The 56,800-nt window shown below is 59.4% G+C and carries 56 protein-coding genes (2 of these 56 only partly in view); 24 read left to right on the top strand and 32 right to left on the bottom strand.

Annotated elements, in window-relative coordinates:
* Positions 1 to 117 carry the 3' end of a D-hexose-6-phosphate mutarotase gene (locus IE038_RS00830; RefSeq protein ID WP_189394957.1) on the top strand. It extends 780 nt beyond the left edge of the window, so only the last 117 of its 897 coding nucleotides appear in the window; the start codon falls outside the window, past its left edge; it ends in the stop codon at positions 115 to 117.
* A gap of 36 nt (positions 118 to 153) precedes the next feature.
* On the opposite strand, the gene IE038_RS00825 is transcribed toward IE038_RS00830, so the two are convergent.
* From IE038_RS00825 to IE038_RS00800, 6 genes are all read right to left on the bottom strand, one after another.
* On the bottom strand, positions 154 to 687 hold the full coding sequence (locus tag IE038_RS00825; protein ID WP_163931697.1) for a DUF3299 domain-containing protein: 534 nt from the start codon (positions 685 to 687) through the stop codon (positions 154 to 156).
* A gap of 53 nt (positions 688 to 740) precedes the next feature.
* Entirely contained in the window at positions 741 to 986 is a 246-nt protein-coding gene (locus IE038_RS00820) for a GlsB/YeaQ/YmgE family stress response membrane protein (protein WP_163931694.1), read from the bottom strand.
* A 92-nt stretch (positions 987 to 1,078) separates the two neighbouring features.
* Complete coding sequence (locus IE038_RS00815) at positions 1,079 to 2,161, bottom strand: 5-(carboxyamino)imidazole ribonucleotide synthase (protein ID WP_163931692.1); 1,083 nt, start codon at positions 2,159 to 2,161, stop codon at positions 1,079 to 1,081.
* A 10-nt stretch (positions 2,162 to 2,171) separates the two neighbouring features.
* Positions 2,172 to 2,663, bottom strand: a complete 492-nt coding sequence (purE, locus tag IE038_RS00810) for a 5-(carboxyamino)imidazole ribonucleotide mutase (RefSeq protein ID WP_065758113.1) — start codon at positions 2,661 to 2,663, stop codon at positions 2,172 to 2,174.
* 203 nt (positions 2,664 to 2,866) lie between these two features.
* Positions 2,867 to 3,412, bottom strand: coding sequence for a zinc metalloprotease (locus IE038_RS00805; RefSeq protein WP_163931688.1), 546 nt, complete (start codon positions 3,410 to 3,412; stop codon positions 2,867 to 2,869).
* 224 nt (positions 3,413 to 3,636) lie between these two features.
* Positions 3,637 to 4,539, bottom strand: coding sequence for a LysR substrate-binding domain-containing protein (locus IE038_RS00800; RefSeq protein ID WP_163931685.1), 903 nt, complete (start codon positions 4,537 to 4,539; stop codon positions 3,637 to 3,639).
* A 179-nt stretch (positions 4,540 to 4,718) separates the two neighbouring features.
* Between IE038_RS00800 and aspA the strand changes: the two genes are divergently transcribed.
* The 5 genes from aspA to IE038_RS00775 all read left to right on the top strand — a co-directional run bounded on the left by aspA (position 4,719) and on the right by IE038_RS00775 (position 10,705).
* Positions 4,719 to 6,143, top strand: coding sequence for an aspartate ammonia-lyase (gene aspA / locus IE038_RS00795; RefSeq protein WP_189394956.1), 1,425 nt, complete (start codon positions 4,719 to 4,721; stop codon positions 6,141 to 6,143).
* A 203-nt stretch (positions 6,144 to 6,346) separates the two neighbouring features.
* Entirely contained in the window at positions 6,347 to 7,342 is a 996-nt protein-coding gene (locus IE038_RS00790) for an asparaginase (protein ID WP_189394955.1), read from the top strand.
* A 94-nt stretch (positions 7,343 to 7,436) separates the two neighbouring features.
* Positions 7,437 to 8,429, top strand: coding sequence for an AraC family transcriptional regulator (locus IE038_RS00785; RefSeq protein ID WP_163934393.1), 993 nt, complete (start codon positions 7,437 to 7,439; stop codon positions 8,427 to 8,429).
* Between the two features lie 132 nt (positions 8,430 to 8,561).
* Complete coding sequence (locus IE038_RS00780; protein WP_163934397.1) at positions 8,562 to 9,608, top strand: histone deacetylase family protein; 1,047 nt, start codon at positions 8,562 to 8,564, stop codon at positions 9,606 to 9,608.
* Positions 9,605 to 10,705 carry a polyamine ABC transporter substrate-binding protein gene (locus tag IE038_RS00775; RefSeq protein WP_163934400.1) on the top strand — a complete coding sequence of 367 codons (1,101 nt, stop codon included), beginning with the start codon at positions 9,605 to 9,607 and terminating at the stop codon, positions 10,703 to 10,705. The genes IE038_RS00780 and IE038_RS00775 overlap by 4 nt, the downstream gene beginning before the upstream one ends.
* Here the strand turns inward: IE038_RS00775 and pdxR are convergent, their stop codons facing one another.
* A complete protein-coding gene (gene pdxR / locus IE038_RS00770; protein WP_163934403.1) occupies positions 10,706 to 12,235 on the bottom strand; it encodes a MocR-like pyridoxine biosynthesis transcription factor PdxR in 1,530 nt (509 codons plus the stop codon). It abuts the gene before it with no gap.
* Between the two features lie 90 nt (positions 12,236 to 12,325).
* Here pdxR and IE038_RS00765 point away from each other — a divergent pair, with 90 nt between their 5' ends.
* Genes IE038_RS00765 through IE038_RS00755 form a run of 3 tightly spaced genes read left to right on the top strand, consistent with a single transcriptional unit; the run spans position 12,326 to position 14,104 of the window.
* Positions 12,326 to 12,955 (top strand): FMN-binding negative transcriptional regulator, encoded by a 630-nt coding sequence (locus IE038_RS00765; RefSeq protein WP_163934406.1) that lies wholly within the window; start codon positions 12,326 to 12,328, stop codon positions 12,953 to 12,955.
* A gap of 11 nt (positions 12,956 to 12,966) precedes the next feature.
* Complete coding sequence (locus IE038_RS00760) at positions 12,967 to 13,413, top strand: GNAT family N-acetyltransferase (protein WP_163934409.1); 447 nt, start codon at positions 12,967 to 12,969, stop codon at positions 13,411 to 13,413.
* 16 nt (positions 13,414 to 13,429) lie between these two features.
* The gene (locus IE038_RS00755; RefSeq protein ID WP_163934413.1) at positions 13,430 to 14,104 is read left to right on the top strand and encodes a GNAT family N-acetyltransferase; all 675 of its coding nucleotides are present in this window, start codon (positions 13,430 to 13,432) and stop codon (positions 14,102 to 14,104) included.
* A 4-nt stretch (positions 14,105 to 14,108) separates the two neighbouring features.
* Here the strand turns inward: IE038_RS00755 and IE038_RS00750 are convergent, their stop codons facing one another.
* Positions 14,109 to 15,008, bottom strand: coding sequence for a homocysteine S-methyltransferase family protein (locus tag IE038_RS00750; protein ID WP_189394954.1), 900 nt, complete (start codon positions 15,006 to 15,008; stop codon positions 14,109 to 14,111).
* 110 nt (positions 15,009 to 15,118) lie between these two features.
* Between IE038_RS00750 and IE038_RS00745 the strand changes: the two genes are divergently transcribed.
* The gene (locus tag IE038_RS00745) at positions 15,119 to 15,940 is read left to right on the top strand and encodes an ABC transporter substrate-binding protein (protein ID WP_189394953.1); all 822 of its coding nucleotides are present in this window, start codon (positions 15,119 to 15,121) and stop codon (positions 15,938 to 15,940) included.
* Positions 15,937 to 16,758 (top strand): amino acid ABC transporter permease, encoded by an 822-nt coding sequence (locus tag IE038_RS00740; RefSeq protein ID WP_163937395.1) that lies wholly within the window; start codon positions 15,937 to 15,939, stop codon positions 16,756 to 16,758. The genes IE038_RS00745 and IE038_RS00740 overlap by 4 nt, the downstream gene beginning before the upstream one ends.
* An 80-nt stretch (positions 16,759 to 16,838) precedes the next feature.
* Here the strand turns inward: IE038_RS00740 and oadA are convergent, their stop codons facing one another.
* Entirely contained in the window at positions 16,839 to 18,647 is a 1,809-nt protein-coding gene (gene oadA, locus IE038_RS00735) for a sodium-extruding oxaloacetate decarboxylase subunit alpha (protein WP_189394952.1), read from the bottom strand.
* Positions 18,648 to 18,660: 13 nt separating this feature from the next.
* Positions 18,661 to 20,076 (bottom strand): acetyl-CoA carboxylase biotin carboxylase subunit, encoded by a 1,416-nt coding sequence (locus IE038_RS00730; protein WP_163937401.1) that lies wholly within the window; start codon positions 20,074 to 20,076, stop codon positions 18,661 to 18,663.
* A 203-nt stretch (positions 20,077 to 20,279) separates the two neighbouring features.
* Between IE038_RS00730 and IE038_RS00725 the strand changes: the two genes are divergently transcribed.
* The gene (locus IE038_RS00725; RefSeq protein WP_163937403.1) at positions 20,280 to 21,227 is read left to right on the top strand and encodes a LysR family transcriptional regulator; all 948 of its coding nucleotides are present in this window, start codon (positions 20,280 to 20,282) and stop codon (positions 21,225 to 21,227) included.
* On the opposite strand, the gene IE038_RS00720 is transcribed toward IE038_RS00725, so the two are convergent.
* Both IE038_RS00720 and hexR read right to left on the bottom strand, forming a co-directional pair.
* Complete coding sequence (locus IE038_RS00720) at positions 21,169 to 21,387, bottom strand: PA3496 family putative envelope integrity protein (protein WP_163937398.1); 219 nt, start codon at positions 21,385 to 21,387, stop codon at positions 21,169 to 21,171. The genes IE038_RS00725 and IE038_RS00720 overlap by 59 nt on opposite strands.
* A 121-nt stretch (positions 21,388 to 21,508) precedes the next feature.
* The gene (gene hexR / locus IE038_RS00715) at positions 21,509 to 22,375 is read right to left on the bottom strand and encodes a transcriptional regulator HexR (RefSeq protein WP_065758094.1); all 867 of its coding nucleotides are present in this window, start codon (positions 22,373 to 22,375) and stop codon (positions 21,509 to 21,511) included.
* Positions 22,376 to 22,479: 104 nt separating this feature from the next.
* Here hexR and zwf point away from each other — a divergent pair, with 104 nt between their 5' ends.
* Entirely contained in the window at positions 22,480 to 23,922 is a 1,443-nt protein-coding gene (gene zwf / locus IE038_RS00710) for a glucose-6-phosphate dehydrogenase (RefSeq protein WP_189394951.1), read from the top strand.
* Between the two features lie 172 nt (positions 23,923 to 24,094).
* Here zwf and IE038_RS00705 read toward each other — a convergent pair whose 3' ends face one another.
* Positions 24,095 to 26,965: an EAL domain-containing protein gene (locus IE038_RS00705; protein ID WP_189394950.1), complete on the bottom strand. Its 2,871-nt coding sequence runs from the start codon at positions 26,963 to 26,965 to the stop codon at positions 24,095 to 24,097.
* 236 nt (positions 26,966 to 27,201) lie between these two features.
* Here IE038_RS00705 and uvrD point away from each other — a divergent pair, with 236 nt between their 5' ends.
* From uvrD to IE038_RS00685, 4 genes are all read left to right on the top strand, one after another.
* Positions 27,202 to 29,385, top strand: coding sequence for a DNA helicase II (gene uvrD, locus IE038_RS00700; RefSeq protein WP_189394949.1), 2,184 nt, complete (start codon positions 27,202 to 27,204; stop codon positions 29,383 to 29,385).
* A 27-nt stretch (positions 29,386 to 29,412) separates the two neighbouring features.
* Positions 29,413 to 29,853, top strand: a complete 441-nt coding sequence (locus IE038_RS00695; protein ID WP_163933559.1) for an EamA family transporter — start codon at positions 29,413 to 29,415, stop codon at positions 29,851 to 29,853.
* 158 nt (positions 29,854 to 30,011) lie between these two features.
* A complete protein-coding gene (locus tag IE038_RS00690) occupies positions 30,012 to 30,863 on the top strand; it encodes a Tim44 domain-containing protein (RefSeq protein ID WP_189394948.1) in 852 nt (283 codons plus the stop codon).
* Between the two features lie 110 nt (positions 30,864 to 30,973).
* Complete coding sequence (locus tag IE038_RS00685) at positions 30,974 to 31,381, top strand: SMI1/KNR4 family protein (protein ID WP_163933553.1); 408 nt, start codon at positions 30,974 to 30,976, stop codon at positions 31,379 to 31,381.
* Between the two features lie 74 nt (positions 31,382 to 31,455).
* Here IE038_RS00685 and IE038_RS00680 read toward each other — a convergent pair whose 3' ends face one another.
* Positions 31,456 to 33,216 carry a cation:proton antiporter gene (locus IE038_RS00680; RefSeq protein ID WP_163933550.1) on the bottom strand — a complete coding sequence of 587 codons (1,761 nt, stop codon included), beginning with the start codon at positions 33,214 to 33,216 and terminating at the stop codon, positions 31,456 to 31,458.
* A 316-nt stretch (positions 33,217 to 33,532) separates the two neighbouring features.
* On the opposite strand from IE038_RS00680, the gene IE038_RS00675 reads away from it, so the two are divergent.
* The gene (locus IE038_RS00675) at positions 33,533 to 34,018 is read left to right on the top strand and encodes an acyl-CoA thioesterase (RefSeq protein WP_065758088.1); all 486 of its coding nucleotides are present in this window, start codon (positions 33,533 to 33,535) and stop codon (positions 34,016 to 34,018) included.
* Here the strand turns inward: IE038_RS00675 and pdxY are convergent.
* Positions 34,015 to 34,887: a pyridoxal kinase PdxY gene (pdxY, locus tag IE038_RS00670; RefSeq protein ID WP_163933547.1), complete on the bottom strand. Its 873-nt coding sequence runs from the start codon at positions 34,885 to 34,887 to the stop codon at positions 34,015 to 34,017. The genes IE038_RS00675 and pdxY overlap by 4 nt on opposite strands.
* Positions 34,888 to 35,003: 116 nt before the next feature.
* Here pdxY and IE038_RS00665 point away from each other — a divergent pair, with 116 nt between their 5' ends.
* Positions 35,004 to 35,396, top strand: coding sequence for a DUF3301 domain-containing protein (locus IE038_RS00665; protein ID WP_065758086.1), 393 nt, complete (start codon positions 35,004 to 35,006; stop codon positions 35,394 to 35,396).
* Here the strand turns inward: IE038_RS00665 and IE038_RS00660 are convergent, their stop codons facing one another.
* The 3 genes from IE038_RS00660 to zigA are packed head-to-tail and all read right to left on the bottom strand — an operon-like array spanning position 35,397 to position 38,251.
* Positions 35,397 to 36,365, bottom strand: coding sequence for a CobW family GTP-binding protein (locus IE038_RS00660; RefSeq protein ID WP_189395027.1), 969 nt, complete (start codon positions 36,363 to 36,365; stop codon positions 35,397 to 35,399).
* A gap of 42 nt (positions 36,366 to 36,407) precedes the next feature.
* The gene (locus tag IE038_RS00655) at positions 36,408 to 37,043 is read right to left on the bottom strand and encodes a DUF1826 domain-containing protein (protein ID WP_163933545.1); all 636 of its coding nucleotides are present in this window, start codon (positions 37,041 to 37,043) and stop codon (positions 36,408 to 36,410) included.
* Positions 37,043 to 38,251 carry a zinc metallochaperone GTPase ZigA gene (zigA, locus tag IE038_RS00650; protein WP_189394947.1) on the bottom strand — a complete coding sequence of 403 codons (1,209 nt, stop codon included), beginning with the start codon at positions 38,249 to 38,251 and terminating at the stop codon, positions 37,043 to 37,045. The genes IE038_RS00655 and zigA overlap by 1 nt, the downstream gene beginning before the upstream one ends.
* Before the next feature lie 121 nt (positions 38,252 to 38,372).
* Between zigA and IE038_RS00645 the strand changes: the two genes are divergently transcribed.
* The 3 genes from IE038_RS00645 to IE038_RS00635 all read left to right on the top strand — a co-directional run bounded on the left by IE038_RS00645 (position 38,373) and on the right by IE038_RS00635 (position 40,300).
* On the top strand, positions 38,373 to 38,756 hold the full coding sequence (locus IE038_RS00645; protein WP_163933542.1) for a glutamine synthetase: 384 nt from the start codon (positions 38,373 to 38,375) through the stop codon (positions 38,754 to 38,756).
* A gap of 71 nt (positions 38,757 to 38,827) precedes the next feature.
* Positions 38,828 to 39,715, top strand: coding sequence for a GTP cyclohydrolase FolE2 (folE2, locus tag IE038_RS00640; RefSeq protein WP_163933539.1), 888 nt, complete (start codon positions 38,828 to 38,830; stop codon positions 39,713 to 39,715).
* A gap of 24 nt (positions 39,716 to 39,739) precedes the next feature.
* The gene (locus IE038_RS00635; protein WP_163933536.1) at positions 39,740 to 40,300 is read left to right on the top strand and encodes a gamma carbonic anhydrase family protein; all 561 of its coding nucleotides are present in this window, start codon (positions 39,740 to 39,742) and stop codon (positions 40,298 to 40,300) included.
* Here the strand turns inward: IE038_RS00635 and IE038_RS00630 are convergent.
* On the bottom strand, positions 40,297 to 40,824 hold the full coding sequence (locus IE038_RS00630; protein ID WP_163933533.1) for a DUF3617 domain-containing protein: 528 nt from the start codon (positions 40,822 to 40,824) through the stop codon (positions 40,297 to 40,299). The two genes, IE038_RS00635 and IE038_RS00630, sit on opposite strands and share 4 nt — an antisense overlap.
* Positions 40,825 to 40,950: 126 nt before the next feature.
* On the opposite strand from IE038_RS00630, the gene cls reads away from it, so the two are divergent.
* The gene (gene cls, locus IE038_RS00625; protein WP_163933532.1) at positions 40,951 to 42,390 is read left to right on the top strand and encodes a cardiolipin synthase; all 1,440 of its coding nucleotides are present in this window, start codon (positions 40,951 to 40,953) and stop codon (positions 42,388 to 42,390) included.
* 13 nt (positions 42,391 to 42,403) lie between these two features.
* Here the strand turns inward: cls and cfaB are convergent, their stop codons facing one another.
* Entirely contained in the window at positions 42,404 to 43,588 is a 1,185-nt protein-coding gene (gene cfaB / locus IE038_RS00620) for a C17 cyclopropane fatty acid synthase CfaB (RefSeq protein WP_163933529.1), read from the bottom strand.
* Positions 43,589 to 43,742: 154 nt separating this feature from the next.
* On the opposite strand from cfaB, the gene lpdA reads away from it, so the two are divergent.
* Positions 43,743 to 45,143 carry a dihydrolipoyl dehydrogenase gene (gene lpdA, locus IE038_RS00615; RefSeq protein ID WP_189394946.1) on the top strand — a complete coding sequence of 467 codons (1,401 nt, stop codon included), beginning with the start codon at positions 43,743 to 43,745 and terminating at the stop codon, positions 45,141 to 45,143.
* Positions 45,144 to 45,145: 2 nt separating this feature from the next.
* Here lpdA and IE038_RS00610 read toward each other — a convergent pair whose 3' ends face one another.
* From IE038_RS00610 to IE038_RS00555, 12 genes are all read right to left on the bottom strand, one after another.
* Complete coding sequence (locus tag IE038_RS00610) at positions 45,146 to 46,351, bottom strand: benzoate/H(+) symporter BenE family transporter (RefSeq protein WP_163933526.1); 1,206 nt, start codon at positions 46,349 to 46,351, stop codon at positions 45,146 to 45,148.
* Positions 46,352 to 46,472: 121 nt separating this feature from the next.
* The gene (gene catA / locus IE038_RS00605) at positions 46,473 to 47,405 is read right to left on the bottom strand and encodes a catechol 1,2-dioxygenase (RefSeq protein WP_163933523.1); all 933 of its coding nucleotides are present in this window, start codon (positions 47,403 to 47,405) and stop codon (positions 46,473 to 46,475) included.
* Between the two features lie 39 nt (positions 47,406 to 47,444).
* The gene (gene catC / locus IE038_RS00600) at positions 47,445 to 47,735 is read right to left on the bottom strand and encodes a muconolactone Delta-isomerase (protein WP_065759592.1); all 291 of its coding nucleotides are present in this window, start codon (positions 47,733 to 47,735) and stop codon (positions 47,445 to 47,447) included.
* Between the two features lie 15 nt (positions 47,736 to 47,750).
* Positions 47,751 to 48,872, bottom strand: a complete 1,122-nt coding sequence (locus IE038_RS00595; protein WP_163933520.1) for a muconate cycloisomerase family protein — start codon at positions 48,870 to 48,872, stop codon at positions 47,751 to 47,753.
* Positions 48,873 to 48,891: 19 nt separating this feature from the next.
* A complete protein-coding gene (locus IE038_RS00590; RefSeq protein ID WP_163933517.1) occupies positions 48,892 to 49,653 on the bottom strand; it encodes a 1,6-dihydroxycyclohexa-2,4-diene-1-carboxylate dehydrogenase in 762 nt (253 codons plus the stop codon).
* A 62-nt stretch (positions 49,654 to 49,715) separates the two neighbouring features.
* Entirely contained in the window at positions 49,716 to 50,726 is a 1,011-nt protein-coding gene (gene benC / locus IE038_RS00585) for a benzoate 1,2-dioxygenase electron transfer component BenC (RefSeq protein WP_189394945.1), read from the bottom strand.
* A gap of 39 nt (positions 50,727 to 50,765) precedes the next feature.
* Positions 50,766 to 51,254: a benzoate 1,2-dioxygenase small subunit gene (gene benB / locus IE038_RS00580; protein WP_163933515.1), complete on the bottom strand. Its 489-nt coding sequence runs from the start codon at positions 51,252 to 51,254 to the stop codon at positions 50,766 to 50,768.
* Positions 51,251 to 52,609, bottom strand: coding sequence for a benzoate 1,2-dioxygenase large subunit (gene benA, locus IE038_RS00575; protein ID WP_189394944.1), 1,359 nt, complete (start codon positions 52,607 to 52,609; stop codon positions 51,251 to 51,253). The genes benB and benA overlap by 4 nt, the downstream gene beginning before the upstream one ends.
* A gap of 105 nt (positions 52,610 to 52,714) precedes the next feature.
* A complete protein-coding gene (locus IE038_RS00570) occupies positions 52,715 to 53,671 on the bottom strand; it encodes an AraC family transcriptional regulator (protein ID WP_163933512.1) in 957 nt (318 codons plus the stop codon).
* A gap of 104 nt (positions 53,672 to 53,775) precedes the next feature.
* Positions 53,776 to 55,029, bottom strand: coding sequence for an OprD family porin (locus tag IE038_RS00565; RefSeq protein ID WP_189394943.1), 1,254 nt, complete (start codon positions 55,027 to 55,029; stop codon positions 53,776 to 53,778).
* Positions 55,030 to 55,109: 80 nt separating this feature from the next.
* Complete coding sequence (locus IE038_RS00560; RefSeq protein ID WP_189394942.1) at positions 55,110 to 56,444, bottom strand: MFS transporter; 1,335 nt, start codon at positions 56,442 to 56,444, stop codon at positions 55,110 to 55,112.
* A gap of 163 nt (positions 56,445 to 56,607) precedes the next feature.
* Positions 56,608 to 56,800, bottom strand: partial view of an AraC family transcriptional regulator gene (locus IE038_RS00555; protein ID WP_163933509.1) — the 3' end only. It continues 764 nt past the right edge of the window; 193 of the gene's 957 nt are visible here — the last part of the coding sequence; the start codon falls outside the window, past its right edge — the gene reads right to left on this strand; it ends in the stop codon at positions 56,608 to 56,610.

The following is a 56,800-nucleotide window of genomic DNA, read 5'->3' as shown; positions in this document are numbered from 1 at the left end:
GATGGCTGGCAGCACATGCTGTGTATCGAGACAGCGAATGTCTGGGACGACATCGTACAACTGGCACCCGGCGCCCGCCACGTGTTGAGCCTGAGTATCGGCAGCGAGCCGCTCTAAACCGAGACTACTGTGGGCGTTGGCTTGCCAACGCCATCAAAGGTCAGCGTCCGTCACCACCCGCACCTGCCCCGCGTCCAGCGCATAGGCTGCATCTGCCAGGTCGTTGCTGACCTTCTCCACCTTCAACGTGCCGGTAACCCATAACGGCGTGTAGATATCGTCCAGTTTCAGGCCTTTGGGGTAACGCACCAATACCAGTTGGTTCGGTGGTGGTGGCGGCACGTGAATGCACGCGCCCGGGTACGGTACCAGGAAAAACAAGGTGCTTTTGCCTTTGGCATCGGTCTCCAGCGGCACCGGATAGCCACCCAGGCGGATGTGCTTGCCGTTCATGGACGCAACGGTCTTGCTCGAGTACATCACCGCCGGTAATCCCTTGCTTTGCTTCAGGCCACCTTTGTTGCTGAACGTACCATTGGCTTCCGGGGAGTTATGGTCAATCTCGGGCATTTCCTCAAGCGCCTTCTGATCCGACTTGGGCATCAGTTCCAACCAGTCGGTTTCCGGCAACTCGGCACGGGCCAAACCACTGCAAAACAAGAGAGCAATCAGGAAAATACGGCGCATGAAAAACTCGGCAACCAAGGAAAACATAAGTTGCCGAGCATTCTAGCCTGACGTCAGTTTTTTTTGATGAAACCGAAGATCACCAGCAACACAATGGCGCCAACCAGCGCACCGAAGAAGCCTGCACCTTCACCGGCATGGTAGATCCCCAAGGCCTGGCCACCATAGGTGGCAGCCACGGATCCACAGATGCCGAGCACAATGGTCATGATCCAGCCCATGTTGTCGTCGCCCGGCTTGAGGAAACGAGCCAGCAGACCCACGATCAGGCCAATGAAGATGGTTCCAATGATTCCCATGGCGATCCCTCTGAAGTGAATGCATTCGCCAAAGCCTAGTCAGCGCTTTGGCATCCTGCCATCAGAGGGACGCGGGAGCAGGAAGGTTCCGCTCAGGCGGAAATCAACGCTTCAACCTGCTGGATTTTCTGCTCGAGCGTGGCCTTGTCGGCGCAACGCAGGGTCGCGTGACCAACCTTGCGCCCTACCTTGAAGGCTTTGCCGTAGTGGTGCAGATGGCAGTCGGCGATCGCGATGACCTGCTCCACCGCTGGCACTTCACCGATGAAGTTGAGCATGGCGCTTTCACCGACCTTGTCGGTCGAACCCAGCGGCAGGCCAGCAACGGCTCGCAGGTGGTTCTCGAACTGACTGCATTCTGCGCCTTCGATGGTCCAGTGCCCGGAGTTGTGAACTCGCGGCGCGATTTCGTTGGCTTTCAGGCCGCCGTCCACTTCAAAGAACTCGAATGCCAGTACGCCAACATAGTCGAGGTGCTTCAGTACGCGTCCGGCGTAGTCTTGCGCCAGCGCCTGCAACGGATGCTCGCTGCTGGCAACCGACAAGCGCAGGATGCCGCTCTCGTGCGTATTGTGGACCAGTGGGTAGAAACGGGTTTCACCGTCACGGGCGCGCACGGCGATCAACGAGACTTCGCCAGTGAATGGCACGAAGCCTTCCAGCAGGCAGGGCACGCTACCCAGTTCGGCGAAAGTACCCACTACATCAGCTGCATTTCGCAGCACTTTTTGGCCTTTTCCGTCATAACCCAGGGTACGGGTCTTCAGCACCGCAGGCAGGCCGATGCTGGCCACTGCGGCGTCCAGGTCGGCTTGCGACTGAATATCGGCGAAGGACGGGGTTGGAATGCCCAGGTCCTTGAACATGCTCTTCTCGAACCAGCGATCACGAGCAATACGCAGGGAATCGGCGCTTGGGTAGACCGGTACGAACTGCGACAGGAAGGCAACGGTTTCGGCTGGCACACTTTCGAACTCGAACGTCACCAGATCAACTTCGTCAGCCAGTTGGCGCAGGTGGTCCTGATCACCGTAGTCGGCGCGCAGGTGCTCGCCCAACGGCGCGGCACACGCGTCTGGCGCAGGGTCAAGGAAAGCGAAATTCATGCCCAGCGGAGTACCTGCCAGGGCCAACATGCGGCCCAATTGGCCGCCACCGATTACACCGATTTTCATGCTCGTGACCTCAGGCCTGGCGTGGATCTGGATTGTCCAGAACGCTGTCTGTCTGCTCGGCGCGGAACTGCTTCAGCACAGCGTGGAACTGAGGGTGCTTGGCCCCCAGAATGCTTGCCGAGAGCAGCGCGGCGTTGATCGCACCGGCCTTGCCGATCGCCAGGGTTGCCACCGGGATACCTGCTGGCATCTGCACGATCGACAGCAACGAGTCGACACCCGAGAGCATCGAGGACTGCACAGGCACACCCAGAACCGGCAGGTGAGTCTTGGCAGCGCACATGCCCGGCAGGTGGGCTGCGCCACCTGCACCGGCGATGATCACTTCGATGCCACGGCCCTCAGCTTCTTCGGCATACTGGAACAGCAGGTCCGGCGTGCGGTGGGCGGAGACCACCTTCACTTCGTAGGGAATGCCGAGTTTTTCCAGCATATCGGCGGTGTGGCTAAGGGTGGACCAATCGGACTTGGAGCCCATGATCACGCCAACCAGTGCACTCATCGTCGAGCCTCTTCTCTTGGGCGCCTTCAGGCGCGTCAAAAAACAACAAGCCACGCGGGACGACCGGCGTGGCTTGTTATGCGAATTCATTGGCAGGTGGAACCGGCCAAGGGCCGCGCAGTATACCGTAAAGCAGCCAGAAGAAAGCCCCCTTGCCGACCATTAGTCAGTGCTTCAAGGGCACATGGCTTTTGTACCCGGCATTACTCCACCGATGCGAGAAATTCGGCCATACGGCTGCGATTTGCATCAGAGAATCTGTAGTCCTTCGCATAGAGCGGATTGTTTACTTCATACATGCAGGTTTGTTTTGGCGGGACACCCAACGTCACTTCCGCGTACTCATGCGAGGCGTTGAATGTATGACCCAGTTCATGAGCGATATGCTGGTAACCCTGGACGGATGCCAGGAAAAAACTCCTGCCAACCAGCGCCAGGCCATGCATGCTGCTGGAAATCCCATCCCGGGTGATGAGCCCATAACGATAGTTGTGGCGGTAGGACAGATCGTTCTCTTGGGCAAACGCAGCTCCGCGCGAGGCGAATGCATCGAGACTCCGCCGCTCCTCGCCCAATTCGGTCTTGTAACTGAGGTCAGTCAAGCCTGGGATGGCATAGTGAAGTTCGACAATGATTTCACGCTGGAATACCTGCTCCAGCTCAAACATCAAGTCCTTCAGATAGTCGCGGTAGATGATCCGTCGATAACCCTCATCAAGATCATCGTGACAGAACAGGTAGATGAACACGGGCTTTTTCTCGTACTTGTCAAAGTCCCCGTACTTTTCGTAAAGATCGTATTTTTTAGAGCATTCCGAAATCCTTTCAGAAGAGTGCACCCGTCCTGATGACAGGCGCGGCTTGAGGAAGCCGTCGACCCAACCTACAAGTCATGCCGGCCTCCCACATTCAGCCATCGCCCATGCATCGCGTAGCGCTTGCAACCAAAAGAGGTAGGAAGCCCGCAAAGAAATCAGCTTGCCGCAGCCTGCTCCAGCTTGCGCCAGAGCAACCGAACGTTGGCCTTGCGCACCAGCGCGCAGCGATACACGCGGATCTCCAGTGGCACGTGCCATTGGCTGCCACCACAAATCACCAGCTCCCCTCGCTCCAACTCAGCCCTTGCCGACAGCCGTGGCACCCAGGCGATACCAAGCCCCTCCAATGCCATGCTCTTGAGACTGTCGGCCATGGCCGTCTCGTAGACCGTAGTAAAACGCAGGTTACGCTGACGCAACAGCAGGTTCACCGAGCGTCCGAGGAATGCACCGGCGCTATACGCCAACAACGGCACACTGCCCTCGCCTTCGAGGTCGAACAGCGGCTTGCCCTGTGCATCAGCAGCGCAGACCGGCAGCATCTCGGTATGCCCCAAGTGCAACGACGGGAAGATTTCCGCATCCATCTGCAAGGCGGCATCCGGGTCATAGAATGCCAGCATCAGATCACACCCCCCTTCACGCAGGGCATGCACTGCATCGCCAACGTTAGTTGCAACCAAACGTGTCGCGATATTGAGCCCATCGTTGCGTAACTGGGCGATCCAGCGCGGGAAAAAGCCAAGTGCCAGAGAGTGCGCCGCAGACACCTGAATGACCTCGCCCTGCCCGCCTTCGAGGTGATGCAAATGGCGCAGGACCTCGCCCAACTGATCGACCACGGTACGCGCCGTCACCAGAAACAGCTGACCCGCAGCCGTCAGCTCGATGGGTGTACGCGACCGATTGACCAGGGTCAGGCCCAACGCCGCCTCCAGGCTGCGAATACGCCGGCTGAAGGCCGGCTGGGTCACGAAACGGCGCTCGGCCGCTTGCGAAAAGCTGCGGGTAGCGGCCAGCGCACTGAAGTCTTCCAGCCATTTACTTTCTAGGTTCATCACGGGTCTCCAGGCACGCACCAAAATGGCACACGCTCGAATAGCTGTTGGCGTCACATCTACCATTATGCCGTTTGTGCATAGGTTAGCGTGCAACAGCATTGGCCGCAAAATTCCCGCAGACCTAGGATTAGCGCCATTCCGGCATGTGCCGGGCCAAACTCGAGATGATATCTATCATGTCCGCTGCTGCATCGTTCCGTGTTGAAAAAGACCTGCTTGGCACCCTCGAAGTCCCTGCTGATGCCTACTACGGCATCCAGACCCTGCGTGCTGCCAACAACTTCCACCTCTCTGGCGTACCGCTGTCGCACTACCCTAAGCTGGTCGTGGCCCTGGCCATGGTCAAACAGGCTGCTGCTGACGCCAACCGCGAGCTGGGTCACCTGAACGATACCAAGCACGCTGCCATCAGCGAGGCTTGCGCCCGTCTGATCCGCGGCGACTACCACGAGCAGTTCGTGGTAGACATGATCCAGGGCGGTGCTGGTACTTCGACCAACATGAACGCCAACGAAGTCATCGCCAACATCGCACTCGAGTCCATGGGCCACGAGAAGGGTGAGTACAAGTACCTGCACCCGAACAACGATGTAAACATGGCGCAGTCGACCAACGACGCCTACCCGACCGCGATCCGTCTGGGTCTGCTGCTCGGTCACGACGCCCTGCTGGCCAGCCTCGACAGCCTGATCCAGGCCTTCGCTGCCAAGGGTGAAGAGTTCAACCACGTACTGAAGATGGGCCGTACCCAGCTGCAGGACGCGGTACCGATGACCCTCGGCCAGGAATTCCGTGCTTTTGCCACCACCCTGACCGAAGACCTCAACCGCCTGCGCACCCTGGCGCCGGAAGTACTGACTGAAGTCAACCTGGGCGGTACCGCCATCGGTACCGGCATCAACGCCGACCCAGGCTACCAGCACCTGGCCGTACAGCGCCTGGCAGAGATCAGCGGCCAGCCGCTGGTACCGGCTGCCGACCTGATCGAAGCCACCTCGGACATGGGCGCCTTCGTCTTGTTCTCTGGCATGCTCAAGCGTACTGCAGTCAAGCTGTCGAAGATCTGTAATGACCTGCGCCTGCTGTCCAGCGGCCCACGCACCGGCATCAACGAGATCAACCTGCCAGCACGTCAGCCAGGCAGCTCGATCATGCCAGGCAAGGTCAACCCGGTTATCCCGGAAGCGGTCAACCAAGTGGCTTTCGCCATCATCGGTAACGACCTGGCCCTGACCATTGCGGCCGAAGGTGGCCAACTGCAGTTGAACGTGATGGAACCGCTGATCGCCTACAAGATCTTCGATTCGATCCGCCTGCTGCAACGTGCCATGGACATGCTGCGCGAGCACTGCATCGTCGACATCACTGCCAACGAGCAGCGCTGCCGTGAACTGGTCGAGCACTCGATCGGCCTGGTCACCGCCCTGAACCCGTACATCGGCTACGAAAACGCCACCCGTATCGCCCGTATTGCGCTGGAAAGCGGCCGCGGCGTACTGGAACTGGTGCGCGAAGAAGGCTTGCTCGACGACGCCATGCTCGACGACATCCTGCGCCCGGAAAACATGATTGCACCGCGTCTGGTACCACTGAAGGCCTAACCTTCAGCCCCTCACGCAAACCGCTCACCAGGTCGAGGGACTAGACACCTCTCACCTTTTGAGGGCCTGGAGCCGAATGCTCCAGGCCCTTTTTTTTTGCCCGCGAATTCCTCTACCGCTTTTACCCTGCTGACGCTGACAAGGTTCACGACGATGGCGTACTGTGGTCTGCTACTAACAAGACTGACCACGGAGACAGGCGAATGACCCCCGTTACCGAGCACTCCGCCCACAACATCATGGTGCTCTACACCGGCGGCACGATCGGCATGCAGGCCAGCGCCCATGGCCTGACACCAGCCTCGGGCTTTGAACAACGGATGCGCGAACAACTGACGGGCCTGACGCTGCCTCACTGGCAGTTTCGTGAACTGCTGCCGCTGATCGACAGCGCCAACATGACCCCGCAGTACTGGCAACGCCTGCGCGAAGCCATCATCGAAGCAGTCGACCGCCAAGGCTGCGATGCCGTACTGGTGCTGCACGGTACCGACACCCTGGCCTACAGTGCGGCTGCCATGAGTTTCCTGTTGCTGGGGCTGCCGGCACCACTGCTGTTTACCGGCTCGATGCTGCCAGCCGGTGCCCCCGACAGCGATGCCGAAGAGAATATCGTTGGCGCCTTGCAGGCGCTGGCCGCCGGTCAAGTATCGGGCGTGCAGCTGTACTTCCACGGTGAACTGCTGACGCCGACTCGCTGCGCCAAAGTCCGCAGTTATGGCCGCCATCCCTTTGCCGCACTGCAGCGCTTCGGTGGTGCCGCCAAGGCTACATCGCTACCCGCCGAACTGGACTACCGCCATGCCAAGCAGACTGCCAATGTCGCGGTGTTGCCGCTGGTGCCCGGTTTTGCTGCTCAACCACTGCAGGCAGTGCTCGACAGTGGTGTCCAAGCAGTCATCCTGGAGTGCTTCGGCAGTGGTACTGGCCCCAGCGATAACGTCGAGTTTCTTGCCAGCCTGAAACTCGCCCAAACCCGTGGCATCGTGGTTGTGGCAATCACACAGTGCCACGAGGGCGGTGTCGAGCTGGATGTCTATGAAGCCGGCAGTCGGCTGCGTGAAGTGGGTGTAGTGTCTGGCGGCGGTATGACCCGCGAAGCAGCCTTCGGTAAGTTGCAGGCCTTGCTGGGCGCGGGGCTGCCGGTCGACGAGGTGCGTCGCCTGGTTGAGCTCGATATGTGCGGGGAATTGCGTTGAGCGCGTCGGTGGCAAAAATAAACCTCACCGGCAAAGGCGCCTTGAAGGCACATAAATTGCTGAGTTTCAGGCGGCACTTTGTCGGATCTCAAACATGCTGCACTCGCACCTGACCACCCTCAATGCTGTTTCGCTCATGCTGGAAGCCTTTCAGAGCGAAGGCCTGTCCAGCGACGAGCTACTCCTCGGCAGCGGTATCAGCCTGACCGACCTGAAGCGCTCAGACCCGCGCATCACCACCCGCCAGGAGATGCTGGTGTGTGCCAATGCCGTTGCCCTGCGCCGTGAAATCGGACTGGAACTTGGGCCGCGCATGCATGTCTCGTCCTACGGCATGCTCGGTTATGCACTGCTTTCCAGTGCCACCCTAGGTGACGCTTTACGATTAGCCCTGCATTACCCCGCGCTACTGGGAACACTTTTTCATCTGCGCCTGATCGAAGATGGCGACACAATTTGGTTCAGCGCCAGTGACTACCGCGAGCACCCCCAACTGGCAGCGTTCAATGCCGAGCTCTGCGTAGGGTCGCTGAAAGTTATCTGCGACGACCTCTTAGGCCGCCCATTACCGCTACTCGGTGCGCGATTCGCCTATCCGCAACCCGACTACCATGAGCGTTACCGCCAGACGTTTTCCTGTCCCTTGCATTTCGACGCCATCGATAATGCCTTTGCCTTCTCCGCTGACTGGCTGCCTCAACCCTTGCCACTGGCTGATGCCGTTACTCACAGGGCTATGGCCGAACGCTGTCGGCAGCAGAACCTGGAATTTACCGGGCGCCAGGCATGGCTCGGCAGAATCCGTCAGTTACTACTGCAACAGCTCGATGCACCGCCCGGCCTTGAGGACCTGGCCCGCCAGATGAACTGCTCTTCACGCACCCTGCGCCGTCACCTGCAAGAAATGGGCAGCAGCTACCAGCAGTTGCTTGATGAGTTGCGTTTTGAACGCGCCAAGCAACTACTAAGCGAAGACCAGATGCCGATCTATCGCATTGCCGAACTGCTCGGTTTCAGCGAGACAGCCAGTTTTCGCCACGCTTTCTTGCGTTGGAGTGGCGTGGCACCCAGTCATTTCCGTATCTGAATAGCCATATATGGGGCGAAATGCGGACAGTCAAGCTGGCCATATCGATCCCCTTTTGGCCGTATTCAACGTTCTCCACAGGCAGCGTACCCATCAACAATGGACCACGCCAGTCAACGCGGAGAACAATAAATGCTGACGATCTATTCTGATGACCACCGCCTCCACCACGGCCGCTGCGAGCTGATCGACGGGCAACTGATGCCCTGCTTTGAAATGCCTTCACGCGCCGATCATGTGCTGGAGCGCATAAAAATACGCGAAATAGGCCCGGTACTGGCACCGCAAGACTTCGGCCGAGACCCGATACTACGGGTGCATACACCCGACTATCTCACCTTTTTTGAGCACGCCTGGCAGCGCTGGAGCGATATGGGTCATACGGGAGACCTGCTGCCTTTCACCTGGCCCGCTCGCACGTTGCGACAGGTCAAACCACGTGGCCTGCTGGGCGAATTGGGTTATTACAGCTTTGACGCTGGCGCACCGATCACCGCAGGCACTTGGCAGGCTGCCTACAGTGCGGCTCAAGTTGCCCTGACTGCTCAGGCGGCTATACAGAACGGCGCGCACAGTGCCTTTGCCCTATGCCGACCACCAGGACACCACGCAGCGAGCGATGTAATGGGCGGTTACTGCTACCTGAACAACGCTGCGATTGCCGCTCAGGCGTTCCTGGATCAGGGCCACGACCGCGTGGCAATCCTTGACGTGGACTACCACCACGGAAACGGCACTCAGGAAATCTTCTACTCGCGCAGCGACGTGCTCTTTGCCTCGATCCACGGTCATCCACAGGCAGAATTCCCCTTTTTCCTCGGCTATGCCGACGAGGAAGGCGAAGGCGAAGGCATTGGCTTTAACATCAACTACCCGCTGCCAGCCGGGAGCGACTGGACGACCTGGAGCGCAGCACTGGAACAGGCCTGCCAGCGGATCGAGGCCCATGCTGCGCAGGTGCTGGTGATTTCATTGGGAGTCGACACCTTCAAGGACGATCCGATTTCACAGTTCAAGCTGGACAGCCCCGATTACTTGCGCATGGGCGAGCGTATCGCGCGCTTGGGCATACCTACGTTGTTCGTCATGGAGGGCGGGTATGCCGTAGCAGAAATCGGTATCAATGCGGTGAACGTGCTGGAAGGTTTCGAACGTGCTCTGCAGGAGGTACACCCATGATTCGACTCAGACGCCTCCTCACCCCACTGCTCTGCAGTACGCTACTCGCGAGCAGCCTTCACGCCGCCGAGCAACGCACGCTAAGGGTGTACAACTGGTTCGACTACATTACCCCGCAAACCTTGGAAGGCTTCCGCAAGACAACCGAGAGCAAGCTGATCTACGACATTTTCGACACCAACGAAGCGTTGGAGGCCAAACTGCTGACCGGTAACTCCGGCTACGACGTGGTGGTACCGTCCAACGTATTCCTGGCCAAGCAGATCGAAGCTGGAGTTTTCCAACCGCTGGACCGCAGCAAGTTGCCGAATTGGGAGCATCTGGACCCAAAACTGATGAAACTGATCGAGGCCAATGACCCCGGCAACCAATTCGCCGTGCCCTATATGTACGGCACCGTGTTAATCGGCTTCAATCCGGCCAAGGTCAAGGCAGTGCTAGGCGACAACGCTCCGCTGGATAGCTGGGACTTGATCTTCAAAGAGGAGAACATCGCCAAACTCAAGCAATGTGGTGTAGCCCTGCTTGATTCACCGTCAGAGATCCTTCCACTGGCGCTGCAATACCTGGGACTGGAACCGAACAGTAGCTCGCCGGCCGATTACAAGAAAGCCGAGGATCTGATGCTAAAGATTCGCCCATACATTACCTACTTTCACTCTTCTAAATACATGGCAGATATCGCCAACGGCGATATCTGTGTGGCAGTCGGCTACTCGGGCAGTTTCTCTCAGGCAGCCAACCGCGCTAAGGAAGCGAAGAACGGGGTAATCGTGGACATGCGCTTGCCGAAGGAAGGCGCACCGATCTGGTTCGACATGTTGGCCATCCCCAAAGGCGCGACCAACCCCGAAGATGCGCATGCGTTCATCAACTACCTGATGCAACCAGAGGTCATTGCACCGATCAGTGACTTCGTCGGCTACCCAAACCCAAACAAGGACGCGACAGAACGGGTCAGTCCAGCGATTCGTAACAACCCTAACCTGTACCCGACCGAAGAGGCCATGGCGAGACTTTACACGCTCAAGCCACTGCCTCGCGATGCGGAGCGGGCACGTACCCGGGCATGGACCAAGATCAAGTCCGGCACCTGATCAACGACGCCAGGCACGCCGCAGGCGTGCCAAGGCATCGGCGATCGCGGCTTCGGGCACTGCCGCAAAACCCAGTACCAGGCCCGCGCGGTTATCCACAGGGGTGCTTGAATCCTCCAGCCAGTATTCACTCAGCGGATTCAGCTCTACCCCAACCGCCTCGGCACGGGCGACCAGTTCACGTTCGCGCGCCAGGCTATCCACGTCGACTTTGACATGAAGGCCCGCCGCCACATCGGGCATCGCCCCGCAGCCAGGGATATCCACAGGCCACCCGGCCTTGAGCACATTGCGCCGACTCAACGCTGCCCGGCGCATACGACGGATATGCCGTTGAAAATGCCCTTGTGCCATGAACTGCGCCATTACCACCTGATTGCCGACTTCCGAATGCCGCACGGCCAGTGCCCGACAGCGGGAAAATGCCTCGACCAATGGCGGTGGTACGACCAGATAGCCCATCCGCAGGGCCGGAAAGGCGATCTTGCCGAAGGTACCGACATACAGCACACGCCCATGCGGGTCCAAGGCCGCCAACGGCGCCAAGGGTGCGCCGCTGTAGCGGTATTCACCGTCATAGTCATCCTCAACGATCCAGCCATCGCTGCGTTCAGCCCATGCCAGCAGTTCCAGACGCCGAGCCAGGCTCATGGTGACGCCCGTAGGGTACTGATGTGATGGCGTTACATAGCTCAGACGGCACTGGGGCAGTGCATTCAAGGCAGCGCAGTCCATTCCTTCGTTATCCACCGCAACACCGAACACCCGTGCCCCGGCAAGCGCGAACGCGTGCCCGGCAGCCCGGTACCCAGGGTTTTCCACAGCAACCCCATCGCCAGGCTCCAGCAACAACTGTGCACAAAGGCTGATTGCCTGCTGTGCGCCACTGGTGATCACAATTTGTTCAGCACTGCAGGAAAGACCCCGCGAACGACGCAGATAGGTCGCAATCAGTTCGCGCAAAATCGGCTCACCTGCTGGATCGCCGTAACCGAGCAAGGTCGGGTCGGGTTTACGCCAGAAACCCGCTTGGAGCTTGGCCCACGTCTCGAAGGGGAACAAATCGAAGGCTGGCGCACCAACCCGGAATGCCTTGGGCGGCCCACTTTTTGGCGCTGGCAAATGGTGCTTTTCTAGCCGGCTCAATGGGCCATTGTGAATAACTTTTCTGGATAAATACTCAGTACTTTCGGGCGATTTTGTGGATAAGGCTGTGGAAAAACCCCGGGATAACCCTGTGGATACTTTTGTGGATAATTTTGGCAGCTGAGCGACATAGGTGCCGTCCCCTACCCGACTCTCAATAAAGCCTTCAGCGTAAAGCTGGTCATAGGCACGCACCACACTGTTACGCGACAACGCCAACGCCTTGGCCAGATCACGACTGGCAGGCAGACGCGTCCCACTGCCCAGCCGACCATCCAGAATCCTGGCGCGCAAGACTTGATACAACTGGCGACTCAATCCCTGGCGTCGATCAAGTACGATGCCAGTGGGGTCAAAGAGCAATGACAGGGGCTGCTCACGCACAGTATTGGACCTATAAAATCGGTAGTGAATGGCTCTTACCATAGGCCAATAGCCTGCCTAGGATGGCTGCATTCGCCAAGGACTATCGCCATGTACATACCCAGCGCGTTCCGGGACACCGATCTCGACAGCTTGCACCTGCAAATCGAACAGACCCGCCTTGCCGTGCTTGTCACACACGGCCAGCAGGGCCTGCAAGCAAGCCACCTGCCGCTGCTGTTGAAGCGCGACGAAGGCCCGAACGGCACACTTTACGGGCATCTGGCCAAGGCCAACCTGCAGTGGCAGGACCTGGCCAATGGCAGTGAAGCGCTGCTGATCTTCGCGGGAGCGGACGCCTATGTCAGCCCGAACTTCTACCCAAGCAAAGCCGTGGACGGTAAAGCCGTACCCACCTGGAATTACCTGGCTGTGCATGCCTACGGCTGCGCCGAGGTGTTTGACGACCCACAACGCCTGCACCAACTGCTCGGCAGCCTGAGTGAGCGCCACGAACGTGGCCGCCCCCAGCCTTGGTCGATAGACGATGCACCCGTCGACTATATCAACGGCATGCTCAAGGCGATTGTCGGCTTCGCCCTGCCGATTGAGCGCTTGCAAGGCAAGCGCAAGACCAGCCAAAACCGCAGCAGCGCCGACATTGAAGGCGTACGCAAAGGCCTGAGCGAAAGCCCAGACCCACTGGACAACCAATTGGCCGCCCTGATGCGCCAACCCTGAAGGAGCCCGAAATGCCCAACGTACAGATCCGCCCGGTCAACGCCGACGACCATAGTGCCTGGCTGCCCCTGTGGCAGGCTTATCAGCGTTTTTACGAAACCCACATTGATGAGCAGGTCAGTGCGGTGACCTGGGAACGCATGCTCGACCCCGCCGAACCCATCAATGCCGCCTTGGCGTGGATCGACGGCAAGGCGGTGGGCATGGTCCATTGGATCTATCATCGTTCCTGCTGGACAACGGAGAACTCATGCTACCTGCAAGACCTGCTGGTCTCTCAGGAACAGCGTGGCCAAGGCATTGGCCGACAGTTGATCGAGTTTGTCTACGCGACGGCCAGCGCCGCGGGCTGTGCCAAAGTCCACTGGCTGACCCATGAGACCAATACCACCGCCATTGCCCTCTACGAGCAGTTGGCCGAGCGCCCTGGCTTCATTCAGTTCCGCAAACTGTTGTAATCCGAGGAACCGTCCCATGAACACGCTGCCAAACTGGCACCCCGCCAAACTGCCGCCCGCCACCCCGTTGACCGGACGCTTCATCCGCCTGGAGAAACTCGACCCGCGTCAGCACCGTGATGACCTCTGGGAGGTGTTCAATGGCCCCGAGGCTGATGCTGCGCTGTGGAGCTACCTGCCCTACGGCCCTTTCGAGGAACGTGAGGCATTCGACCGCTGGCTCGACAGCAATGCGGCTACCAGTGACCCACTGTTCTACACCGTCATCGACCTGCGCAACGGCCAGGCCCAGGGCATTCTCAGCCTGATGTCGATGGTGCCGGCACACGGTCGTATCGAAATCGGCCATGTTGCCTTTGGCGCCGCCATGCAGCGCACACCGAAAGGTACCGAAGCCATCTACCTGCTGGGCAAGCTGGCCTTTGAACTGGGGAACCGCCGCCTGGAATGGAAGTGCAACGACGCCAACAGCCGCTCCAAGCGGGCGGCACAGCGTTTCGGCTTCAGCTACGAAGGGCTGTTCCGCAAGCACATGGTGGTCAAAGGCCAGAACCGCGATACGGCCTGGTACTCGATCATCGACGATGAATGGCCAGCCATCGCAGCAGGTTTCGAGCGCTGGCTGGCAGCAGAAAACCAGCGTCCTGACGGTCAACTCAGAACGCTGGAGGCGTGTCGCACATCCGCCTGAGGGATCAGCGCAGGCGTTGCGCCAGGACTGCAATGTGCTCCGGGCCAATGCCACAGCAACCGCCCAGATGGCTGGCACCGCGTTGACGCCAATTCTCGGCCCAGTGCAGGTAGCCCGGCGGGTCGAGGTCTTCGCGCAACTCGTCCAGTCCATCGTTGGCGGTAGCGTCCTTGGGCTGCGGCGGGAACGCATTGGCGTAGGCGCCGATAGCAATCTGCACACCCAGCCGTTCGAACGTTTCGCGTGCGGCATCGATAGCCGCGCCGATCACTTCCGGCTGGCTGCAGTTGAACAGCAAGGTCTGCACACCCAACTGTGCCGCCACCTCGGCGGCCTCGCTGACGGGCTCGCCAGAGCGCAAACGCGGCAGGTCATCAACATCGTCGTCCTGCAGGGTGAAGGACAGCCAGAAGGGCTTGCCGTCGTTGGGCAGGCCTGCACGAATAGCCCGTGCTTCGACGATAGAGCTTTGGGTCTCGGCCAACCACAGGTCGACATGCTCCGCCAGACCCTCAACCAACGGCGTCAGGACTTCACTAACCCGAGCGGCATCGAACAGGTCGGGACGGTACGAGCCGAACAGGGGTGGCAATGAACCGGCAACCCGTACCGGTTGACCACTGGCATCGGCAGCTGCTCGGGCCAATTGCCCGGCGGTCGAGGCCAAGGCACGTCCTTCAGCGGCAAAGCGTTCCTCACCGATATGGAACGGCACCACAGCATAGCTGTTGCTGGTAATGACCCGCGCACCGCTCTCGATATAGGCCGTATGCACGGCCACCACAGCCTCCGGTGCCTCACTCAAGGCAAGCGCCGACCACTCCGGCTGCCGAAAGGGCGCGCCACGGCGCTGCAGCTCACGGCCCATGCCACCATCGAGAATCACCACCGCACTGTCACCCATATAACGTCCACTTCTATGAATATAAATAAAACTTACTAGTAGAGTTTTTCTTATAACTATTTAATACGCCGGACATTCAATTTAACAACTCTTTTTTCAGGTGATTTTCCATGCGTTTTTCCACCCTGTTGGGCGCCAGCCTGCTGGCACTGAGTGTGACCACCCAAGCCCTGGCGGGGGCGACGCTGCAACGCGTGGAAGAACGCAAGGAACTGGTCGGCGTGCTGATGGAAAGTTACCCGCCATTCTCTTTCCTCAACGAGCAGAACCAACTGGATGGCTTCGATGTGGATGTGGCCAAGGCCGTGGCCGAGAAGCTTGGCGTCAAACTGCGCCTGGAAACCCCGTCCTGGGACGTGATCGCTGCTGGCCGCTGGAGCGGCCGATACGATATCTGCATCTGCTCGATGACCCCGAGCAAGGCTCGCGCCCAGGTCTTCGACTTCCCGGTGGAGTACTACGCTTCGCCTGCGGTCATCGTGGTCAACGCCAAGGATGACCGTATTCACGGCGCTAAAGACCTCAGCGGCCTGAAAGTCGGCCTGACCAGCGCCTCCAGCTACGAAAGCTACCTGAACAAGAACCTGGTCATCGAAGGCGCGGAAGACAAGGCGCTGGACTACCCGTTCGAGCATGTTCAGATCGCCCCGTATGACACCGACAACGTGGCCTTCCAGGATCTGGGCCTGGGTGCCGGCGTACGCCTCGATGCGATCTTGACCAACCTGGTCACCGCACAGCCGCGCCTGAATCAGGATGCGCGCTTCAAACTGGCCGGCCAGGCGCTGTATGAAGAACCCAACTCGGTTGCCATCGAGAAAGGTGACGCGGCCTGGAATGCCAAGGTCCAGCAGGTGTTCGCCGAGCTGAAACAGGACGGCACCCTGAGCCGTCTGTCGCAGAAATGGATCGGCGCCGATATCAGTAAATGAGTGCCTATCAGCCACCACCCAGTCAGGCTACGCGCACGCTGGGCCAGCGCCTGTTCGGTTTTCGCACGCGCCTTTACCTGACGTGGGCAGCGTTGTTGGTGATGTTCGTCGGGTTCTTCCTGAGCTTCGACCTGAAGTTTTCGATCATCCTCGACAAGCTGCCTAACCTGCTCGGGCTGCACCTCGCGCCCAATGGTTTCCTGCAAGGCGCAGCACTGACCCTGTTCCTTTGCCTGTGCTCGATGCTCAGCTCGGTGATACTGGGCTTCGCTGCGGCGTTGGCACGTTTGTCGAACAGCGCCGTGGCCTTGGGCATCGCCAGCTTCTACACCTCATTCTTTCGCGGCACGCCACTGCTGATCCAGATCCTCTTGATCTACTTGGGCCTGCCACAGATCGGCGTCGTACCAGGCGCGATCAGCGCCGGGATCATTGCGCTGTCGCTGAACTACGGTGCCTACCTGAGTGAAATTTTCCGCGCCGGCATTATTGGCGTAGCACCCGGCCAGCGACAGGCGGCCATGGCCCTGGGGATGCGTCCACGGGCAATTTTCTGGCACATCACCCTGCCCCAGGCCATGCGCACGATCATTCCACCAAGCGCCAACCAGTTCATTTCCATGCTCAAGGATTCGTCGCTGATTTCGGTGATGGGGGTCTGGGAAGTGATGTTTCTGGCGCAGTCCTATGGTCGCTCCAGCTACCGCTACCTGGAAATGCTGACCACCGCAGCGGCTATCTACTGGCTGCTATCGTTTGCCCTGGAGTTGCTCCAGGTGCGTCTGGAACGGCACTACGGCAAAGGCTATCGGCACTGACGCCGCATCGCCAAATCGCGCGCAAAAAAAAGGGGGGCATACGCCCCCCAGAGGTAAACCGCTTACTACCGAGGGCTGTTTCAGCCCTCGATCTCGATCAGGATCTCGCCCGGGTTGACCCGGTCGCCCTTGGCCACGTGAATCGCAACAACCTTACCGGCGATGGCCGACTGCACTTCGGTCTCCATCTTCATCGCTTCGGTGATCAGCACGGCCTGGCCGGCTTTTACCATGTCGCCTTCCTTGACCAGCACATCGACGATGTTGCCCGGCATGGTGGTGCTGACATGGCCTGGCTCACTGGCCTGCTTGCGCTTGCTGCCGCCACCGCCGACGAACTCGTTGAGCGGCTCGAACACCACTTCTTCCGGCATGCCGTCAATGGACAGGTAGAAGTGACGCTTGCCTTCGGACTTGACGCCAACACCGGTGATGTCGACGCGGTAGGTCTCACCGTGAACATCGATGACGAACTCGGTCGGAACGCCTTCACCACCGGCCGAGCCCACGGCACCAGCTTCCGGAATCGGCAGCAGCACTTCAGGGGTCAGCGTGCCGGCATCGCGTTCTTCGAGAAACTTGCGGCCAATGTCCGGGAACATGGCGAAAGTCAGCACGTCTTCTTCCGATTTGGCCAGGTTGCCGATGTCCGAACGCAACTTGGCCATTTCTGGCTTCAGCAGATCAGCTGGACGCACGTCGATCACTTCTTCGCTGCCAATGGCCTGACGACGCAGTTGGTCGTTGACCACGCCCGGCGCTTTGCCATAACCGCCTTGCAGGTACAGCTTCACTTCGTTGGTGATGGTCTTGTAGCGCTCGCCCGCGAGAACGTTGAAGAACGCCTGGGTACCAACGATCTGCGAGGTCGGCGTAACCAGCGGTGGGAAGCCGAGGTCTTCACGCACTCGCGGAATTTCGGCCAGCACTTCGTTCATGCGGTGCAGCGCACCCTGCTCCTTGAGCTGGTTGGCCAGGTTGGAAATCATCCCGCCTGGCACCTGGTTGACCTGCACGCGGGTATCAACGGCGGTGAACTCGCTTTCAAACTGGTGATACTTCTTGCGCACGGCGTAGAAGTACAGACCGATTTCCTGCAGCAGCTCCAGATCCAGGCCAGTGTCGAATTCGCTGCCCTTGAGCGCGGCAACCATCGACTCGGTACCTGGGTGGCTGGTGCCCCAGGCGAAGCTGGAGATCGCGGTGTCGATATGGTCGGCACCGTTTTCGATCGCCTTGAGTTGGCACATGGCGGCCAAGCCAGCGGTATCGTGGGAGTGGATGAAGACCGGCAGCGACTGCTCGGCTTTCAACGCCTTGACCAGTTCACCGGTGGCATACGGCGTCAGCAGGCCGGCCATGTCCTTGATGGCGATCGAATCACAGCCCATGGCTTCCATCTGCTTGGCCTGAGCCACGAACGCGTCGATGGTGTGTACCGGGCTGGTGGTGTAGGCAATGGTGCCCTGGGCGTGCTTACCAGCGGCCTTGACGGCTTCAATGGCCACGCGCAGGTTGCGCACGTCGTTCATGGCGTCAAAGATGCGGAAGACGTCGATGCCGTTGACGGCGGCCTTGGCGACGAATGCCTTGACCACGTCATCGCTGTAGTGCCGGTAACCGAGCAGGTTCTGCCCGCGCAGAAGCATTTGCAGGCGGGTGTTAGGCAGTGCCGCACGCAACTTGCGCAGACGCTCCCACGGGTCTTCCTTGAGGAACCGCACGCAGGCGTCAAACGTCGCGCCACCCCAGACTTCCAGCGACCAGTAGCCGACTTTGTCGAGCTTGTCACAGATTGGCAGCATGTCTTCGGTGCGCATGCGGGTTGCCAGCAGGGACTGGTGAGCGTCACGCAGGATCGTGTCGGTTACATGAATTTTCTTGGACATTTTTTTGTATTCCTCACAGGCCTGCGTGGGCGGCAATGGCAGCAGCGATGGCCAGGGCCAGCTCTTCGGGTTTGCGCTTGATCGAGTAGTTGGTCAGTTCTGGATGGCTTTCTACGAAGCTGGTATTGAACTGGCCACTGCGGAATTCCGGATTGCGCAGGATTTCCTGGTAATAGGCGGCGGTGGTCTTCACCCCTTGCACGCGCATGTCATCCAGCGCACGCAGGCCACGGTCCATGGCTTCTTCCCAGGTCAGGGCCCACACCACCAGTTTCAGGCACATGGAATCGTAGAACGGCGGAATGGTGTAGCCGGTGTAGATCGCCGTGTCGGTACGCACGCCTGGACCACCCGGTGCGTAGTAACGGGTGATCTTGCCAAAGCTGGGCAGGAAGTTGTTCTTCGGGTCTTCAGCGTTGATCCGGAACTGCAGGGCAAAGCCGCGGTGCTGGATATCTTCCTGCTTGATCGAAAGCGGCAAGCCCGAAGCAATACGAATCTGCTCACGTACGATGTCGATGCCAGTGATTTCTTCGGTGATGGTGTGTTCCACCTGCACCCGAGTGTTCATCTCCATGAAGTACACCTCGCCATCGGCGAGCAGGAACTCCACAGTACCGGCGTTTTCGTAACCGACCGCCTTGGCCGCACGCACCGACAGGTCACCGATGTAGGCGCGCTGTTCAGGGGTCAGTTGAGGGCTGGGGGCGATTTCGATCAGCTTCTGGTTGCGGCGCTGAATCGAGCAATCGCGCTCGAACAGGTGCACCACATTGCCGAAACTGTCACCGAGGATTTGCGCCTCAATGTGTTTCGGGTTGACGATACATTTTTCGAGGAAGACTTCCGCCGAACCAAAGGCCTTGGTCGCTTCGGAAATCACCCGTGGGAAAGCCTGTTCCAATTCTTCGCGGCTGTTGCAGCGGCGAATACCACGGCCGCCGCCACCCGACGTGGCCTTGAGCATGACCGGGTAGCCAATGCGGTCACCTTCGCGCAGCGCCTCGTGTATGTCCGCTACGTTACCTTCAGTGCCCGGAGTCACCGGCACGCCGGCCTTGATCATGCTGCGACGCGCTTCGGTCTTGTCACCCATGCGGCGAATGACTTCTGCCGCAGGGCCGATGAACTTGATCCCGCGCTCAGCGCAGATTTCCGCCAGTTCGGCGTTCTCTGACAGGAAACCATAGCCGGGATGCAGGGCATCGCAACCGGTCTCCACTGCCAGGTTCACCAGCTTGCGCGGGTTCAGGTAACCGGCCAGGGGTTCGGCACCAATACTGTGGGCCTCGTCTGCACGCTTGACGTGCAGTGCATGACGGTCGGCATCGGAATAGATCGCCACCGAGCGAATGCCCATTTCGGCGCAAGCACGGACAATCCGTACTGCGATCTCACCCCGGTTGGCGATCAGGATTTTTTTTATCACTGGAATATTCCCAAGCCATTGGAACAGACGAACCGGCGAGACCGGTCGGCGCGTGACCATAGGTTGCTGGCCAGTCGCATAAATACCCTAGCGCTGTCGCTGAATAAACAAAAATCAATATTTATTAGGCCTTGCATTAGCAAAAGCTTATAGTGCCGTTACAAGGTTTGTCCGGAGCCGGATGAGAGATGCGTAAGTCATTGATGCGTATGACATTACGGCAGTTGAAAGTCTTCAACGAAGTCTGCGATCTGCGCTCCTACAGCCGAGCCGCCGAAGAGATGTCGCTGACGCAACCCGCCGTTAGTCTACAGATCCGCCAGCTCGAAGAACTGGTCGGCCAGCCGTTGTTTGAGTACGTGGGCAAGAAGCTCTACCTCACCGAAGCCGCGGAGGCCTTGCAGCGCGCCAGCCGGGATATCTTCGGTCGCCTGGAGAGCTTCGACATGCAGCTTTCGGACATGCAAGGCTCCCTGCAGGGGCAACTGAAACTGGCGGTGGAGTCCAGCGCCAAGTACTTCGTGCCGCACCTGTTTGCCGCCTTCAAAAAACTCCATCCCGAGGTCAACCTGACCCTTACCGTGGTCAACCGCGCCCAGGCGATTCGACGCCTCTCGGACAACCGTGATGACCTGATCATCATGTCCATGGTGCCGCAGGACATGGGCCTGGAGTTCATGCCTTTCCTGAACAATCCGATCGTCGCTGTGGCGCCCCCCGATCATCCGCTGTGCAAGCTTGAGCGCCTGCGCCTGCAAGACCTGGAGCCGCACACGCTGCTGGTCCGCGAGCAAGGCTCAGGAACGCGCAAAGCCTGCGAGGAGTACTTCAAGGACAAGCGCGTGCACTTCTCCCAGACACTGGAGGTTGCTTCTGCTGACGCACAACGCGAATGCGTCATTGCCGGGCTCGGGATCGCACTGCTGACGCGCCATGCGCTGAACCTGGAACTGGCCACCGGTGTACTGCGCGAACTGCCCGTAGAAGAACTGCCGCTGTACCGCAGTTGGTGCGTGGTACAGGCCAAGGCCAAGCGGCTGTCGCCGGTAGCCCTGGCCTTTCTTGCATACATCCGCAGCGAACGCTCGCAAATCAGCGCGCTTGTTGAGCGTTTCTCGGGGACTCTGCCGCCGATACCTGCCAGAGGTTGACGGCCTGTAATTCGGGGTAGTCGGCAATTTCCTGCAACAGGCGACGCTGCTCGGAATAGCTCTCGATCGCACGCCGATACTCCATGCGGCGCTGATCCTTTTCCTGCTGCTTGCGGGCCTTGGCGTTGGACGGGTACGGACGATCAAATTCACGAACCATTGCGAATCTCCCTGGTCGAGTACGGGAGTTTCAGGGTGCGCAATGGCGGTGACGATTTGGCGGCGCAGGGATGACAAAACCATGAACCTTGCCGACCGTACAGGAACGGTCGGTAGGGCGGTCAGTCGTCCAGGGCCTTGATCGACTTGGGTGACAGGCGCAGGCTGCGCAAGCTGCGTTTGACGCTCTTGAGGTGGTTGACCAGGCTTGGGCCACGGGCCATGGCAACGCCCATTGCCAACACGTCGATCACCACCAGGTGAGCGATCCGCGAGGTCAACGGGGTATAGATCTCGGTGTCTTCGTGAACGTCGATGGCCAGGTTGACGCTCGACAGCTCGGCCAGCGGGGTCTGGCTTGGGCACAGGGTAATCAGGGTTGCACCGCTCTCACGCACCAGGTTGGCAGTGATCAGCAGGTCCTTGGAGCGCCCGGACTGGGAAATACAGATCGCAACATCACCAGGCTTCAGGGTCACCGCCGACATCGCCTGCATGTGCGGGTCGGAATAGGCTGCGGCGCTGAGCAGCAGCCGGAAGAACTTGTGCTGCGCATCGGCAGCCACTGCACCGGAGGCGCCAAACCCGTAGAACTCGACTCGCTGAGCCTGAGCCATGGCGGTCACGGCACGCTGTAACGCCTGGGCATCGAGGTGCTCGCGCACTTCCATCAGGGTATGCAGGGTCGTGTCGAAGATTTTCAGGCTGTAGTCGGCAACCGAGTCATCCTCATGGATCGCAAACTGGCCAAAACTGGCCCCGGCCGCCAGGCTCTGGGCGAGCTTGAGCTTGAGGTCCTGGAACCCGGAGCAACCAATGGCGCGGCAAAAGCGCACGATGGTCGGCTCGCTGATTCCGACGCTGTGGGCAAGGTCGGCCATGGAGCTATGCATGACGGCTGCGGGGTCGAGCAGCACGTGATCGGCAACCTTCAGCTCCGACTTACGTAGCAGATGGCGCGACTGGGCGATGTGTTGCAACAGATTCAAGGGCAGGACTCGGTTATGATCGACTGACCGGGTTGTAGCTTTCTTGTAGTTATACTACATGACCGGCGACCCGCACAGCTAAACGATCTAGGAGAGTGGTGGTATTGACTATCCCTTGCGACATTATGGTATTCGGCGGCACCGGTGACCTGGCGCTGCACAAGCTGCTCCCGGCGCTCTACCACCTGTATCGCGAAGCACGCCTGCACCCTGAAGTGCGGATCGTTGCGCTGGCCCGAAAAAATCTGCCACGCAGCGACTACCGACTGCTCGCCGAGCGTCGCTGCCGAGCCCAGATCGCCCGCCATGACTTCGACGAAGAGGTCTGGAAGCGCTTTTCCGCCCGCCTTGACTACTTTCCCATGGACGCCTCGCAGAGCGCCGATTTCGGCCGCCTGGCGCGCTTTCTCGGCGAACCGGGCGGGCTGACCCGAATCTACTACCTGGCCACGGCCCCGGACCTGTTCGTCCCGATCGTCAGCCATATGCAGATTGCCGGGCTGGCTGACAGCGATGCACGGATCGTACTGGAAAAGCCCATTGGCCATTCGCTGGAATCGGCTACGGCTATCAACAGTGCCATTGGCGCCGTGCTTGAAGAGTCCCAGGTGTTTCGGATCGACCATTATCTGGGCAAAGAGACCGTGCAGAATCTCATGGCCCTGCGCTTTGCCAATGCCCTGCTGGAGCCCGTGTGGCGCAGCAATCAGATCGACCATGTGCAAATCAGCGTGTGCGAAACCCTCGGTGTAGAAAACCGCGGGGCTTACTACGACCGCGCAGGCGCAACACGCGACATGCTGCAGAATCACCTGCTGCAACTGCTTTGCCTTGTGGCCATGGAGCCCCCAGCCCAGTTCGACGCCGAAGCCGTCCGCGACGAAAAGGTAAAGATTCTCAGGGCGCTCAAGCCGATCACCGGTCAGGATGTGCAGGACCGGACCGTGCGCGGTCAGTACAGTGCAGGCAAGATCGGCGGCCAGGAAGTACCCGCCTATTACTTCGAGAAAGATGTCGACAACGACAGCGATACTGAAACCTTTGTCGCCGTTGAAGCCTACATCAACAATTGGCGCTGGGCCGGCGTGCCGTTCTACCTGCGTACCGGAAAGCGCATGGCCAAGAAATCATCGCAGATCGTCATCCAGTTCAAACCGGTGCCGCACCAACTGTTCGAGGGCGCGCAAACCAATAAGTTGCTGATCCAATTGCAACCGGACGAACGCATCAGCCTGCAGATGATGACCAAAAGCCCCGGCAAGGGCATGCGCCTGGAGCCTGTGGAGCTGAACCTGAACCTGGCCCAGGTGTTCGGCCAGACGCGTCGCTGGGATGCCTACGAACGGCTACTGCTGGATATTCTGGAGGGTGATTCGACGCTGTTCATGCGCCGCGACGAAGTCGAGGCCGCTTGGGCCTGGATCGACCCGATCCTCAATGGCTGGCAGGAATACTTCCAGGCACCAAGGCCTTACCACGCCGGCACCAACGGCCCCGACCAGGCGCAGAGCCTGCTGGCCCACCAAGGCCGGGAATGGCACGGCTAACCACAAGACACACGCCAACAAGCGACTACTATGTAGTACGGGTAGCGGGTTGCTTCATTCGATACTGGCATCCAGCGCCTGGCTGAGCGCGAACGCATACACCCTTGCCTGCCTGGCACCCGCAATGTCAGGCAGGCTTTTTCTGCCCCGAGTATTCGGTCGCACCACGGCTTCACCACACCTGGGGTCTAGACAGCAAATCCGCCAGGCTGACCGCTTCCACCGGACGACTGATCAGGTAGCCCTGCACCTCATCGCAGCCCTGTTCGCGCAGGAAGGCCAACTGCTCCTGGGTTTCCACGCCCTCGGCCACGACCTTGAGCGCCAGACTATGGGCCATGACGATGATTGCCCGGGTGATCGCTGCATCCTGACTGCCTTCGGACAGACCACGAACAAAGGTTTGATCGATTTTGACGTAATCCACCGGGAATCGCTTGAGGTAGCTCAGGGACGAGTAACCCGTCCCAAAATCGTCGATTGCCAGCTTCACGCCCAGTTCGTGCAACTGACGGAACGTCGCGATAATGTGCTCGACACTGTCAAGCAGTTGGCTTTCGGTCAGTTCCAACTCCAGTAGATGGGGCTCCAACCCGCTTTCATCCAGCACTTGGCGCACCAGGCTGACCAACTTGCCCTGGCGTAACTGATGAACCGACAGGTTTACCGAGACGCGTATCGGCGCCAAACCCTGGCGCTGCCATTCGCAGGCCTGCCAACACGCCTGACGCAAGACGAACTCACCCATCGGTGCGATCAGCCCGGTTTCTTCGGCCAGCCCGATAAACTCACTCGGTGGCACCATGCCCCATTGCGGATGACGCCAGCGCACCAAGGCTTCGGCCGCCATCAGCCGCCCTGTGGCCAGGCACAGTTTCGGTTGGTAGTAGACCTCCAGTTGGCGCTCCTCGATCGCCCTGCGCAACTGGTTCTCCAATTGCAGGCGCTCCAGCGTGCTGGCCTGCAGGCTTTCGGTGTAAAACTGGAAGTTGTCTCCGCCCAGATGCTTGGCATGCTGCATCGCCATGTTCGCTTGGCTGACCAATATGCTGACGTCTCGGCTGGTATCGGAGAGCAAGCTGATACCGACCGACGCGCTGATCACCAGTTCATGACCCGCAACCCGCAGTGGTGCCCGCAGTTTGTCGAGCAGACGCGTGGTCACCCGCACCAGGCTCGACAGGTTGGTGTAGCCGTCGAACAGCACGGCAAACTCGTCCCCGGAAAGCCGCGCCACGGTGTCGGCTTCAGGCAGCGCATTGTTGATTCGCCGCGCCATCTGGGCCAGCAGTTGATCGGCGATCTCATGCCCCAGGCTCTCATTCAGCAACTTGAAGCGGTCGAGATCGATATGCAGCAAGGCCAGGCTACGTCCACTCAACGGCAGGCGCTGACCGGCTTCATACAGGCGCAGGCGGAACAATGCCCGATTGGCCAGGCCGGTGAGTTCGTCGTAGTGCGCCAGATAGCGCAAACGCTCTTCTGACTCGCGACGTGCCGAGAGATCACTGAAAAAGCCAACAATACTGCTGATAGTGCCCTGTGAATCCCGCACACCATTGAGCTGAAGCCATTGGGGATAGAGCTCGCCACTCTTGCGCGCCTCTACCAGTTCGCCTTGCCACCCTCCATGCTGCTCCAGCGCCTGGTCTATCGCCGCCAGGTGCCGCCGTGCGTCACGGCTGCAGGGCAACTCCAGCACGTTCCGCGCCAGCAGTTCCTCGCGGTCGTAGCCGGTCATCCGACAGAACGCCTGATTGACGGCCAACAGCACGTAATCGGGATCCAGAATGGCGATACCCTCACTGGCAGCCTCAAACACGGTGGCCGCCAAGCGCTGCTGCTCTTCCTGAGCCCTGTTCGCACTGATGTCGCGCCGCGTGCCCAGCATACGTACGACACGCCCTTCGGCATCGCGCTCGACCGCTCGACCGCGGTCCTCGACCCAGCACCAGTGGCCTTGGCTATGGCGCACTCGGTATTCGATGCGGTAATCCTCGGTACGCCCCTTCAAGTGCTCGACCAGTGTGCGCTTGAGCAACGGCAGGTCATCAGGGTGCAAACGCGGCTTGAGGTGCGCCAGCATCGCCTTGACCTCCTCTGGATCGAGGCCGAACAACTCGCGAAGCTGGGTGTGGTGAACCTCATCACTTTGCAGGTTCCAGTCCCATAAGCCCAGCTCACTGGCGTCCAGCGCCAAGGCCAGACGCTGCTCGCTCTTGCTCAGCGCCTGATTCGCAGCGTCCAGTTGCTGGCTGCGCTGCGCCACCCTCGACTCAAGGCCCGCCTGGGCCTGACGCAACTGATCTTCGATCAGCCGCCGCCGCTCGACCTCACTGGCCAGGGCCTGATTGAGCTGCTCGCTACGGCTTTGCGCAGCCTGCAGGTGTTCAATCAGCGCCTGATTCTGAAAGCGGCGCAACAGCCCGCTCTCTATCAGGCGGTTGACCTGCCAGGCCACCACCAGCAAAGCCCCCAGTAGAATGAGCCCCAGCCAGCCCCAGCCGAGGTGTTCGTCGGCACCGGTCCAGAACAGGTAAATGATCGGCGGCAGCAAGCACGGCAAGGTGAAGCTAAGAAAGGCGGGCAGGCTAACCGCATAGGCAATGCTGGCAGACAGTGTCGCCGCACCCAGCAGGCCAAAAACCCAGGCTTGCTGCACGAAGTTATCCGTAGGCACCAGAGCGATCGCTGCGCTGGCCAGGGTCAATCCACTGAACGCCGAACCCAGTAGGAACATGCGCCACCAGGTCGGTTGTGCCTGGCGCTCTGGCATGGCCACGTCAAATGCCGCGACCTGGATCACCCGCAAGGCAACCAGCGCCATCAACCAGACCATCCAGACACTGATCTGAACGTAGCGCTGCGGGCTCCAGAGCAACCAGGCACAGACCAGGCCGTTAAGCAGCATGAACAGCGTTGGCAGCAGCGATCCCTGATACAACAAGCGGGTGCGCTCAACGGCCAACTGAGTGGCAAATTGCTTTCGAATGCTCCGACGTGCCTCCTGAGGGACGCTCGCGGAGCCTGAACCGAGGGTCATAGGCAGTATTCTTGTAATGGTGAGCCTTAAACGTGGCACGGAGCATACACAAGCATCGACCACTACCAAACTGCTCTGCGCGATAAATATTCGCCAACCGGGTGCAGGTGCCATCACCATGGCGACCGCTCAAGCCCGCGGGCCAAGGCCTGTACGCAATCACCCGCGGATCGTCACCCCGACGGATTTTCTACGCCAGGTTTGCCCCTGACTCCCCTGCCCCCTAGAATGGCCGGATGCGCGATGATCTCTCTCTCCTGTTGAACTCCCTCAACGATGCCCAACGTCAGGCCGTAGCGGCCCCGGTTGGCCGTCAGTTGGTCCTGGCCGGTGCCGGCTCCGGTAAAACCCGTGTGCTGGTGCATCGCATCGCCTGGTTGATCCAGGTTGAGCAGGCCTCACCGCATTCGATCCTGTCGGTGACCTTCACCAACAAGGCTGCCGCCGAAATGCGCCAGCGTATCGAACAACTGATGGGTATCAACCCGGCAGGCATGTGGGTGGGCACCTTCCACGGCCTGGCCCATCGCCTGTTACGGGCGCACTGGCAAGAGGCCGGGCTGAACCAGAATTTCCAGATTCTCGACAGCGACGATCAGCAACGCCTGGTCAAGCGCGTGATCCGCGAACTGGGCCTGGATGAACAGCGCTGGCCTGCACGTCAGGCGCAGTGGTTCATCAATGGCCAGAAAGACGAAGGCCTGCGCCCACAGCATATTCAAGCCAGCGGCGACCTGTTCCTGGGCACCATGCGCAGCATCTATGAAGCCTACGAGGCGGCCTGCCAGCGCGCCGGCGTCATCGACTTCTCTGAACTGCTGCTGCGCGCCCTGGACCTCTGGCGCGACCACCCCGGCCTGCTGGAGCATTACCAGCGCCGCTTCCGCCACCTGCTGGTGGACGAGTTCCAGGACACCAACGCCGTGCAGTATGCCTGGCTGAGACTACTGGCCAAGGGTGGCGACAGCCTGATGGTGGTCGGTGACGACGATCAGTCCATTTACGGCTGGCGCGGCGCCAAGATCGAGAATATCCACCAGTACACCAGCGACTTCCCGGACGCCGAATTGATCCGCCTGGAGCAGAACTACCGCTCCACCGCCGGGATCCTCAAAGCCGCGAACGCCCTGATCGCCAATAACAGCGGGCGCCTGGGCAAAGAGCTGTGGACCGACGGTGGCGATGGTGAGCCGCTGAGCCTGTACGCCGCCTTCAACGAACACGACGAAGCACGCTACGTGGTGGAAACCATTGAAAGCGTGCTCAAGACCGGTGCGGCGCGTAACGATATCGCCATCCTTTACCGCTCCAACGCCCAGTCGCGGGTGCTCGAAGAAGCCCTGCTGCGCGAGCGCATTCCCTATCGTATCTACGGCGGTCAACGCTTCTTCGAGCGCGCCGAGATCAAGAACGCCATGGCGTACTTGCGACTGCTCGAAGGCCGTGGCAACGATGCGGCACTGGAACGGGTAATCAATGTGCCACCCCGTGGCATCGGTGAGAAAACCGTCGAAGCCATTCGTGAGCATGCTCGCCATGCCCAGGTCTCGATGTGGGAAGCCGTGACCCTGTTGATCGCCAACAAGGGCCTCAAGGGCCGCGCAGCCAGCGCGCTGAGCGCCTTTATCGAACTGATCGAGAACCTGGCGGCCAAGGTGCTGGAAATGCCGCTGCACCTGATGACTCAGACGGTGATCGAGCAATCCGGGCTGATCGTCTATCACCAGGAAGAAAAAGGTGAGAAAGGCCAGGCACGGGTAGAAAACCTTGAGGAACTGGTCAGCGCAGCGCGCAACTTTGAAACCAGCGAAGACGACGAAGACCTCTCGCCGCTTTCGGCATTCCTCGGCCATGCCTCGCTGGAAGCCGGTGAAGCCCAGGCCGATGAGCATGAAGACAGCATCCAGTTGATGACCCTGCACAGCGCCAAGGGCCTGGAATTCCCCTACGTGTTCCTGGTGGGCATGGAAGAAGGCCTGTTCCCGCACAAGATGAGCCTGGAGGAGCCAGGACGTCTCGAAGAGGAACGCCGTCTGGCCTATGTCGGCATTACCCGTGCCATGCAGCAACTGGTCATGACCTACGCAGAAACCCGCCGCCTGTATGGCAGTGAAACCTACAACAAGGTGTCACGTTTCGTACGCGAAATTCCGGCCGGGCTGATCCAGGAAGTGCGCTTGTCCAACAGCGTCAGCCGCCCGTTCGGCTCGGGCCAGAAGCAGAACTCGAGCAGCCTGTTCGGTAGCGCGAGCATCCCGCAAACGGCCTTCAACCTTGGCCAGCGGGTGCAGCACGCCGTGTTTGGCGAAGGCGTGATCCTGAACTTCGAAGGCGCCGGCGCGCAGGCACGGGTGCAGGTCAACTTCGCCGAAGGCAGCAAGTGGCTGATGCTTGGTTATGCCAAGCTGGAAGCAATCTAAGTCGAGTGTCTGAACGAAGGTAACGCAATGGGCTCGGGCTTCTTTTCCTCATGGACGTTCTGGGCCTTGCTGTCGGCGGCATTCGCCGCCCTGACGGCCATCTTCGCGAAAATCGGAATCAGCGGCATCAATTCGGATTTCGCCACCCTGCTGCGTACCGTGGTAGTACTGATCAGCCTTGCACTGATTCTCTATGCAACCGGGCAGTATCAGTCCCTCGGCTCTATTTCCGGCCGCAGCTACCTGTTCCTCATCCTTTCCGGGCTGGCTACCGGGGCGTCGTGGATCTGCTACTTCCGCGCCCTGCAGTTAGGCCAGGCCTCGCTGGTGGCTCCGGTGGACAAACTCAGCGTGGTACTGGTGGCCGTGCTGGGTGTCACCCTGTTGGGCGAGAGACTCGACTGGCGTCAATGGGCAGGCATCAGCCTGATCAGTGCCGGCGTGATCCTGCTGGCCTACCGTCGATAGCCACACGTGTCGAGATGTTAGCCAATTGTGTAACAGGCCAGAGCCAGGCATGAGGGCATAATCAAGCAAAAGCTGGAAACATTATGGTGCTGGTCATGCAGCCTACAACCTGTGCACCATGACGCGCGTGCAATCCACAAAACGGGAATTCCCATACTATGCAACGTTTTCTTAGCATCGCTCTAGCGCTGTGCATTGGCCTGACGATGAGCCTCGACGCCAATGCCAAACGCTTCGGCGGCGGCAAGAGCTCGGGCGCAGCACCGACCCATCAAACCCGCCAGGCCACCCCATCCACTCCGGCTGCCGCACCGGCAATGCCAGGTCGTGCACCTGCCGCTGCCAGCGGTGCCTCGCGCTGGCTCGGTCCATTGGCCGGTATCGCCGCCGGTGGCCTGCTGGCCTCGATGTTCATGGGTGATGGCTTCCAGGGGATGCAGTTCCTCGACATCATCATCATGGCGCTGATCGCCTTCCTGGCGTTCCGCTTCATTGCCGCCCGTCGTCGCAAGCAACAGCAGCCACAGATGGCGCCAGCAGGTCACGCACCATTCCAGCGTGAGGCCCACGAGCAACCGGCACAGCCACAGGTCTTCGGAGGTGCGCCAGCCGCGTCTGCCCGCCCAGTGATCAACGCACCAGCCTGGTTCAACGAGCAGAGCTTCCTGGCTGCGGCACGCAACCACTTCCAGTCGCTGCAGCAGCACTGGGACGCCAACGAGATGGACAAGATCGCCGAGTTCGTCACGCCACAAATGCTGCAGTTCCTGAAACAGGAACGTGCGGCCTTGGGCGATGGTTTCCAGTCCACCTACATCGATGACCTGAACGTGCAACTGGAAGGCGTCGATGATCGCGCAGACAAGACCATCGCGACCCTGACCTTCAGTGGCGTGTCGAAAACCTCGCGTTTCGACCAGGGTGAAGTGTTCAGCGAAAGCTGGAACATGGAGCGCGCCCAAGGCGAAAACCAGCCTTGGCTGGTCGCCGGGATCCGCCAGAACGGCTGATTTCAGGCATTGCACAAAAAACCCCGGGCCTGTCCCGGGGTTTTGCTTTTGCCAGATCGCGCTACTAGGGTATAACGCGCAGCGTGTCATCAAGGTAAGAGGATAAAGCCGTGGAAGAAGTGATTGAACAACTCCGTGAAGCCAATGAACCCGTGCCGGTTCCACTAGAGTTGCCCGATGAGGATCAACTGGTTGAGATCGAGGAGCAGTTGTTCATCAACATCCCCTTCGTCTTCAAAGAGTTCCTGCTGACCGTCAGTGATGTCGTGTATGGCAGCCTCGAACCGGTGACCGCAACTGATCCACAATCGCACACCTACCTGCCAGAAGTCGCCGCCAATGCCTGGGATGCCGGTGTGCCGCGCGACCTGATCCCCCTCTGTCAGGACGGCGATGATTACTACTGTGTCGAAGAAGACGGCACCGTGGTGCTATGGTCGGGCGAAGAAGAACTCGTCACCGAGGAAAGCTGGGAATCGGTCTGGCACTGGGCCCGGGATATCTGGCTGGAAAGCTGACCTGAACATCGCCGGATGCAGCAACGGTCCTCGGACATTCGTTTGACCTGCACAGGCAACGCCATCACCGTACCCTAACGGTGATGGCCATCATGATGTTCAAGGGTTTCGAGCAAAGCGACCTGCATCCGCGTATGCACCCGGATGAACCAGCGCCAAAGCAATCCGACCACCCCGGCAGCGACCACCGCGATCACCAGCAGCAATTCGCTGGTCGGCAGAATGCTGGCTGACAGGGCCGACAGCAGCAGGAAGATCACCAGCAGCGACAACAGCGGAATCACCTCGGCGATTACCCGTCGAACACGCTGGGTATGACGCCCTGCCATCTCCGGCTTCACGCCCATTTCTGCCAACAGCATCGAGAGCGCCTTGAGCTTGCGATAGGCCGCGATCAGGAACGGCAACGACAGCAGCAGGGCGGCCCCCCAGATCAAGGCCTTGTGTTGGCCTGCATCACTGATCCAGCCGCTCAACCAGGCGCTGATGCGCTGCGCGAAGTAACCGCCACTGAAGAAAATCGCAGCCACCAGGGCCAGATTGACCCCGACCTGCAACAGGATCCGCCTGATCATGGCAGCCAGCATCGCACCCTCGCCGTGTGGCTGGATACTGCGCAACCACTCACCGTATAGCGACAGTACTCGGCCCAGACGCTTCGGCATGACCTCGGCCAGCCTCTGTGACAACGGATCTGCACTGCGAATCAAATATGGCGTCAACAGCGTGGTAATTGCCGACACGGCCACCGCGACCGGGTAGAGGAAGTCACTGGTGACCTGCAGGGTGATCCCCAAGGCCGCGATGATGAAAGAAAACTCTCCGATCTGCGACAAGCCCATGCCCACGCGCAAGGACGTACGCCCATCGTTGCCCGCAATAAACGCGCCCATGCCGCAAGAAAGCATCTTGCCCAGTACCACTGCAACGGTAATCACCGCAATCGGCCAGGCATACTCAAGCAATACACCGGGATCGATCATCATGCCGATGGCAACGAAAAAAATGGCGCTGAACAAGTCGCGAACTGGCTCGATCAAGCGTTCTATTTTCAATAACTGCCGCGACTCGGCGATGATCGCGCCTATCAGGAATGCCCCCAGCACCATGCTGTACTCAAGCTTGACCACCAGCAGGCAAAACCCGAAACACAGCCCCAGCACTGTAATCAGCAGCATCTCGTTGCTTTCAAAGCGCGCCACATAGGCCAACACCCGCGGCACCAGGAGAATGCCGACAACCAACGCCACAATCATGAACAGCGACAACTTGCCGACCGTGGAAAACACTTCGCCGGAGCTGACTGTGCCGCTGACGGCGATACCCGACAGCAAGGCAATAATGCCGATGCCCAGGATGTCCTCGACAATCAGCACACCAAAAATCAACTGGGCGAAATGCTCGTTCTTCATCTTCAGGTCATTGAGCGCCTTCACAATGATCGTGGTCGAGGAGATCGCCAGGATCGCGCCGAGGAACAACGAATCCATGGTGCTCCAGCCAAACCAGCGGCCGATCTCAAAACCGATCCAGATCATCAGGACGATTTCCAGGAATGCGGCGATAAAGGCTGTTGCTCCGACCTTGAACAGCTTGCGCAGGCTGAACTCCAGGCCCAGACAGAACATCAGGAAAATCACCCCAAGCTCGGCCAGTGTCTTGATCGTGTCTTCGTCGTGAATCAACCCGAACGGCGGGGTGTAAGGACCGATGATGAATCCAGCAACGATGTAACCCAGGACCACCGGCTGCTTGAGTCGATGAAAAAGCACAGTAACGACCCCGGCGACCAGCATGATCACCGCCAGATCCTGAATAAAGCTGATGGCATGCATGGCGGATACCTCCTGAATACGTCCGAAAAACAACCCAGCCCCATCAGAGTGATCTGATTGAGCGGCAACTGTTTTATGCTCTATATGTAGGAATAACCCACCTTGCATGGGCTAACTGAGGTTAACACCCGCCACTGCATGAGGCTGGCGATGCAATATGTAGAAACAGATCGACAGGTTTGCCCGACCAAATGACCTGAAACGCGTGACGGCAAGGAGCCTGCCAGCGTCCCGTTTTTATGATGGGAATCGTAACGGGGAAAGAAGCGTCCGTTCAGGCGCCCCCCACTCAGCGCAACCTCACCGTGAGCACACTATGGAACCTGGAAACGCCCAGCTATCGATGACCGTCCTGATGACTCCGGACAAGGCCAATTTTTCTGGCAACGTACACGGCGGCACCCTGCTCAAGTACCTCGATGAAGTCGCCTATGCCTGTGCCAGCCGCTACGCTGGCCGCTATGTGGTGACACTCTCGGTTGATCAGGTGATTTTCCGCGAGCCGGTGCATGTCGGCGAATTGGTGACGTTCTTGGCCTCGGTCAACTACACCGGCACGACCTCCATGGAGGTGGGCATCAAAGTGGTCACTGAGAACATCCGCGAGCGCTCAGTACGCCACAGTAATAGCTGCTTCTTCACCATGGTCGCCGTCGACGACGACCGCAAGCCCGTGCCTGTACCGCCACGTCAGCCAGAAACCAGCGAAGAAAAGCGCCGTTTCCTGCAAGGAAAGCAGCGCCGCTTGATTCGCCAGGAGCTGGAAAAGCGTTACCAGGAGCTCAAGGCCGACGCCCTTTAAAACGCCAGGCGCTGCGCCTCAAAACGCAGCCGTGGATGCACAATACGATCCTGGGCCCGCACCAGCTCCAGTTCATAGCTGCCGCAGGCCTGGGTTTCCAGCAGTACTTCATGCACGGCTGCGGCGCTGTACTCGAACGCCGCCACCCAACTGTCGCCCAGCAGCAGTCGGGCCAGGAACAACCCAGCAGTGAGGTCACCCACACCCACTGGCTGGCGCGGAAAGGCCAGTAGCGGACGACGCAGGTGCCAGCTGCCTTCGGCGGTCACCAGCAACATCTCAAAGTCATTGGCGTGCCGGTCAGGATAGGCCAGGTGCTTGACCAGTACCGCCTTCGGCCCACGGCTCAGCAGTGAGCGTGCCATCGCGACGCAATCGTCGAGCGACTCCGCGCGACGACCGCAAAAGCTGTCCAGTTCAAGCTGATTCGGACACAACACATCGGCCGCCGCCAGGGCCTCTTCTCGTAGGAAGTCACTGACTTCTTCCGGCACGATGCAACCTTTTTCCGCGTGCCCCATCACCGGATCACACAGGTACAGCGCTGCCGGGTTTGCAGCCTTGATCTGTGCAACAACCGCAAGAATCGCGCGACCTTGGGCCGCACTGCCGAGGTAACCGGACAGCACCGCATCGCAATTGCCCAATTCACCGATCGTCGCGATTCCGTTCACCAGTGCAGGAATTTGCGCTGGCGCAAGCACTTCCCCAGTCCACTGGCCATACTGTGTGTGGTTGGAAAACTGTACGGTATTGAGTGGCCAGACGTTGACCCCGACGCGCTGCATGGGGAAAACCGCAGCACTGTTGCCGGCGTGACCGAAAACCACATGAGACTGGATAGCAAGCAGGTGTGGCGTACGTTTCATGCAAGGCTTCCGATGCGTTGTGAGGGAGACAAGGCGCGCAGTATGGCGCTAAATACTACCTGTACGACAGCGCTGGGAGGCGGTTAAGCTGAGTACATCTCGTTGGAGCCTATGTAATGTTGACCCTCGAAAATCTCTCCGTTCTGATGCTGCTGGCTACCGTCGGTGCTTGGCTTTGGCATAACCACGGGCTGCGTGAAAAAGCGCTGGAAAGGGTCAAACAGCATTGCGCCAAGCTCGACCTGGAACTGCTCGACGGCAACGTCGCGCTCAAACGTATCGCGTTTATCCGTGATGCCAATGGCAGAAAGCGTCTGGCCCGTGTGTATAACTTTGAATTCACGGTAACCGGTGAGCAGCGCCACCCCGGCACGATCACTCAGTTCGGCGCACACGCCATGCAAATCGAGCTGGCGCCCTACCCATTCGAGATCAAGCCAGTGCAACACCATGACAATGTGATTGAGATGAAGCAGTGGCGCCAGGAGCACAACCGCTGGCACAACTGATCAACACTGGCATGCCGCCATGCCTTGTTGCAGCGCTTCGGCATCCTGGGCCTGAGCAAAGATCAACTCGATACGTGAATCACGCCGCCAGTTGCTCGATTGCCAGGCCAGGGCTTTACCCTCCAACGCATTAGCGGACTGCCAACCTTCCGGGCTGTGGATAACCAGTTTGGCGCGACGCCATGCCAGCCCCGCAAGAAACGCCTCTATGCGCTGCGCATCGAGCAACTGACTCGGGTGCCAGCGCCAGCCGATACTCCAGCCGTCAGTTGATTGATGGTGCAGGCAGATCGGCTCGGATGGACTTGTCCACAGAGCGCCGAGTGGCGCGACACCGTCAGGCAACGCAGAATTATCCACAGCCGGCTTATCCACAAGTGCGGTGGACTGCTTCGGCAACTCATCCAGAGGTAACCGACCCTGCTCCGTCCAATAACACCGCACGGCGGGTAATCGGGAGGTTATCCACACCCGTTTTTCACTATCCACAGCCTCGGCTTTGTTCAGCACCAACAATCCCGCATCAACCAATGCGGCTTGCTGACTGTCCGCTAACGACTGACCGGCGGCCAACACCTGGGCATCCAGCACCATCACCAAGGGCTGCACATCCAGCACACCCTGCCATGGCGGCTGGCGCAGTTGCGCCAGGAGCTGCGCCGGATGACCAAGCCCTGAGGGCTCGATAAACAAGCGGTCTGGCCTGGATTTGCGCAACAACCGGCCCAGACCAACCTGGAACGGTGCACCGTTTACACAACACAGGCAGCCTCCAGCCACCTCGCCCATGGCAATGCCGTCATCTGCAGTACTGAGCAGCGCCGCATCCAGGCCGATCTGGCCGAACTCATTGATCAACACCGCCCAGCGCTCAGAGGCTGGACGGTGAGCCATCAAGTGGCGAATCAGACTGGTCTTGCCGGCACCCAAGGGCCCGGCAATCACGTGGGTAGGTATGTTCTGTAGCATCGTCATCAACAGGCCTGGTAGATCGCACACTATGCGCTGGAGTCAGGCCATCCAGTCAAGGCTAAGGATCAAGCGACGCTCACCGTTGGCCAATGCTGGCGACCTGTGGATAAGCCCGCTGCCTTCATTACCCAGCCACTTCTCCCCTTTTAGCAAGGCGACAGCACCGCAGGCCAACTGGCGTACCCGCGAAGGTTCAACCTCTGCCGGTAGCGGCTGGACTCGTTTATCCACAGCCTCTTCCAGCCATTCGCTGCCAGGGCCGGCATAGGTCGTGAGCAATCGCAGGGGCACGTGATCGACATGCCAACGCGGGCACATGGCGTTATCCAGTACCGTGAGACGCACCCCAACCCGACGCGCATCCAGCAGGCAGGCATAAGCACTGACCAACCAGGCCACATCGGCGACGAAGCCATCATAGCCCGCCAGATCGGCATAACCTCGGGCCAATGTGGGCAATACCGGCAGTTGCCCGTCGTCACCCAACTCCAAGGTGAACGACTCTGCCAATGGCTGGTTCAACGACAACAACAGGCTGGCAAAATCGGCGACCTGTACAGGCAACTGCCGCTCCCAAGCGGCCAGATTGACCCCGTCCTGCAGGGCTTCAGCCAGTACCTGAGGTGATTCGCCGAGTACCTGGCGCGGCGTGTTACGAGGCTTCATGGCCAGCATCAGGCGGCTTCCTCTTCGTACCATGAGCCAAACGGATCCGGTAGCTGGCTCCAGACCTCTTCACCCTGCGCCATTTCGGTGTCACTCAACAAACAGGCCGCCAGTTCAGCGTCGAGCCTGGCGAAATCAATATGCTGGCCGATGAATACCAGTTCTTGCCGGCAATCACCGCACGCGCTGTTCCAATGCTTGAGGATTGCCGCCTGACTGTCCTGATCCTGCGGCCAATGCTCGCGAGGTACAAAGCGCCACCAACGACCGGCGAATCCGTGTCGAACCATACCACCTGCCTGAGACCAGCTACCGGCATCACTCAGTTTGCTGGCCAGCCAGAAAAAGCCCTTGGAACGTAGCAGCCGCCCATTCATCCAGGGGCTGTGGATAAAGTCGAAAAAGCGCTGCGGATGCAACGGACGCCGGGCCTGCCAGGCCCATGAGGCAATACCGTATTCCTCGGTTTCTGGCACATGGGTGCCGCGCAGCTCCTGAAGCCAACCGGGCGCCTGCGCGGCCTTGTCGAAGTCGAACAAGCCGGTGTTGAGGATCTGCTTCAGCGGCACCTGTCCCATAACCATCGGAACAATCTGCGCGTGAGCGTTAAGGCTACGCAGGATTGCCATTAACTCGTCACGGCTGTGGCTACCGACCAGATCGATCTTGCTGACCAGAATCACATCAGCGAACTCCACCTGTTCGATCAACAGGTCACTGATCGAACGCTCATCCTCCTCGCCAAGGGTTTCGCCACGACTCGCCAAGCTTTCCGCGGCCTGATAGTCACTCAGGAAATTCAAACCATCGACTACCGTGACCATGGTATCGAGCCGCGCCTGATCGGCCAGGCTACGGCCTTGGTCATCACGGAAGGTAAAGGTTTCAGCCACGGGGAGCGGTTCTGAAATGCCGGTCGACTCAATCAGCAGGTAGTCGAAGCGGCCTTCTCGAGCCAGTCGCCCGACTTCCTCAAGCAGGTCTTCACGCAGGGTGCAGCAGATGCAACCGTTGCTCATCTCGACCAGCTTTTCCTCGGCTCGGTTCAAGCTGACATTGCGTTGCACCTCGCTGGCATCGATGTTGATCTCACTCATATCGTTGACGATCACTGCCACCCGAAGGTTCTCGCGATTTTGCAGCACATGGTTGAGCAGCGTGCTCTTGCCCGCGCCAAGAAAGCCGGAGAGCACAGTAACGGGGAGACGGTCGGGCATGGTGAGGTCCTCATCGGGGCAGCATTCGATAGATGCTTTACGTCATGTTATATTATAACGATGCACGTATTCCAAGCTGCTTCGCAAGTACACGACCGCTAACCACCTCAAGGAAGTCTTAATGAATCAACCGTGGGCTTGGCTTGTTTGTCTTGTTGCACTCGCCCCGCAGGCTCTCGCGCAGGCACTGCCCAGCGACACGTTGGCGCACTGCACGCGCAGTGCAAACCTGCTGGCCTGCAAGGATCTCGTGGGCAACTACTACAGTGTGCAAACCAACGGCAGCGCCGTGTATTTGCGCGGATACGAGATAGAGGGCAAACGTCGCTGGGCACAGACCAGCAACCGCTACGGTCAACTGACCTTCTTTACCGGGCTGGCCAGTGATGGTGAAGCCTGGGTTGGCTACAGCCGTCGAGTCGGTTGGACCACGATCAATCGCGTATCAAGTTCCAGCGGACAGCGCTTTGGTGTGCGCTGCAGTCGGGTAGGCGGTTGCCAGTAATCCTAGCAGCCTTGTGGATATAAGCATTGTTATAATATAACAATGCACTTTTCCGCCATGATGAACATTCCATGACAGCCTTGACCCTCCCTGACATCGCCACTCAGGCGCTTCACCAGCCACTACCGCTGAACTGGGTAGGCATGTGCGGCATTGCCTTACCTGTGTCGTTCAACGCTCAACGACTACGCGCCAGCGCCGATGCGGGCGTCAGCCTGGATGATGGCGAATCGCGCGGAATACACATGTCGCGCTTGTACCTGGCATTGGAAGCACTGGAGCAAGAAGAACTCTGCCCTGCGTTGATCCATCAGGTGCTTGAGCAGTTTCTTGAGAGCCACAGCGGCCTCTCTGACAGTGCCTACCTGCGCCTGCACTTTGAAGTCATGTTGAAGCAGCCCGCATTGGTCAGCCCACTGGCAGGCTGGAAAGCCTATCCAGTGGAGCTCACTGCTCGACTTGAACAGGGAGTGTTCCACGTGGAACTAAATCTGCACGTGAGCTATTCCTCAACGTGCCCGTGCTCGGCAGCACTCGCAAGGCAACTGATTCAGCAGCAGTTTCTAAGTGATTTCGCTAACCAACCGCTCAGCCATGAAGCGCTGCTCTCCTGGCTGGGTAGTGCCTCTGGCATCGTTGCCACACCACACAGCCAACGCAGCCTGGCAACGTTGCAAGTACGCTTGAAGCAAGACGTCAGTGCGTTTCCCATCGTCGCACTGATTGATCACGCCGAAGGGGCATTGGGTACGGCTGTGCAGACCGCAGTGAAGCGCGCCGATGAGCAGGCTTTCGCACTGGCCAATGGACAGAACCTGATGTTCTGCGAAGACGCGGTGCGTCGATTGCACGTGGCACTCAGACGCCATGCCTGGATCGATGGGTTCAGCCTGCAGGTAGAACATGCCGAAAGCCTGCATGCCCATGATGCAGTCGCCCGCAGCCAGTGGCAGTGGTAATACCTTGGGAAGGGAGAGACAGACATGATTCGCAAAAACCCCAGCGGTGATCTACCCGTGATCGCCGAGTCCGCCTATGTCGATAAAACTGCAATCATTTGCGGCAAGGTGATCATCGCCGAGAACGTTTTCGTTGGGCCTTATGCGGTCATTCGGGCCGATGAAGTGGACAGCAATGGCGCCATGAAACCGATCACCATTGGTGCCAACTCAAACATTCAGGACGGTGTCGTCATCCATTCTAAATCGGGGGCTGCCGTCACCATCGGTGAGTTCACGTCTATCGCCCACCGCTCTATCGTCCATGGCCCCTGCCGTGTGGGCGATCGAGTGTTCATCGGCTTCAACAGCGTACTGTTCAACTGCACCGTGGGCGACGGCAGCGTCGTACGGCACAACTCGGTGGTCGATGGCTGCAACCTTCCGGCGCAATTCTATGTGCCATCGACTACACGAATTGGCGCCAACACTGACCTCTCGCAGTTTCCCCCGGTGAGTGTCAGCGCCTCGGAGTTTTCCGAAGACGTAGCCCGTACCAACGTTGACCTGGTACGGGGCTACAAGGCGCTGCAGAACGAATTCTAGGTACGTGGTTTGACGGTACCGCAATCGCTGCCGAGCCAGACCGCACGGGTTTCCATACTGCCCTGCTGCTGGGTTCCGGAGGCATTGAAGGTGCCGTTGACCTTGGTCAGGAACTCGCGGTCACTGAGGAATTGAGCCTGCCCGGCCCCTTGGGCTTTGGGGCAGCTAAAACGGAACTTCCAGACATTGCCGTTGCGCTCGGTGATCTCCTGGCGGCAACCGGACTTGGGGTCCTGCAAGGGGATGTTGTCGCTATTGACCTGCTCCTGTGTGAGACAAGAACGCACGCCATTGCCCGCGACAGTGACCCCTTGCTTGGCCAACACCTGCTCCATCATGGCACGCTGCTCGGGCGGCAGGTTCTTCAATTGGCCGAGCATGAACTGCATATCCGGCAACGGCTTGCCATCAACCTGCATGTTGCTGGTGGTCAACTCCCACAGGCCTGGCTGCAACATCTGTGCATTCACCAACGGGCTCGCCAACCCGAAGACCAGCGCCAACATCGGCAGACGAATCTTCATCTAGTCACTCCTCGAAACGCCGGCGTCAGGCCGGAACATGGTTTAGACGCTGTTTTACGCTTTCGGTTGCAAGTACTGCCCAGAACATGGTCTGGTAGAGGCATGCCAGCGGACAGCAGGATGTGTATGGATTACCACAGCCCCTACTTCTTCGGTTACCTCATCGGCCTGGTCCACCTGCTGGGCGTAGTGGCCGCCCTCCATGCCGTGGCCAGTGTCCGCACTGCGCAGGGTGCAATCGCCTGGGCCCTGTCGCTGTTGTTCATACCCTACCTGACACTGATTCCTTACCTGGTGTTTGGCAGCCGAACCTTCGACGCGTACATCAAAGCACGACGTCAGGCCAACCGCGAGATGCACCTGGCCATCACTGACCTTAACTGGCGCCCATGGGTAGAAGAAGCGTTAGCTGCGCGTAACTCCAGCTCCTACGCCGCCTTGCGCGCATTGCCGAAACTCGGTCGCATGCCTTGCCTGGCGAACAACAAAGTCAGATTGCTGATCGATGGCAAGGCCACCTTCAGCGCCATCCTTGGCGCCATTGCCCAGGCCAGAAACACAGTGCTGGTACAGTTTTTCATCATCCATGACGATGAGCTGGGCCGGCGGCTGCAAACATTGCTACTGGAGAAAGCCGCTGAAGGCGTGAAGATCTATGTGCTGTACGACAGTGTCGGCAGCCATGCCCTGCCCTCGGCATACTGCCAGACACTACGTGAAGGCGGTGTTGAGGTACGTGCCTTCAGCACCCGTCGTGGCTGGTTCAATCGCTTCCAGGTCAACTTCCGTAACCACCGAAAAATCGTCGTTGTCGACGGCCTGCAAGGCTTCGTCGGCGGGCACAACGTCGGCGATGAATACCTGGGGAGTAACCCAAGGCTGTCGCCGTGGCGCGATACCCACGTACAGGTCAGTGGCCCTGTGCTGGCCTGCCTGCAGGAGTCCTTTGCTGAAGACTGGTTCTGGGCAGCACGGCAGTTGCCACCACTGATCCTGCCAGATGAGTATCCCGACGACGGTGTGCTCTGCCAGGTACTGGCCAGCGGGCCAGCCGATCCTCAGGAAACCTGCTCGCTGTTCTTCATCGAGGCCATTCATTCGGCCCGGGAGCGGCTGTGGATCACCAGCCCTTACTTCATTCCGGATGAGGCCATCTTCGCCGCGCTGCGGCTGGCCGTTATGCGTGGGGTCGACGTGCGTATCCTGTTGCCCTCACGCCCCGACCATCGGATCGTCTATGCCGCTTCCAGCCTGTTTGCCTTTGAGGCCGTGCGTGCCGGCGTGCGCATCTTTCGCTACCAACCCGGGTTCCTGCATCAGAAGGTCGTACTCGTCGATGATGAGGTCAGCGCTATCGGCAGCGCCAACCTGGATAACCGCTCCTTCCGCCTGAACTTCGAAATCATGCTGCTGACTGTCGACAGGGCCTTTGCCGATCAGGTCGAAGCCATGCTCAAACAGGACTTCGACCACGCTCGAGAAATCACCGCCGAGGACAGCCGCGATACCCATCGGCTGCAGTTACTGGGGATGCGTATTGCCAGGCTGATATCCCCCATCCTCTAGTAACGAGGCATCGTCAGCGATAAAGATCCGCCCGGGTCCAGGGCAAGGTGTGGCTGCCGTCAGCCAGTGGCTTTACCGCGAGAATCTGGTGCAGGTTGATCCAGCCCTTGGCGAAGGCGTATGAACAACCGGCCAAGTACAATCGCCAGATTCTCAGTGCGCGTTCAGGCACCAGCCGTCCCGCGTCATCAAGCTTCGCTTCCAGTCGATCACTCCAGAAGCGCAATGTCCGGGCATAGTGCAAACGCAGGCTTTCCACATCGACCACCTCTAGCCCGGCATCGCTGATGTAAGCACTGATCATCGACAAGTGCGGCAGTTCACCATGGGGGAACACATAACGGTCAATGAACTCACCTGCCCCCCGCCCTACTGGCCGACCATCAATATGTTTGGCGGTGATGCCGTGGTTCATCACCAGGCCGCCTTCACGCACAGCACCAAACAGGCGCTCGCAGTACAACGCCAGGTTGGCATGGCCAACATGCTCGAACATGCCGACACTCACCACCTTGTCGAAACGGCCATCCTGCGGCAGATCTCGGTAGTCGAGGATTTGTAGATCAACCTGCTGCTCCAGACCTTCCGCCTTGACCCGTTCCCGGCCAAGCTTGAGTTGCTCCTTGCTCAAGGTGATCCCCATGACCCTGGCACCGAACTCACGGGCGGCGAACCGCGCCAGACCACCCCAACCACAACCGACATCCAGCAGGTAGTCACCGCGCTGTAACCGTAGCTTGCGACACAGATGCTCAAGTTTGTTCTGCTGGGCCTGTTCAAGGGTTTCACTACCCGTCTTGAAGTAGGCGCAGGAGTACACCATTTCCTGGTCCAGCCAGAGCTGATAGAAATCGTTGGACAGGTCGTAGTGGTAGGAAATATCAGCCGCGTCAGTGGTCTTATCATGCGCAACACGCTGCGGTTGCGGCCCGTCATCCTCCTGAAGCAGTGCCTGACTCAGTTCGTCACACAACTGGATGACCTCGTTGATGCTGCCCTCCAGCTCCAGCTTGCCCTCAACAAATGCCGACCCCAAATCATCAAGGCTAGGACGGGTAAGCTGACTGATCAGCTGTGGATCCTTCACCACAATGGTGACGTTTGGCCTGGGCCCCAGATCGAAGTGGAGACCGTTCCAAAACTTGAGACGAAGTGGCAGCTGTAGGTTTTGCAGCGCCGCTGGAAGTTGCGCAAGCATGAAAAAACCTCCCGTGTTCTTAGGACGTCACGAGGAAAAGGGTAGTTCATCTGCGGAAACTTTCTGCACAAGCACACACCGCAGATTGTATACAATCAGTTGATCACGGACTAATCTTGCGCCCATTGTCGATACCTCATCCTGGAGTACAGCAATGAAAAGCTACGATGTCGTGATCATTGGCGGTGGGCCTGGCGGCTACAACGCTGCCATCCGAGCCGGGCAACTAGGCCTGAGCGTCGCCTGCGTGGAAGGACGTTCAACGCTGGGCGGCACGTGCCTGAATGTCGGCTGCATGCCGTCAAAGGCACTGTTGCATGCTTCGGAACTCTATGACGCCGCCAACAATGGTGAACTGGCCACATTGGGTATCGAGGTGAAACCGACCTTGAACCTTGCCCAGATGATGAAGCAAAAAGATGACAGCGTTACCGGCCTGACCAAGGGCATTGAGTACCTGTTCCGCAAGAACAAGGTCGACTGGATCAAGGGCTGGGGGCGTCTCGACGGTGTCGGCAAGGTCAAGGTAACCGACGAGCAAGGGACCGTCAGCGAGCTGCAGGCCAAGGACATTGTCATTGCCACGGGTTCCGAACCCACGCCGCTGCCAGGGGTGACCCTTGATCACCAACGTATCATCGACTCCACCGGCGCCCTCTCCCTGGCTGAAGTCCCCAAGCACCTGGTCGTGATCGGAGCGGGAGTCATCGGCCTGGAGCTGGGTTCGGTATGGCGTCGCCTCGGCAGTCAGGTCACGGTCGTCGAGTACCTGGATCGCATCTGCCCAGGCACTGATGAAGAAGCCGCGAAAACCCTGCAACGCTCACTGGCCAAGCAAGGCATGACGTTCAAGCTGGGCACCAAGGTCACCCAAGCCAGTGTCGTCGGGAACAACGTACAACTGACCCTGGAACCTGCCGCTGGCGGCGCCGCCGAATCGCTGGAAGCCGACTATGTGCTGGTGGCCATCGGTCGTCGCCCGTATACCCAAGGGCTAGGCCTGGAGACAGTCGGCCTGGAAACCGACAAGCGTGGCATGCTCGCCAATGAGGGCCACCGCTCGACAGTTCCCGGTATCTGGGTCATCGGCGACGTCACCTCGGGGCCGATGCTGGCGCACAAGGCCGAAGACGAAGCGATCGCCTGTATCGAACGCATTGCCGGCAAGGCGCATGAAGTCAATTACGGGCTGATCCCCGGGGTTATCTACACCCGCCCGGAGCTGGCCAGCGTCGGCAAGACCGAAGAGCAACTCAAGGCCGAAGGCCGGGCCTACAAGGTTGGCAAGTTCCCGTTCACCGCCAACAGCCGGGCCAAGATCAACCATGAGACCGAAGGGTTCGCCAAGGTGCTCGCGGACGCCAACACCGACGAAGTCCTTGGTGTGCATCTGGTTGGCCCAAGCGTCAGCGAGATGATCGGGGAGTACTGCGTGGCCATGGAGTTCAGCGCCTCGGCCGAAGACATTGCCCTCACCTGCCACCCGCACCCGACCCGCTCCGAAGCCCTGCGCCAGGCGGCCATGAACGTCGAAGGCATGGCCATGCAGATTTGACCTCAGTCTGCCTGCACACCTGACCTGCGAGCCTGCGGCGCGACCCGCCGCAGGTTCAGTAACAGATGAGCAAACAACCCGAAAATCAGCCCCCAGAAAGCTGCCGACAGGCCAAGAAAAGACATCCCGGATGCCGTCACCAGAAAGGTGATCAGTGCAGCCTCACGGTCAGCCGGCACACTCATCGCTCCGGCAAGCGCACCGCCAATCGCACCGAACAGCGCCAGCCCGGCCAGGGCTGCGATCAGAGCGGCGGGAAAGGCACTGAACAACGACACCAATGTCGCGCCGAACACGCCCAGCAGCAAATACAGTGCACCGCCGCAAACACCCGCCCAGTAGCGCCTATGTGGGTCATCATGAGATTCACGACCAGTGCAGATCGCCGCCGTGATCGCCGCCAGGTTAAGACCATGGCAACCAAAGGGCGCCAACAAGAGGCTGGTGAACGCACTGCTGCTGATGATCGGGCTGGCTGCTGTGGCATAACCGTCATTACGCAGCACGACAACACCCGGCACGAACTGCCCGGTCAGTGCGACCATCACCAGCGGCAAGCTGATACTCAGCACCGCGTTCCAGCTGAATTCCGGCAGGGTCAAGACGGGCGTTGCCAGGCCAATGACCAACGCCGAACTTTTCAACTCGCCATTGCCCAGAGACAAGCTCACACCACAGATCAGTACTGCCAATACTGCGTAGCGCGGGGCCAGGCGCTTGAACAGCAGGTAGGTGACAAACATCGTCAAGACCAGCACGGGTTGCGCTTTCACCGACAGGAACAGGCCTGTGCCGAAACTGAACAGGATGCCGGCCAGCATGGCCGCCGAGATGGCTGACGGTAGCTTGCTGACAATCCGGTCAAACGCTCCGGACACCCCTACACCCAGGATGATCAGGTTGGCGACGATGTAGGCACCCACCGCTTCAGCGAAGCCGATGTTGGGAAGCAGCGCCACCAGCAACGCGGAACCGGGCGCTGACCAGGCGATCACGACCGGGACTTTGTAGCGCAGGCTGAGGACCACCCCAAGCAGACCACTGCCAATGGAAATGGCCCAGACCCAGGAAGACAATTCGGCCGCCGACAGCTGTGCGCTGTGGGCGGCCTGAAAGACGATCACCAGTGGCCCGGCATAAGAGATCAGTGTGGCGATCAGGCCGGCAACGAGGGCAGACACAGAAAAGTCGTGGAGCAGATGCTTCATCGGACCACCATAGGCTTGTGCTTGTCTCAACGCAGATCGCCGGCAAGAGCGACCCGTGCATCAATGGTATGAACCACTGATGCACAGTCCGCCCTTGCCGGCGACAAACCGAGCGCGTTACTTAGGCATCCTGCAAAGCACGCGGACGATTGCTGCGCAGCTCAAAGGCTGGCTGCGGCGCGGCCTGCAACTGGAAGTCAAAGTCCATCTCGGCAAAGCGTCCTTCGACACCACGGGCATCAGCTGCTGCAGCATCCTCGACGAAGCGCAGCTCGCCGACCAGCCCATCACGGGTGGCGTAGGCGAAATCATCCCACAGGTACTGATCACCGGACAGGTTGATCTGAGTAGTCAGGTGGCGATGACCCGGTGCGGAGATAAAGAAGTGCACATGCGCTGGGCGATTGCCATGGCGGCCCAATTGGTCAAGCAGCTCCTGGGTTGGACCGTCCGCTGGGCAGCCATAGCCCGACGGCACGATGCTGCGCGCACGGTAGCGACCTTCTGCGTCGGTGATGATCCGACGACGCAGGTTGTAGTTCGACTGTGTGCTGTCGAAGTACGAGTAAGTACCCTGCGTGTTGGCATGCCACAGGTCGACTACCGCACCGGCTACCGGTTGGCCATGCTCATCCAGTACCCGCCCTTGCAGGAACATTACGGTGCCAGCATCCAGGCCATCGTCCATCCGCACTTCACCTTCGGCCAATGGCGCACCGGCTACGTACAGAGGCCCTTCAATGGTCCGCGGCGTTCCACCGGACAAACCGGCCTGTTCATCCTGAGCATCCAGTTGCAAGTCCAGGTAGTGCTCCAGGCCAAGACCGGCCACCAGCAAACCGGCTTCCTGACGGGCGCCCAGGCGATTGAGGTAATCCACCGCCTTCCAGAACTCATCCGGGGTCACCTCCAGGTCTTCGATGACCCGGGCAACATCGTTGATGATGCGATTGATCAGCGTCTTCAGGCGCGGATTGCCGTCCTGGTTGAGCAGGCCACTGGCTTCCTCGAAGAATTTCTGGACATCGGCAGTGTGAGCGATCTTCACGGTCATGATTGGCTACCTCGAATTGTTGTTATCAGTAATCAGCGATCAACGGTCATCGGAATGGATCGACGAGGGATGCCGGCACAGGCCGTCAATCTCGATATCCATGTAGGGGAACAGCGGCAGTTGCATCAGGGTGTCGTGCAGCGCTTCGACACTGGGCAGGTCAAAGACGCTGTAGTTGGCGTAATGCCCGGCGATACGCCACAGGTGTCGCCAGATACCCTCGTGCTGCAGGCGCTGGGCCAGCGCCTTTTCATCAGCCTTGAGCCGGGCAGCCTGGGCCGGGTCCATGTCGAGGGGCAATTTCACGGTCATTTTTACGTGGAACAACATGTGGGCTCTCCTATCTCAGCGGCGGCTGAAGAACGCCAGGCGCTCTTCATCCAGAGTCAGGCCCAGGCCTGGGGTGCGCGGAACGTGCAAGGCGAAATCGCGGTACACCGGGGCCTCGACGACGATCTCTTCGGTCAACAGCAACGGCCCGAACAGTTCGGTGTGCCAGGTCAACGCGTTCAACGTAATAAAGGCATGGGCCGAGGCCAGGGTGCCGATCGAGCCTTCGAGCATGGTTCCGCCATACAGGGCGATCCCGGCGGCTTCGGCGATTTGAGCAGTGCGCAACACCGCACGCGGCCCACCGTTCTTGGCGATCTTCAAGGCAAAGACACTGGCGGCACCGTCAGCAGCCAGGCTGAAGGCGTCCTCGACACTCTCGATGGATTCGTCTGCCATGATCGGAGCCGGGCTGCGCTGGTTCAGGCGTACCTGACCGGCGCGGTTGATGCGCGAGATCGGCTGCTCGATCAGGTCGATGCCGTTGTCACCCAACACCTGGCAGGCGCGAATCGCTTGAGACTCGTCCCAATACTGATTGACGTCGACCCGCACGCTGGCGCGCTCGCCCAAGGCCTGCTTGATCGCAATGACATGGCGCAGGTCGTGAGCCACTTCATTGGCGCCGATCTTCAGTTTGAAAATACGGTGGCGGCGCTGATCGAGCATCTGCTCGGCTTCGGCGATATCGCGGGCAGTGTCACCGCTGGCCAAGGTCCAGGCGACCTCCAGGCTGTCACGCACACGACCGCCCAACAGCTCGCTGACCGGCAGGCCCAGGCGTTTGCCCTGGGCATCGAGCAAGGCACTTTCAATACCCGACTTGGCGAAGGTATTGCCCTTGATCACCTTGTCCAGGCGCTGCATGGCACTGTTGATGTTGCTGGCATCCAGGCCAACCAACATCGGTGCAAAGTAGCGGTCGATGTTTTGCTTGATGCTTTCCGGGCTTTCATTGCCATACGCCAGACCACCAATGGTGGTGGACTCGCCCACGCCTTCAATGCCGTCAGAGCAGCGCAGGCGAATGATCACCAGGGTCTGCTGCTGCATGGTGTGCATGGCCAGCTTGTGCGGGCGGATAGTCGGCAGGTCGACAATGGTTGTCGAGATACGCTCGATCAAGGGGTAATTCATCAGGATTCTCCAGGGGTGCTCAACCGAGGTCACCGCCACCCACTGGCAACACCGTGCCAGTGATGTAAGAGGCTTCGTCGGAGGCGAGGAACAGAATCGCGCCGACCTGTTCGTCGAGGCTGCCGTAGCGTTTCATCAGGGTACTGTCGAGGGTCTGGTCGACGATCTGCTGGTACCAGCCCTGCTCCTGGGCGCTTTGCTCGGCGCTGTTGCGTGGCACACGACGAGGCGGGGCTTCAGTGCCGCCCGGAGCCGTAGCGTTGACCCGCACACCGCGTCCGGCAGTCTCAAAAGCCAGGCAAGCGGTCAGTGCATTGACCCCGCCCTTGGCCGCGCCGTAAGGCACGCGGTTGATACTGCGCGTGGCAATAGAGGAAACGTTGACGATCGCCCCATGCCCCTGCTCGAGCATGTAGGGCAGCGCTGCATGGCAGCACCACAGGGTCGGGAACAGCGAACGACGCACTTCGGCCTCGATCTGGTCGGCCTGGTAATGCTCGAACGGCTTGGCCCAGATGGTCCCACCGACGTTGTTGATCAGCACGTCGAGCCGACCAAAATGCTCCACAGCTGCCGCCATCACGCGCTGACATTCACCGTGCTGTTCCAGGTCAGCGGTGAGAGTCAACACGCCGTCGGCCTGCAGCTCATGCACCAGCTCCGAGCGGTCAACCGCGACCAGTAAGGCCCCCTCTTCCAGAAGGCGCTCGGAAAGGCGCCGACCGATACCCTGCGCCGCGCCGGTAACCAGCGCGACCTTGTTGTCGAATCTGTTGCCCATGACAACCTCGAATAAAAAAGAGCCGCCCGTACCCGCACGATGCGAACGGCTCCAAAAAAGGATCAGGCCGCGGATGCAGCGAATTTCTCGTAGTAGAAGTTCGCCGGGGTGATGCCCTGCTCACGGATGTACTGGCTGACCGCCTCGACCATGGGAGGCGGGCCGCACAGGTACACATCGACGTCACCGTCATTGAGGTGGCGTGGCTCGATGTGTTGGGTGACATAACCCTTCAGCGGGTGCTGGCTGTCGGGGTTGGCCACACAGGCACTGAAGGTGAAGTTGGGAATGCGCGCGGCAAAGTCTTCCAGGCGATCCAGCTCGACCAGGTCAAAATCGTTCGTGACCCCGTAGATCAGGTGCAGCGGATGCGCACTGCCCTCTTCGGCGATTTTTTCCAGCATTGCGGTGAACGGTGCCAACCCGGTACCACCGGCCAGCAACAGCAACGGACGACGGATCTCGCGCAGGTAGAAACTGCCCAGCGGACCGGCCAGGGTCATGCTGTCACCGGCCTTGGCCAGGCCGGTGAGGAAGCTGCTCATCAGCCCACCCGGCACGTTGCGGATCAGAAAACTGACTTCGCCATCCTTCTGCAATGAACTGAAGGAATAGGCCCGGGTCTGCTCGCTGCCCGGCACGCCAAGGTTGACGTACTGGCCCGGCAGAAAGGCCAGACGGCTCAACGACTCACCCTTGATCGACAGTGCAATGGTGCTGTCTGAAAGCTGGCGCACATTGCTGATGCTGGCCTGGTAGCTGGCCTGCTCGGTCTTGCACACCTGTGACGAGGCCGGTACGCGGATCACACAGTCGCTTTCGGCACGCATCTGACACGTCAGCACGTAACCCTGGGCCACTTCCTCTTCGCTCAAGGCATCTTCGATGTATTCCTGGCCCAAGTCGTAACGACCGGCCTCGGCAAAGCACTTACAGGTTCCGCAAGCGCCATCACGGCAGTCCAGCGGGATGTTGATACCCTGGCGATAGGCCGCATCGGCCACGGTTTCGCCGCCAGCGGCGTCAATGAAGCGGGTGACCCCGTCTTCGAAATTCAAGGCGATCTTGTGCATGGCACACCTCGTGAATCAGGCTGTTGCTCGAAAACCGGGTCAGATGTGGTAAATGTCGATGACCTGGCGTACGTAGTCGTTCTTCAACACCACTTTCTTGGCCTTGATCAGCGGGCGATCGCCACGCACATCAAGGGTGTAGAAGCTGGCGCCGAAGTAACTGTCCACGGTCTTGTAGCGGAAGCTCAGGGTGTGCCAGTTGAAGCGCAGGTGGCACAGCCCATCGCTCTGCTCAAGCAATTCGAGGTTGCTGATGTTGTGCGAGGTGCGGGTATCGGGCATGGTCGCACTGGAGCGTTCGGTCTTGATCCGGAACACCCGGTCTTCCAGGCCGCCACGGTTGCCGTACCAGATCAGCGAGATTTCCCGCTGCGGGTCCTCGGTAAGCTGGTCGTTGTCGTCCCAAGCCGGCATCCAGAAGGTGGCATCGCTGGCGTAACATTCCAGCCATTGATCCCACTGACTGTCGTCCAGGTAGCGGGCTTCCTGATAAAGGAAGTCGCGTACGGCTTCGTAGGAAATGCTCATTGCACGGCCTCCACAGGGATCAACTGCTGCTCGGCCTCAAGGGCCTTGAGCATGGTTTCCTGCCAGTACTTGTGCTGCAGTACAAACAGGCCCTCATCCTCGGTACGCACACCGCTGAGGTGTGGATGCAGGTCAATTTCCTGGGCTGCAGCATCGGCACCTTCAACCCAATGCGTCGCTCCACGGGACATGTCATTCCAGCCACGGTTACCCTGGTAACCCATCTGGCAAGAGCGGAATTCTTCCAGGTCATCCGGCGTTGCCATGCCGCTGACGTTGAAGAAGTCTTCGTACTGGCGAATACGCAGGGCGCGAGCCTCGGCGCTTTCGCCCTTGGGTGCGATGCAGTAGATGGTGATCTCGGTCTTGTCCACGGCAATCGGCCGGGCAATACGGATCTGCGAGCTGAACTGGTCCATCAGGTAAACGTTGGGGTACAGGCACAGGTTGCGCGAGTTCTCGATCATCCAGTCGGCACGGGCCTGACCGAAGTCGCGAGCCAGTTCGTCACGGCGCTCGAACAACGGACGGTCTTCCGGGTTGGCCCAACGGGTCCAGAGCAGCAGATGGCCTTTATCAAAGGAGTAGAAGCCACCGCCATTCTTGGCCCAGCCACCGGCACTCATGGTCTTGACCTCTTCACCCGCTTCGCGCTGCTTGCGCTGGTTCTGGGTGGCGGCGTAGTTCCAGTGCACGGCACTGACGTGGTAGCCGTCGGCGCCGTTTTCGGCGGTCAGCTTCCAGTTGCCTTCGTAGATATAGGTGGAAGAACCACGCAGCACTTCCAGGCCATCCGGTGATTGGTCAACGATCATGTCGATGATCTTGGCCGACTCGCCCAAGTGCTCGACCAGAGGCAGTACATCCGGGTTCAGGCTACCAAACAGAAAACCGCGGTAGGACTCGAAACGCGCGACTTTGGTCAGGTCGTGGGAGCCTTCGCAATTGAAGCTCTGCGGGTATCCGGCATCGACCGGATCCTTGACCTTGAGCAGTTTGCCGGAGTTGTTGAAGGTCCAACCGTGGAACGGGCAGGTATAGGAAGAGCGGTTACCACTCTTGTGCCGGCAGAGCATCGCACCGCGGTGGCTGCAGGCATTCAGGAAGGCATTGAGTACCCCATCCTTGTTGCGCGCGATGAAAATCGGCTGGCGCCCCATGGTGGTGGTCAGGAAGTCGTTCTTCTCGGGAATCTGGCTTTCGTGGGCCAGGTAGATCCAGTTGCCCTCGAAGATGTGTTTCATTTCCAGTTCGAACAGACGGGGGTCGGTGAACATCTCGCGCTTGCAGCGGTAGATGCCCTTCTCCTGATCTTCTTCAAGCAGGGAATTAAGGTATTCGAATCCCAGGGACATGGCCGGGGCCTCCGTTGTTATTGTTCAGGCCATGTCAGGGTAGGGAGCGCAGGCTCAGGTAAATATCCGCTTTGTGCAGACCTTTATCCGTTTTCTGCAAACACGTCAGGGACGACGCTTGAGGGTATCGGAGGGCAGCTCGCCAAATAGCGCCTTATAACTTTCCGAGAACCGGCCCAGATGAACAAAGCCGTATTCCAGGGCCAGTTCGGTGATGTTGCGCACACTGCAGTCCGGGTCGCTGAGGCTGCGATGAATGCGCTCAAGCTTCTGCTGGCGAATGTAGTGCTTCGGGGTAGTACCGGCATGGCGCTCGAACAAGCCATAGAGGGAACGCAGGCTCATGCTCGCCTGCCGCGCCAGTTGCTCACTGCCGATGTCCTGCTTGAGATTGCGCTCGATGTACTCGGCAATACGCTCAAAGGTGACGGCCTGGCTTCCCAGGCTTTCACGACTGACGTTGGTCTGCAGCAGTGTCAGCAGTTTGCTGGCGACGATCTGGCTGTAGTGCTCCTGGACGCGCTGCAGCGAGTCAAAGGCTTCTGCCTCATGACAGACCATCGTCAACAGCCCGGCAAAACCCTCCAACGCCAACAACTGGTAATGGCTGTGGATAAACCGGACACCTTCACTGGGACGCTGCCAGCGCTGCTCATCGCACACCGCATCGAGCAGACGGGCCGGAAGTTTGAGAATGAACTTCTCGCAATCGGCGGAATACGCCAGGTCCACCGGCTCATCTGGGTTGATCAACAACAGCTCGCCCGGACCGAGCAGGCGTTCGGCCCGACCGCGACGCCACATACAGTGCCCCTGCAGGAGAATCTGCAGATGGAAAACACTTTCCAGGGCATGAGAAAGCACCCTCACCTCACCACCGTAGCTGATCCGACACAGGTCCAGACTGGCAAACTTTCGATGATCAAGGCTGGCCTCTGGGAGGCCTTTGCGTGGCAGTCGAATGTGGTGCTGGCCGACGTGCTGGTTAACGTAGGTCGACACGGCATAAGGATCGGCACGCTCGAACACCCGGCTGCGATGGCTGAGCAGGGAACTATCCATACCACGGTACTCGTCGTTTTTGTCTGCCCAGTCTATGTGATCCTCCGGGGTTATGGCCAAACTTGGGATGGGCGGCTTCCTGCAGACGCCCATCCTGTCTGCCCCTACAACAGAATCCAGGTGTAACTCAGGATCAAGCGGTTCTCATCGATGTCAGAACGGTAGTTCGAGCGTGCCATGGCGTTGCGCACGCGAATCCCCAAGCCCTTCAATACCCCGCCCTGCACCGCGTAGCCAAGATCGAAATCGCGCTCGTGCTCCCGTCCCTCATACCCCAACCCGGTGTCGACGTTATCGCCTTTGAGATAGCGTGCGGTTGCTGTCAGGCCAGGAATGCCCATGGCAACGAAGTCGTAGTCGTAACGCACCTGCCACGAACGTTCGTCGGTGTAGGCAAACTCATAGGTCGGCACTTCGTTGCCCAATGGCGAAATGTTCGGGAACACACGGGGGAAAGCGTCATCACCATAAATTGCCTGGTAACCCACGCTGAAGGTATGTCCGGAACGTTTGGCAGAGAGCAACGAGTAAAATGCCCGGTTGTCGATATCACCCAGCTTGCTGGCGCCTTGCTCGCGGGCAGTGAAGTAGCCGAGGTTGGCACCGAGCGTCCAGTCGCCCATCGGCTGGCTGTGTTTGAAACCGACAAAACCTTGTTGGTAGATATCCTCCAATTGCCCGTACCAAAGGCTGACGGTGCTGCGGTTGCCGTTGAAGCTGTAGTCGCCCCCGGCAAAATTGAACGCATCACTATCGGCTTTACGCTGGGGAACATGGCCGAGCACCGCAATCATCTTCTCATCACCCGCCTCGTTGCGAAGACTGGTGGAACTCAAGTGCCCGGCTTGTACCGTAAGGCCCTCGAGTTCTGAAGACGTGATACTTGCCCCCTGATAAGTCGGTGGCAGCAGTCGCGAGTCGTTGTACTGCAGAATAGGCAGGTTGGTCTGCAACTCGCCAACCTTTAACTCAGTCTTCGAGTAGCGCAGCTTGAGGGTGCCACCTACCCGGCTGTACTCGTCAGCGGCACGACCATCGCCCTGCACCGGCAATAGTCCGGTACCCGTACGATCAGGGCTACTGTCGAGCTTGAACCCCACTACGCCGATGGCATCGACCCCCACACCGATCAGACCCGGGGTATAGCCGGACTTGAAGTTGAAGATGAAGCCCTGTCCCCACTCCTCGGCCTTGGATTGTTTGTTGGCACCGACGATGTCGGAGAAATCACGGCTGAAGTAGTAGTTGCGGGCCTGCAGCGTAGCGCTCGAACCGCTGACAAAACCGGGCTCGGCGGCACTGGCACCAACACACAGGGCAAGGGTGGACAGCAACCAGGAATGACGGAGGTTGTTCATGAGTAACGTGCTCTTTTTATTGTTGTTTTAACAGGTACTACGCGCTGCTTTGATGGCCGGCAAAGCCGGCCGATTATTGATCAGGCCTTGGCGGGCAGCGGCGACGCCTTGCTGGCGAACGGTGAGCGGCTGGCGAATACCATCATCGCCAAGGCAGCGACGGCACCGGGCACGGCGAACGCCAGGAAGTTGAGCGGCAATGGCAACTGAACACCCAGCAAGGCGCCTCCCAGCAGAGGCCCGACGATGGCCCCACTGCGGCCAATACCCGACGCCCAACCCAGACCCGTCGAACGGATGCCCATCGGGTAGAACTGCGCGACACAGGCATAGGCAAGAATCTGCGTGCCGATGGTGGTCGCACCGGCAATCGCGATCAGCAGGTAGAGCACCGGTGTCGGGCTTTTGAAGCCCAGCAGGCTGATGGACAGGGCCGCCACCGCGAAGAACACCACCAACACCTTGTCCAGCTTGAAGCGGTCGCCAATCCAGCCACCGCCCACGGCGCCAAAGATCGCACCGAAGTTCAGCACCAGCAGAAACGCCAGGCTGGAACCCAAGCCATAACCGGCATTGTTCATCAGTTTCGGTAACCAGGAATTGAGTGCGTAGACCATCAGCAGGCAGCAGAAGAACGCCACCCAGAGCATCAGCGTGTTCAGCGCCCGACCTTCGTGGAACAGTTGTGGTACCGCAGCACCCGGCGCCTTGCCTGCGGCGGCTTCAAGCTGATCGCCCGCTTGCGGCTGATAGCTCGGCTCAACCCGTTGCAACAGTTGCTGTGCCTGCTCTATTCGACCCTGGCGCACCAGAAAACCGAGGGACTCCGGCAGAAAGCGCAAGATCAACGGCAGGGTCAGCAGAGGAATGACCGCCACATAGAACACCGACTGCCAACCGAAGGCCGGCAACAGCACAATGCCCAGCCCGGCAGACAGCATGCCGCCGACTGAATAACCACTGAACATGATTGCGACCAGGGTGCTGCGAATCTTCTTCGGTGCGTATTCGTTCATCAGCGCCACCACGTTGGGCATGACGCCGCCGATTCCCAAACCAGCGATAAACCGGCAGATACCGAACTCCGTGGGGTTATGGGCGAAACCATTGAGTACTGTAAAACCACTGAACAGGATCACACAGAGGGTGATTGCCTTCTTGCGGCCGATGCGGTCCGACAACGGGCCAAACACCAGCGCACCGAACATCATGCCAAACAGTGCATAGCTACCCAGGGCGCCGGCCTGCAGCGGGGTCATGCCCCATTCCTGCATCAATGCCGGCAGCACCACGCCATAAATGACCAGGTCATAGCCGTCGAAGATAATAATCAGCGCACACCAGAACAGCACACGCCAGTGAAAGGGATTGAACTTGGCCTGATCGATCAGGGCATTGATATCGACTGCTCGCATGGTGCGCGTCTCTTTTGTTGTTGTTATCGAAACCCGAAGGCGCAATACCCACTCGGCGCGAGGGCCTGGCGGTGTTCGCAAACTCAGGTTAGGGAGACGTCGAGCGCGGCAATAGCCATTTCCTGCGAATCGCTATCCAGATAGCGCAGGGGCTGGCCAGGTGTCAGCGATAGCGTTTGAAGGTCACCGAGGGCAGTTCGCCAAAGCGCTGGCGGTAACTCTCGGCAAAGCGGCCGAGGTGCAGAAAACCATAGTCCAGAGCGATTTCCGTCACGTTGCGTACGCTACTGGCCGGATCCTGCAAGACTGCATGGATACGTTCCAGTTTGCGCTGGCGCACATACCCCTTCGGTGAC

Origin of the sequence: Pseudomonas laurentiana, from assembly GCF_014648275.1 — a bacterium.
Classification (GTDB): Bacteria; Pseudomonadota; Gammaproteobacteria; order Pseudomonadales; family Pseudomonadaceae; genus Aquipseudomonas; species Aquipseudomonas laurentiana.
This window is presented reverse-complemented; position numbering and strand designations above follow the sequence as displayed.

Coding starts and splice junctions, on each gene's coding strand:
- IE038_RS00825 (WP_163931697.1), bottom strand. CDS start 687: ATGCGCCGTATTTTCCTGATTGCTCTCTTGTTTTGCAGTGGTTTGGCC.
- IE038_RS00820 (WP_163931694.1), bottom strand. CDS start 986: ATGGGAATCATTGGAACCATCTTCATTGGCCTGATCGTGGGTCTGCTG.
- IE038_RS00815 (WP_163931692.1), bottom strand. CDS start 2,161: ATGAAAATCGGTGTAATCGGTGGCGGCCAATTGGGCCGCATGTTGGCC.
- purE (WP_065758113.1), bottom strand. CDS start 2,663: ATGAGTGCACTGGTTGGCGTGATCATGGGCTCCAAGTCCGATTGGTCC.
- IE038_RS00800 (WP_163931685.1), bottom strand. CDS start 4,539: ATGAACCTAGAAAGTAAATGGCTGGAAGACTTCAGTGCGCTGGCCGCT.
- aspA (WP_189394956.1), top strand. CDS start 4,719: ATGTCCGCTGCTGCATCGTTCCGTGTTGAAAAAGACCTGCTTGGCACC.
- IE038_RS00790 (WP_189394955.1), top strand. CDS start 6,347: ATGACCCCCGTTACCGAGCACTCCGCCCACAACATCATGGTGCTCTAC.
- IE038_RS00785 (WP_163934393.1), top strand. CDS start 7,437: ATGCTGCACTCGCACCTGACCACCCTCAATGCTGTTTCGCTCATGCTG.
- IE038_RS00780 (WP_163934397.1), top strand. CDS start 8,562: ATGCTGACGATCTATTCTGATGACCACCGCCTCCACCACGGCCGCTGC.
- IE038_RS00775 (WP_163934400.1), top strand. CDS start 9,605: ATGATTCGACTCAGACGCCTCCTCACCCCACTGCTCTGCAGTACGCTA.
- IE038_RS00765 (WP_163934406.1), top strand. CDS start 12,326: ATGTACATACCCAGCGCGTTCCGGGACACCGATCTCGACAGCTTGCAC.
- IE038_RS00760 (WP_163934409.1), top strand. CDS start 12,967: ATGCCCAACGTACAGATCCGCCCGGTCAACGCCGACGACCATAGTGCC.
- IE038_RS00755 (WP_163934413.1), top strand. CDS start 13,430: ATGAACACGCTGCCAAACTGGCACCCCGCCAAACTGCCGCCCGCCACC.
- IE038_RS00750 (WP_189394954.1), bottom strand. CDS start 15,008: ATGGGTGACAGTGCGGTGGTGATTCTCGATGGTGGCATGGGCCGTGAG.
- IE038_RS00745 (WP_189394953.1), top strand. CDS start 15,119: ATGCGTTTTTCCACCCTGTTGGGCGCCAGCCTGCTGGCACTGAGTGTG.
- IE038_RS00740 (WP_163937395.1), top strand. CDS start 15,937: ATGAGTGCCTATCAGCCACCACCCAGTCAGGCTACGCGCACGCTGGGC.
- oadA (WP_189394952.1), bottom strand. CDS start 18,647: ATGTCCAAGAAAATTCATGTAACCGACACGATCCTGCGTGACGCTCAC.
- IE038_RS00725 (WP_163937403.1), top strand. CDS start 20,280: ATGCGTATGACATTACGGCAGTTGAAAGTCTTCAACGAAGTCTGCGAT.
- IE038_RS00720 (WP_163937398.1), bottom strand. CDS start 21,387: ATGGTTCGTGAATTTGATCGTCCGTACCCGTCCAACGCCAAGGCCCGC.
- IE038_RS00705 (WP_189394950.1), bottom strand. CDS start 26,965: ATGACCCTCGGTTCAGGCTCCGCGAGCGTCCCTCAGGAGGCACGTCGG.
- uvrD (WP_189394949.1), top strand. CDS start 27,202: ATGCGCGATGATCTCTCTCTCCTGTTGAACTCCCTCAACGATGCCCAA.
- IE038_RS00695 (WP_163933559.1), top strand. CDS start 29,413: ATGGGCTCGGGCTTCTTTTCCTCATGGACGTTCTGGGCCTTGCTGTCG.
- IE038_RS00690 (WP_189394948.1), top strand. CDS start 30,012: ATGCAACGTTTTCTTAGCATCGCTCTAGCGCTGTGCATTGGCCTGACG.
- IE038_RS00680 (WP_163933550.1), bottom strand. CDS start 33,216: ATGCATGCCATCAGCTTTATTCAGGATCTGGCGGTGATCATGCTGGTC.
- IE038_RS00675 (WP_065758088.1), top strand. CDS start 33,533: ATGGAACCTGGAAACGCCCAGCTATCGATGACCGTCCTGATGACTCCG.
- pdxY (WP_163933547.1), bottom strand. CDS start 34,887: ATGAAACGTACGCCACACCTGCTTGCTATCCAGTCTCATGTGGTTTTC.
- IE038_RS00665 (WP_065758086.1), top strand. CDS start 35,004: ATGTTGACCCTCGAAAATCTCTCCGTTCTGATGCTGCTGGCTACCGTC.
- IE038_RS00660 (WP_189395027.1), bottom strand. CDS start 36,365: ATGCTACAGAACATACCTACCCACGTGATTGCCGGGCCCTTGGGTGCC.
- IE038_RS00655 (WP_163933545.1), bottom strand. CDS start 37,043: ATGCTGGCCATGAAGCCTCGTAACACGCCGCGCCAGGTACTCGGCGAA.
- zigA (WP_189394947.1), bottom strand. CDS start 38,251: ATGCCCGACCGTCTCCCCGTTACTGTGCTCTCCGGCTTTCTTGGCGCG.
- IE038_RS00645 (WP_163933542.1), top strand. CDS start 38,373: ATGAATCAACCGTGGGCTTGGCTTGTTTGTCTTGTTGCACTCGCCCCG.
- folE2 (WP_163933539.1), top strand. CDS start 38,828: ATGACAGCCTTGACCCTCCCTGACATCGCCACTCAGGCGCTTCACCAG.
- IE038_RS00635 (WP_163933536.1), top strand. CDS start 39,740: ATGATTCGCAAAAACCCCAGCGGTGATCTACCCGTGATCGCCGAGTCC.
- IE038_RS00630 (WP_163933533.1), bottom strand. CDS start 40,824: ATGAAGATTCGTCTGCCGATGTTGGCGCTGGTCTTCGGGTTGGCGAGC.
- cls (WP_163933532.1), top strand. CDS start 40,951: ATGGATTACCACAGCCCCTACTTCTTCGGTTACCTCATCGGCCTGGTC.
- cfaB (WP_163933529.1), bottom strand. CDS start 43,588: ATGCTTGCGCAACTTCCAGCGGCGCTGCAAAACCTACAGCTGCCACTT.
- lpdA (WP_189394946.1), top strand. CDS start 43,743: ATGAAAAGCTACGATGTCGTGATCATTGGCGGTGGGCCTGGCGGCTAC.
- IE038_RS00610 (WP_163933526.1), bottom strand. CDS start 46,351: ATGAAGCATCTGCTCCACGACTTTTCTGTGTCTGCCCTCGTTGCCGGC.
- catA (WP_163933523.1), bottom strand. CDS start 47,405: ATGACCGTGAAGATCGCTCACACTGCCGATGTCCAGAAATTCTTCGAG.
- catC (WP_065759592.1), bottom strand. CDS start 47,735: ATGTTGTTCCACGTAAAAATGACCGTGAAATTGCCCCTCGACATGGAC.
- IE038_RS00595 (WP_163933520.1), bottom strand. CDS start 48,872: ATGAATTACCCCTTGATCGAGCGTATCTCGACAACCATTGTCGACCTG.
- IE038_RS00590 (WP_163933517.1), bottom strand. CDS start 49,653: ATGGGCAACAGATTCGACAACAAGGTCGCGCTGGTTACCGGCGCGGCG.
- benC (WP_189394945.1), bottom strand. CDS start 50,726: ATGCACAAGATCGCCTTGAATTTCGAAGACGGGGTCACCCGCTTCATT.
- benB (WP_163933515.1), bottom strand. CDS start 51,254: ATGAGCATTTCCTACGAAGCCGTACGCGACTTCCTTTATCAGGAAGCC.
- benA (WP_189394944.1), bottom strand. CDS start 52,609: ATGTCCCTGGGATTCGAATACCTTAATTCCCTGCTTGAAGAAGATCAG.
- IE038_RS00570 (WP_163933512.1), bottom strand. CDS start 53,671: ATGGATAGTTCCCTGCTCAGCCATCGCAGCCGGGTGTTCGAGCGTGCC.
- IE038_RS00565 (WP_189394943.1), bottom strand. CDS start 55,029: ATGAACAACCTCCGTCATTCCTGGTTGCTGTCCACCCTTGCCCTGTGT.
- IE038_RS00560 (WP_189394942.1), bottom strand. CDS start 56,444: ATGCGAGCAGTCGATATCAATGCCCTGATCGATCAGGCCAAGTTCAAT.